Annotated in this window: 47 protein-coding genes, 3 tRNA genes and 2 pseudogenes (1 of these 52 cut by a window edge); 22 read left to right on the top strand and 30 right to left on the bottom strand. The window is 74.2% G+C overall.

The annotated features are described in order from the left end of the window. From ACIRRS_RS18235 to ACIRRS_RS18215, 5 genes and pseudogenes are all read right to left on the bottom strand, one after another. Window positions 1-126, bottom strand: partial view of a hypothetical protein gene (locus tag ACIRRS_RS18235; protein WP_402971743.1) — the beginning only. Its footprint begins 558 nt before the window's first position; the window shows 126 of its 684 coding nt (coding positions 1-126); it begins with the start codon at window positions 124-126; its stop codon lies beyond the left edge, outside the window. 264 nt (window positions 127-390) lie between these two features. After that, a pseudogene (locus ACIRRS_RS18230) lies at window positions 391-474 on the bottom strand (IS21-like element ISAau2 family helper ATPase IstB); the annotation flags it as partial. Between the two features lie 15 nt (window positions 475-489). Next, entirely contained in the window at window positions 490-690 is a 201-nt protein-coding gene (locus ACIRRS_RS18225) for a DUF397 domain-containing protein (RefSeq protein ID WP_402971741.1), read from the bottom strand. 86 nt (window positions 691-776) lie between these two features. Next, the gene (locus tag ACIRRS_RS18220; RefSeq protein WP_402971739.1) at window positions 777-980 is read right to left on the bottom strand and encodes a DUF397 domain-containing protein; all 204 of its coding nucleotides are present in this window, start codon (window positions 978-980) and stop codon (window positions 777-779) included. Further along, the gene (locus ACIRRS_RS18215; RefSeq protein ID WP_402971737.1) at window positions 943-1,806 is read right to left on the bottom strand and encodes a Scr1 family TA system antitoxin-like transcriptional regulator; all 864 of its coding nucleotides are present in this window, start codon (window positions 1,804-1,806) and stop codon (window positions 943-945) included. Before ACIRRS_RS18215 ends, ACIRRS_RS18220 begins: the two co-directional genes overlap by 38 nt. A gap of 108 nt (window positions 1,807-1,914) precedes the next feature. On the opposite strand from ACIRRS_RS18215, the gene ACIRRS_RS18210 reads away from it, so the two are divergent. The 4 genes from ACIRRS_RS18210 to ACIRRS_RS18195 are packed head-to-tail and all read left to right on the top strand — an operon-like array spanning window position 1,915 to window position 2,763. Continuing rightward, complete coding sequence (locus ACIRRS_RS18210; protein ID WP_402971735.1) at window positions 1,915-2,160, top strand: hypothetical protein; 246 nt, start codon at window positions 1,915-1,917, stop codon at window positions 2,158-2,160. Beyond that, a complete protein-coding gene (locus ACIRRS_RS18205) occupies window positions 2,157-2,357 on the top strand; it encodes a hypothetical protein (protein ID WP_402971733.1) in 201 nt (66 codons plus the stop codon). The genes ACIRRS_RS18210 and ACIRRS_RS18205 overlap by 4 nt, the downstream gene beginning before the upstream one ends. Then, the gene (locus tag ACIRRS_RS18200; RefSeq protein WP_402971731.1) at window positions 2,354-2,557 is read left to right on the top strand and encodes a hypothetical protein; all 204 of its coding nucleotides are present in this window, start codon (window positions 2,354-2,356) and stop codon (window positions 2,555-2,557) included. The genes ACIRRS_RS18205 and ACIRRS_RS18200 overlap by 4 nt, the downstream gene beginning before the upstream one ends. Further along, the gene (locus ACIRRS_RS18195; RefSeq protein ID WP_402971730.1) at window positions 2,554-2,763 is read left to right on the top strand and encodes a hypothetical protein; all 210 of its coding nucleotides are present in this window, start codon (window positions 2,554-2,556) and stop codon (window positions 2,761-2,763) included. Before ACIRRS_RS18200 ends, ACIRRS_RS18195 begins: the two co-directional genes overlap by 4 nt. A gap of 508 nt (window positions 2,764-3,271) precedes the next feature. Here ACIRRS_RS18195 and ACIRRS_RS18190 read toward each other — a convergent pair. Next, complete coding sequence (locus ACIRRS_RS18190) at window positions 3,272-4,072, bottom strand: phosphoribosyl-dephospho-CoA transferase MdcG domain-containing protein (protein ID WP_402971728.1); 801 nt, start codon at window positions 4,070-4,072, stop codon at window positions 3,272-3,274. Window positions 4,073-4,256: 184 nt separating this feature from the next. On the opposite strand from ACIRRS_RS18190, the gene ACIRRS_RS18185 reads away from it, so the two are divergent. Next, window positions 4,257-4,460 carry a hypothetical protein gene (locus ACIRRS_RS18185; RefSeq protein WP_402971726.1) on the top strand — a complete coding sequence of 68 codons (204 nt, stop codon included), beginning with the start codon at window positions 4,257-4,259 and terminating at the stop codon, window positions 4,458-4,460. A gap of 3 nt (window positions 4,461-4,463) precedes the next feature. Here ACIRRS_RS18185 and ACIRRS_RS18180 read toward each other — a convergent pair whose 3' ends face one another. Further along, window positions 4,464-7,757 carry a S41 family peptidase gene (locus ACIRRS_RS18180; protein WP_402971724.1) on the bottom strand — a complete coding sequence of 1,098 codons (3,294 nt, stop codon included), beginning with the start codon at window positions 7,755-7,757 and terminating at the stop codon, window positions 4,464-4,466. Between the two features lie 117 nt (window positions 7,758-7,874). On the opposite strand from ACIRRS_RS18180, the gene ACIRRS_RS18175 reads away from it, so the two are divergent. Then, a complete protein-coding gene (locus tag ACIRRS_RS18175; RefSeq protein ID WP_402971722.1) occupies window positions 7,875-9,599 on the top strand; it encodes a chitinase in 1,725 nt (574 codons plus the stop codon). A 58-nt stretch (window positions 9,600-9,657) separates the two neighbouring features. On the opposite strand, the gene ACIRRS_RS18170 is transcribed toward ACIRRS_RS18175, so the two are convergent. From ACIRRS_RS18170 to ACIRRS_RS18155, 4 genes are all read right to left on the bottom strand, one after another. Beyond that, complete coding sequence (locus ACIRRS_RS18170) at window positions 9,658-10,293, bottom strand: DJ-1/PfpI family protein (protein ID WP_402971720.1); 636 nt, start codon at window positions 10,291-10,293, stop codon at window positions 9,658-9,660. Beyond that, window positions 10,293-11,270 carry a GlxA family transcriptional regulator gene (locus tag ACIRRS_RS18165; protein ID WP_402971718.1) on the bottom strand — a complete coding sequence of 326 codons (978 nt, stop codon included), beginning with the start codon at window positions 11,268-11,270 and terminating at the stop codon, window positions 10,293-10,295. Before ACIRRS_RS18165 ends, ACIRRS_RS18170 begins: the two co-directional genes overlap by 1 nt. 122 nt (window positions 11,271-11,392) lie before the next feature. Continuing rightward, window positions 11,393-11,466, bottom strand: a tRNA-Lys gene (locus ACIRRS_RS18160). A gap of 114 nt (window positions 11,467-11,580) precedes the next feature. Further along, window positions 11,581-12,489, bottom strand: coding sequence for an NADP-dependent oxidoreductase (locus tag ACIRRS_RS18155; protein ID WP_402971716.1), 909 nt, complete (start codon window positions 12,487-12,489; stop codon window positions 11,581-11,583). Between the two features lie 176 nt (window positions 12,490-12,665). Between ACIRRS_RS18155 and ACIRRS_RS18150 the strand changes: the two genes are divergently transcribed. Both ACIRRS_RS18150 and pgi read left to right on the top strand, forming a co-directional pair. Then, on the top strand, window positions 12,666-14,249 hold the full coding sequence (locus ACIRRS_RS18150; RefSeq protein ID WP_402971714.1) for a Na+/H+ antiporter: 1,584 nt from the start codon (window positions 12,666-12,668) through the stop codon (window positions 14,247-14,249). Window positions 14,250-14,504: 255 nt separating this feature from the next. Next, entirely contained in the window at window positions 14,505-16,166 is a 1,662-nt protein-coding gene (gene pgi / locus ACIRRS_RS18145; RefSeq protein ID WP_402971712.1) for a glucose-6-phosphate isomerase, read from the top strand. A gap of 118 nt (window positions 16,167-16,284) precedes the next feature. On the opposite strand, the gene ACIRRS_RS18140 is transcribed toward pgi, so the two are convergent. From ACIRRS_RS18140 to ACIRRS_RS18130, 3 genes are all read right to left on the bottom strand, one after another. Further along, a tRNA-Lys gene (locus ACIRRS_RS18140) sits at window positions 16,285-16,358 on the bottom strand. Window positions 16,359-16,443: 85 nt separating this feature from the next. After that, window positions 16,444-17,001: a bifunctional DNA primase/polymerase gene (locus ACIRRS_RS18135; protein WP_402971710.1), complete on the bottom strand. Its 558-nt coding sequence runs from the start codon at window positions 16,999-17,001 to the stop codon at window positions 16,444-16,446. A gap of 115 nt (window positions 17,002-17,116) precedes the next feature. Continuing rightward, window positions 17,117-17,473 carry a hypothetical protein gene (locus tag ACIRRS_RS18130; RefSeq protein WP_402971708.1) on the bottom strand — a complete coding sequence of 119 codons (357 nt, stop codon included), beginning with the start codon at window positions 17,471-17,473 and terminating at the stop codon, window positions 17,117-17,119. Window positions 17,474-17,748: 275 nt separating this feature from the next. Between ACIRRS_RS18130 and ACIRRS_RS18125 the strand changes: the two genes are divergently transcribed. Continuing rightward, window positions 17,749-18,051 carry a hypothetical protein gene (locus tag ACIRRS_RS18125; RefSeq protein ID WP_402971706.1) on the top strand — a complete coding sequence of 101 codons (303 nt, stop codon included), beginning with the start codon at window positions 17,749-17,751 and terminating at the stop codon, window positions 18,049-18,051. Between the two features lie 4 nt (window positions 18,052-18,055). Here ACIRRS_RS18125 and ACIRRS_RS18120 read toward each other — a convergent pair whose 3' ends face one another. The 3 genes from ACIRRS_RS18120 to ACIRRS_RS18110 are packed head-to-tail and all read right to left on the bottom strand — an operon-like array spanning window position 18,056 to window position 22,274. Next, on the bottom strand, window positions 18,056-19,408 hold the full coding sequence (locus ACIRRS_RS18120) for an AAA family ATPase (protein WP_402971705.1): 1,353 nt from the start codon (window positions 19,406-19,408) through the stop codon (window positions 18,056-18,058). Further along, window positions 19,405-21,009 (bottom strand): hypothetical protein, encoded by a 1,605-nt coding sequence (locus tag ACIRRS_RS18115; RefSeq protein ID WP_402971703.1) that lies wholly within the window; start codon window positions 21,007-21,009, stop codon window positions 19,405-19,407. Before ACIRRS_RS18115 ends, ACIRRS_RS18120 begins: the two co-directional genes overlap by 4 nt. Beyond that, window positions 21,006-22,274 (bottom strand): hypothetical protein, encoded by a 1,269-nt coding sequence (locus tag ACIRRS_RS18110; protein ID WP_402971701.1) that lies wholly within the window; start codon window positions 22,272-22,274, stop codon window positions 21,006-21,008. Before ACIRRS_RS18110 ends, ACIRRS_RS18115 begins: the two co-directional genes overlap by 4 nt. Before the next feature lie 163 nt (window positions 22,275-22,437). Between ACIRRS_RS18110 and ACIRRS_RS18105 the strand changes: the two genes are divergently transcribed. Then, complete coding sequence (locus ACIRRS_RS18105; protein ID WP_402971699.1) at window positions 22,438-23,094, top strand: histidine phosphatase family protein; 657 nt, start codon at window positions 22,438-22,440, stop codon at window positions 23,092-23,094. A 30-nt stretch (window positions 23,095-23,124) separates the two neighbouring features. Here the strand turns inward: ACIRRS_RS18105 and ACIRRS_RS18100 are convergent, their stop codons facing one another. Continuing rightward, a complete protein-coding gene (locus ACIRRS_RS18100) occupies window positions 23,125-24,798 on the bottom strand; it encodes a tetratricopeptide repeat protein (RefSeq protein ID WP_402971697.1) in 1,674 nt (557 codons plus the stop codon). A gap of 271 nt (window positions 24,799-25,069) precedes the next feature. On the opposite strand from ACIRRS_RS18100, the gene ACIRRS_RS18095 reads away from it, so the two are divergent. The 3 genes from ACIRRS_RS18095 (at window position 25,070) to ACIRRS_RS18085 (ending at window position 27,218) form a co-directional block, all read left to right on the top strand. Beyond that, window positions 25,070-25,591: a hypothetical protein gene (locus ACIRRS_RS18095; RefSeq protein WP_402971695.1), complete on the top strand. Its 522-nt coding sequence runs from the start codon at window positions 25,070-25,072 to the stop codon at window positions 25,589-25,591. Window positions 25,592-25,665: 74 nt separating this feature from the next. Continuing rightward, on the top strand, window positions 25,666-26,580 hold the full coding sequence (locus tag ACIRRS_RS18090; RefSeq protein ID WP_402971693.1) for a spermidine synthase: 915 nt from the start codon (window positions 25,666-25,668) through the stop codon (window positions 26,578-26,580). A 179-nt stretch (window positions 26,581-26,759) separates the two neighbouring features. Then, entirely contained in the window at window positions 26,760-27,218 is a 459-nt protein-coding gene (locus tag ACIRRS_RS18085) for a GNAT family N-acetyltransferase (protein WP_402971691.1), read from the top strand. A 9-nt stretch (window positions 27,219-27,227) separates the two neighbouring features. Here ACIRRS_RS18085 and ACIRRS_RS18080 read toward each other — a convergent pair whose 3' ends face one another. From ACIRRS_RS18080 to ACIRRS_RS18060, 5 genes and pseudogenes are all read right to left on the bottom strand, one after another. After that, window positions 27,228-27,962 (bottom strand): hypothetical protein, encoded by a 735-nt coding sequence (locus ACIRRS_RS18080; protein WP_402971689.1) that lies wholly within the window; start codon window positions 27,960-27,962, stop codon window positions 27,228-27,230. Between the two features lie 179 nt (window positions 27,963-28,141). Next, window positions 28,142-28,588: a DUF4442 domain-containing protein gene (locus ACIRRS_RS18075; RefSeq protein ID WP_031069844.1), complete on the bottom strand. Its 447-nt coding sequence runs from the start codon at window positions 28,586-28,588 to the stop codon at window positions 28,142-28,144. A gap of 162 nt (window positions 28,589-28,750) precedes the next feature. Next, window positions 28,751-28,826, bottom strand: a tRNA-His gene (locus ACIRRS_RS18070). 154 nt (window positions 28,827-28,980) lie between these two features. Next, on the bottom strand, window positions 28,981-29,583 hold the full coding sequence (gene orn, locus ACIRRS_RS18065) for an oligoribonuclease (protein WP_402971687.1): 603 nt from the start codon (window positions 29,581-29,583) through the stop codon (window positions 28,981-28,983). A 646-nt stretch (window positions 29,584-30,229) separates the two neighbouring features. Further along, window positions 30,230-31,471, bottom strand: a pseudogene (locus tag ACIRRS_RS18060) (helix-turn-helix domain-containing protein); the annotation flags it as partial. Window positions 31,472-32,439: 968 nt separating this feature from the next. Between ACIRRS_RS18060 and ACIRRS_RS18055 the strand changes: the two are divergent. Beyond that, window positions 32,440-33,243, top strand: coding sequence for a GNAT family N-acetyltransferase (locus ACIRRS_RS18055; RefSeq protein ID WP_402971685.1), 804 nt, complete (start codon window positions 32,440-32,442; stop codon window positions 33,241-33,243). Between the two features lie 39 nt (window positions 33,244-33,282). Here the strand turns inward: ACIRRS_RS18055 and ACIRRS_RS18050 are convergent, their stop codons facing one another. After that, window positions 33,283-34,515: an HAD family hydrolase gene (locus ACIRRS_RS18050; protein WP_402971683.1), complete on the bottom strand. Its 1,233-nt coding sequence runs from the start codon at window positions 34,513-34,515 to the stop codon at window positions 33,283-33,285. 834 nt (window positions 34,516-35,349) lie between these two features. Here ACIRRS_RS18050 and ACIRRS_RS18045 point away from each other — a divergent pair. After that, window positions 35,350-35,802 carry a universal stress protein gene (locus ACIRRS_RS18045; RefSeq protein WP_402971681.1) on the top strand — a complete coding sequence of 151 codons (453 nt, stop codon included), beginning with the start codon at window positions 35,350-35,352 and terminating at the stop codon, window positions 35,800-35,802. Between the two features lie 46 nt (window positions 35,803-35,848). On the opposite strand, the gene ACIRRS_RS18040 is transcribed toward ACIRRS_RS18045, so the two are convergent. From ACIRRS_RS18040 to ACIRRS_RS18025, 4 genes are all read right to left on the bottom strand, one after another. Further along, window positions 35,849-37,039: an acyl-CoA dehydrogenase family protein gene (locus tag ACIRRS_RS18040; protein WP_402971679.1), complete on the bottom strand. Its 1,191-nt coding sequence runs from the start codon at window positions 37,037-37,039 to the stop codon at window positions 35,849-35,851. Between the two features lie 117 nt (window positions 37,040-37,156). Beyond that, window positions 37,157-38,155, bottom strand: a complete 999-nt coding sequence (locus ACIRRS_RS18035; protein WP_402971677.1) for a hydroxymethylglutaryl-CoA lyase — start codon at window positions 38,153-38,155, stop codon at window positions 37,157-37,159. Next, window positions 38,152-40,473: a biotin carboxylase N-terminal domain-containing protein gene (locus tag ACIRRS_RS18030; protein ID WP_402971676.1), complete on the bottom strand. Its 2,322-nt coding sequence runs from the start codon at window positions 40,471-40,473 to the stop codon at window positions 38,152-38,154. Before ACIRRS_RS18030 ends, ACIRRS_RS18035 begins: the two co-directional genes overlap by 4 nt. A 94-nt stretch (window positions 40,474-40,567) precedes the next feature. Then, window positions 40,568-42,250, bottom strand: a complete 1,683-nt coding sequence (locus tag ACIRRS_RS18025) for a carboxyl transferase domain-containing protein (RefSeq protein WP_402971674.1) — start codon at window positions 42,248-42,250, stop codon at window positions 40,568-40,570. Between the two features lie 131 nt (window positions 42,251-42,381). Here ACIRRS_RS18025 and ACIRRS_RS18020 point away from each other — a divergent pair, with 131 nt between their 5' ends. Together ACIRRS_RS18020 and ACIRRS_RS18015 are read left to right on the top strand one after the other, a co-directional pair. Next, the gene (locus ACIRRS_RS18020; protein WP_402971672.1) at window positions 42,382-43,116 is read left to right on the top strand and encodes a TetR/AcrR family transcriptional regulator; all 735 of its coding nucleotides are present in this window, start codon (window positions 42,382-42,384) and stop codon (window positions 43,114-43,116) included. Window positions 43,117-43,378: 262 nt separating this feature from the next. Next, window positions 43,379-47,395, top strand: coding sequence for an ABC transporter transmembrane domain-containing protein (locus tag ACIRRS_RS18015; protein WP_402971670.1), 4,017 nt, complete (start codon window positions 43,379-43,381; stop codon window positions 47,393-47,395). Window positions 47,396-47,487: 92 nt separating this feature from the next. Here ACIRRS_RS18015 and ACIRRS_RS18010 read toward each other — a convergent pair whose 3' ends face one another. Continuing rightward, window positions 47,488-48,414, bottom strand: a complete 927-nt coding sequence (locus tag ACIRRS_RS18010) for an ATP-grasp domain-containing protein (protein WP_402971668.1) — start codon at window positions 48,412-48,414, stop codon at window positions 47,488-47,490. A gap of 112 nt (window positions 48,415-48,526) precedes the next feature. Here ACIRRS_RS18010 and ACIRRS_RS18005 point away from each other — a divergent pair, with 112 nt between their 5' ends. After that, window positions 48,527-49,051: an NUDIX hydrolase gene (locus tag ACIRRS_RS18005; protein WP_402971666.1), complete on the top strand. Its 525-nt coding sequence runs from the start codon at window positions 48,527-48,529 to the stop codon at window positions 49,049-49,051. A gap of 10 nt (window positions 49,052-49,061) precedes the next feature. Here the strand turns inward: ACIRRS_RS18005 and ACIRRS_RS18000 are convergent, their stop codons facing one another. Then, on the bottom strand, window positions 49,062-49,862 hold the full coding sequence (locus ACIRRS_RS18000; protein WP_402971664.1) for a hypothetical protein: 801 nt from the start codon (window positions 49,860-49,862) through the stop codon (window positions 49,062-49,064). 406 nt (window positions 49,863-50,268) lie between these two features. On the opposite strand from ACIRRS_RS18000, the gene ACIRRS_RS17995 reads away from it, so the two are divergent. The 4 genes from ACIRRS_RS17995 (at window position 50,269) to ACIRRS_RS17980 (ending at window position 54,820) form a co-directional block, all read left to right on the top strand. Next, window positions 50,269-51,732 carry an APC family permease gene (locus tag ACIRRS_RS17995; RefSeq protein WP_402971662.1) on the top strand — a complete coding sequence of 488 codons (1,464 nt, stop codon included), beginning with the start codon at window positions 50,269-50,271 and terminating at the stop codon, window positions 51,730-51,732. Window positions 51,733-51,920: 188 nt separating this feature from the next. Further along, window positions 51,921-52,991 (top strand): tryptophan--tRNA ligase, encoded by a 1,071-nt coding sequence (gene trpS, locus ACIRRS_RS17990; protein WP_402971660.1) that lies wholly within the window; start codon window positions 51,921-51,923, stop codon window positions 52,989-52,991. Window positions 52,992-53,170: 179 nt separating this feature from the next. Further along, entirely contained in the window at window positions 53,171-54,136 is a 966-nt protein-coding gene (locus ACIRRS_RS17985; protein WP_402971658.1) for an LD-carboxypeptidase, read from the top strand. 9 nt (window positions 54,137-54,145) lie between these two features. Next, window positions 54,146-54,820: a nucleoside/nucleotide kinase family protein gene (locus ACIRRS_RS17980; protein ID WP_402971656.1), complete on the top strand. Its 675-nt coding sequence runs from the start codon at window positions 54,146-54,148 to the stop codon at window positions 54,818-54,820. Window positions 54,821-55,096: the final 276 nt, after the last annotated feature.

Genomic DNA, 55,096 nt, shown 5'->3' with positions numbered 1-55,096 from the left:
TCCGGTGCCGAGTGTGCAGACCATCGTGAGGGCGCTGAGAACGAGGGCGGTGTGCCCGGTGGTGCGGCGGAGGAAACCGGTGCGGTTCAGTGGGAACTCCTCGGGCTCATGGTGGGGATCTGTCATATGCATGACAACTGCTGTGCCGGGCTTGTCTCCTACGCGTCCGGTCCTTGCCGGTGCGAGGAGAACGGGCAGCCGGGACAGGGACGCTGCTCCGGTGGTTCCCTGTGCTCGGAGCCACCGTGAGCCTGCCATCGGCGAACGGGGCCCCGGTATCCCAGGATTCTGGGGGGTGACCGGGATTCCGGACCTCTCGTCGACGGCCGGGCCGACCCGGAGTGCCGGCCGGTCGTCCACCGCTGCCTGCGGATTCGGCTCAGAACAGGTGGCGGGGAAGCGGGCGGCGCGGATGCGGCCCTCGCCTCCGTGACCGTCGCGGGCCGAGACCTCGTGCTGCAGGCAGGCGACGAGGTGGACGAGCCGAAGTCAGTGGAGGGGGTCGAACTCGCCTGTGCGGACGGCGGTGACGAAGGAGTGCCAGGCGTCGACGGAGAAGGTCAGGGCGGGGCCGTCGGGGTCTTTGGAGTCTCGGACGGTGCCGGGGTGGGCGTCGTCGACCTCGATGCAGTTGCCGCCATTGCTGCTGTACGTGCTCTTGCGCCACCTGGTGGAACTGGTGTCGTCCATGCTCAAGCCCCTTCCGAATTTTCGTTGGGAACTGAGGCCCCAACTGCCCAGTGGCAGTTGGGGCCTCAGGCTGCATGCAGGATGTGCTAGATGACGTCGAACTCGCCGGTGCGGACGGCAGTGACGAAGGATTGCCAGGCAGTGGAGGGGAAGATGAGGACTGGGCCGCCAGGGTTCTTGCTGTCTCGCACCGGCATGAGGCCGGGGAACCCGTCGGCAACCTCGATGCACTGTCCTTCTTGGGCGCTGTAGCTACTCTTGCGCCAAGCGGCCTGCGCCAGGTTGATCATGCTCAAAACCCCTCCCAACTCGCCGGATGAACTTTCGAGTTGCTGCTCGGGACAACGCCTCGACCTGCAATTGATCGTACTCGCCGACCCACTCGGCCAGGGGGTCCGGATCGCGTTGGAGGAAGCCCCTTCCTTGAATCTCGCCGTAGCCCACGTGCGCCCGGTTCGGCATGGTCAGCAGGGTGATGGGGTGGGCGAACGGACGGTCTTCTCCAAGGGAGAACGGGCTTACCTGGATGACGAACTGAGGTTGGTGGCTCAGTTCCTCCAGGTGCTTGAGCTGCTCCAGCATGACATCGCGCCCGCCGATCGCGCGATGCAGGCATCCCTCGTCTATCACCGCGTGAACCCGGGGTGCTGGGTGTCGGTGGAGATGCTGCTGCCGGTGCAGCAGCATCGTCAGGCGTTCCTCGGCCTGCTGCTGAGTTGCGCGCCCTCGGTGGACTCGCGCTTCCTGATAGGCCCTGGCATAGGCGGGAGTTTGGAAGAGGCTCGGAATGATGTTGATCTCGAACAATCGCAGGGCCACTGCGCTGGCCTCGCTGCGCAGGTAGTCGCTGAATCCCTCGAACAAGACACGGCGCCCAGCGTTCCGCCACTCCCGCTCGAAGCGCTCCGGTGTCTCAAAGGCCACGTCAAGTCTTCTAGAGAAACGCTCAGTCGGAGGCTTGCGACCAGTTTCGATGGCGGACACATGTACGGATGAGTAGCCCGTGAGTGTCGCCAGATGCTCCTGAGTCCAGCCTCGGGCTTCTCTGAGCTCGCGAACCTGCGCCCCAAACTTGGCAGCGGGCGAGGAATCCGGATCAAGTTCCTTGCGGTTCATGATCGTTAGTCCCGTTCCTTCCTTTGTGCAAGGTTGAAGGCGACGCCGACTATAAACCACAGTAAGCAGCCCTGGGTAGTCATCGAACTACGGAGCGGAGTTGCTGTCATGGTGCGCAAGAAGGCGACCGTTCAGACGCCCTATCTGCCTGAAGTTGGGGAGGTGGTCAAGGATGTGACGGCCGACGAAGAGGTCGTCTACATGGACACCCGGGGCGGGCTCGCCTACGTACGCCCTGTCGGCGGCGGGATCGAGCGGACGGTCGATCCCGCCGCTCTCCAGCCTTCGCCGGACGGGGTGAGACTGGCCTTCGTCCTCATCCCGGCGAAGTCGCGCCTCGGGGACGTCGAATGAACCGGCCTTCCGATGCGCTGATCGCCATCGGCATCATCGGGGTGCTGAGCGGGGGAGTGGCAGCACTTGCCTTCTGGGTACTCCCCGGGCCTGCGGATCTTCCCCTGTGCCTGATGGCGTTCGGGGCCGTCCTCAACTCCGGTGTCATCGTCTCCGAACCGATCCTCCTCCGGCGGTTCGACCGGAGCCACCGATGAACAGCCCTCCCCTCTGCCCCTGCGGCTCGGCGGTCGACTTCATAGGAGACGCCAACGAGGCCGGGAGGACCTGGAACTGCCCGACCTGCTCCCGCTGGGGCGTCGCCTGGTCGGCCTCCTACCTCGCGAAGCAGCCCATCGAGGAGCCCCTGGTCGTCCTGGGGCGTCGTTTCAACCGTCAGCCGGTGAGTGACGCGTGATGTGGCTCCTCACCTGGCTGGTCCTCCGGCTCGGCCCCGACCGCCGCCGGGCGATCGCCGACGAGCAGTACCTCCGCGAGGTCTGCCAGGAAGCCACCTGGGAGGCGTTTCGCGCCGAACTCGCCCACGAGGCGGACCGGATCGAACGCGCGCTGCGCCCTCCCCGCCGGCCCCGGCCGACGCGGCCGCCGAACCGAGCCGGGTAACTGATGGTGCGTTCGAACCATGTGCGTTGAGCTGGTAGTCTTTTCCTCGTCGCCAGGAGGAAATCTCCTGGTCAGGCGTCAGCGGTGCTACCAGAGCACGTCCTACTTTCAGTAGGAAGAGTCCGTGCAACCCGGGCCTGGCGCTCCACAGTCGAGCGAGGCCCGGCACCCCCACCAGGGTGCCGGGCCTCGCTCGCGTTGGGCGCCTGTCGGATCGGCCACGACCATCACGTGTACGCCCGAAGCCCCGACGGCAAGGGCTGATGTGGCGCCAGCGATGGCCGACTCCGGGCCTGCAGCGCCGCGTGGTGAGGCCCCAGGTCGCGGCCCTTGCTCTCGGCAACGGGCTTTGGCCGCAGAAGGCTGGCCCGGCACCCTCACCGGGGTGCCGGGCCTCGCTTGCGTTGGGCGCCAGCCCCGGGGTGGGCGCCCGCCGCCAGGCGGGTGGGGGGTGGACGGTGGGGAACGGCGGCGAAATAACTCCGCGCAGCCGATGCCGCGCGGGTGTTCACCCCTGCGGGAACCACGGGTCCCGCACCTCCCGCGCCCCCTCCGCCGTGAAGAGCGTGACCGTGCGCGGCCCCGCCGCGTACTCGGCGAGCTGTACGGCCCCGTGCCGCGTCTCCAGCTCCGCCTGCACGGGTACCGGCAACTTGCTGAGCGCCCGCCGGAGTTGGAGCGCGTCCCGCCGGCTGACCGGCTGCGGGGCGCGCAGGACGAGCCGTAGCGGGCTGAGCGGCCCGCTCACCGGGACGCCGGTGCCCAGCTCGTACGCGGCGGCGCCGATCGGCCCCCAGGGCAGGCGGTGGTCCGCGATGATGCGCCCGGCCTCTGGCAGGAGGGCCAGCGCGGGGATGCCGAGGACGCGGGACGGGGCCAGCCGGGCCCGTCGCGCCACGAGCTGCTCCGGCCGAATGGTCCGCGCCACCGCCGCCCAGGGCGCCAGCGCGTCGAGCCGCTGCCCCGGGCGCGGGCCGCGCACCGTCACCGGGAACCACAGCTCGGGCGCCGCCTCCGGGTCCCGGACGCAGCGCTGCGGGTGCGGCAGGTCGACCGGGCTGCCGACGGTGGCGGGCGCGCGCCCGACCGTCACCCACGGGTGCGCCCGCAGCACGGCCCGCGCCCAGTCGGGCAGCTCGCCGCCGCCGAGGGGCCGCAGGGAGCTGGGGCACTGCATCAGCAGCAGGTCGTGCGCCCCGGGCAGCCGCCCGTCCAGGGCGGCCATCGAGCCGACCCGGCGGCGCGGCCCGTCGTGGTGGTCCGGGGCGTGGTGGTCCTGGGTGGGGCTTCCAGCAGGGACGACGGTCACGGCGGGCTCCAGACAGACGACTCCAGTCCGACAGCTCCAATCTGCGCCCGCCGCACACCCGCGCACCACGGCCCTTGGGCGCTCCCACCAGGGACCAACGACCCAAGGTGCGCCCGTGTACGACCGGTGTGAGAGTGGGGGAGCACCCCGGTACTCCGGCATCCCGTCCTCAGAAGGAGGGGCCATGGGCATCTTCGACCGCTTCCGCCACAAGGCGCAGGAGACCGCCAATCCGTCCGAACGCGCCGCCCTCGCCCACGACGAGGCCGCCGACGCGTACAGCAACGACGTCGAGCGCAGCCGCGACACGGCGGAGAAGAGCGCGCAGGAGGAGGCGGACCGCCTCGCCGCCGAGAACATGACCTCCGAGGGCGACCCCTGGAGCTAGAACTCACCGGTCCCGCGGCGGCAGGGGAGGCCGCCGCAGGTCCGGCTTCGGCGTGTCCGCCGCCGGCGGTTCCGCGGCCGGGGTGTCCTCCAGCAGCTCCAGCGCCAGCTGCACCGCCGCGTGCAGCTCGGGGTGCCGCCCGCGCGCCCAGTCGCCGGGCCCGCGCAGCACGTGCACGTCCGGCTCGACGCCCCGGTTCTCCACCGACCATCCGAGCCCGCCCCCGAACCAGGAGGCGTTCTTCGGCACGGAGACCTGCGTGCCGTCCCCGAGGGTGTGCCGCCCGGTCATGCCGACGACCCCGCCCCAGGTCCGGGTCCCGATCACGGGCCCCAGCCCCAGCAGCTTGATCGCCGCGATGATCACGTCCCCGTCCGAGCTGGTGGCCTCGTCGGCGAGGGCGACGAGCGGTCCGCGCACCGCGTGCCGGGGCCATCGCACGGGCAGGCGGTCGCGGGAGAAGTCCCAGGCGAGGACGTGCCGGGTGAGCTTCTCCAGCACCAGCTCCGAGACGTTGCCCCCCGCGTTGCCCCGGACGTCCAGTACCAGGGCGGGCTTGTCGAGTTCGCGCCTCAAGTCCCGGTTGAACTGCGCCCATCCGGAGCCACCGAGGTCGGGGATGTGCAGGTATCCGCACCGGCCGTCGCTGAACTCCCGTACCAGCAGGCGCCGTTTGGCGACCCAGTCCTGGTAGCGGATGGGCCGCTCGTCGGTGAGCGGGGTGACGGTCACCCGCCGTACGGGGCCGTCCGGGCCGGTGCGCAGGGCGAGTTCGACGGTCGTGCCGCCCGTGCCGGCGAGCAGCGGGCCGGGGCCGAGGCGCCCGTCGACCGGGTGGCCGCCGATCTCGACGAGCTCGTCCCCGTCGTGGACGCCCTGGGTGGCGAGCGGGGCGCGGGCGCGCGGGTCGGAGGACTCGCCGGGCAGGACGCGGTCGACGAGCCAGCGGCCGTCGGGGACGCGGTGGGCGTTGGCGCCGAGCAGGCCGAGGGGGAGGCCGCCGGCGGTGGGGCCCTCGGCGCGGCGGGAGGGGGTGACGTAGGCGTGGGAGGTGCCGAGTTCGCCGAGGAGTTCGCGCAGCAGGTCGGCGAAGTCGTCCGGGGTGCAGACGCGCATCAGCAGGGGCTCGTACTGGGCGACGAGCGCGGGCCAGTCCAGGCCGGACATCCGCTCGTCCCAGAACTGGTCGCGGACGATGCGGGCGGCCTCGTGGTACGCCTGGCGCCACTCGGCGGCGGGGTGCACGGTGTGGACGATGCGGCGCAGGTCGACCGACGTCCCGGCGGAGGGCGCCCCGACGGGGACGATCCGCAGGGTGCCGGCGGAGTAGACGGCGACGGAGCCGCCGTCCCCGGAGACGGCGTAGCCGTCGAGCCGGTCGGCGAGGGTGGTGCGGGTGCCCCGGGCGAGGTCGAAGTGTTCGAGGGAGGGGCGGCCGGAGGTGTCCTCGGGGTTGGCGAAGGTCTGGCCGAGGGTGCCGGCGATGGGCCAGCGCAGCCAGACCAGGCCGCCGCGCACGGCGTCGGTGGCGGAGTACTTGGAGGCGATGACGGGGAAGGGGAGCAGCCGTTCGCCGATCTCCTCCGGGTCGACGCGGACGGTTCCGTCGCCGCCCTCCCCGCTGCCCTCGACGGAGGCGGAGGTGGCCGCGAACGGCGAGGGGGTGTCGGCGGCGAGCGGGACGAGGTACGGGCGGCAGCCGACGGGGAAGGAGAGGTCGCCGGTGTGGACGTCGTGGACGGGGTCGAAGCCGCGCCAGGACAGGAAGGCCAGGTAGCGCCCGTCCCGGGTGAACACGGGCTGCTCGTCCTCGAACCGGCCGTCGGTGACCTCGGTGATCGGCCCGCTCCCGTCCACCCTGGTCAGCCGGATGCGGCGCAGCGAGCGCCCGGCGACGGGCTGGGACCAGGCGAGCCAGTGCGAGTCGGGGGAGAAGCGGGCGCTGCCGACGGGCCCGTACTCGGAGGAGGCGACCTCCCGTACGGCGCCGTCCGCCGCCGCGACCAGCAGCAGCCGCCCGTCCGAGGCGACGGCGGCGAGGTGCGCGCCGTCGGGGGAGGCGGTGAGCTCCAGGACCCGGCCGAGCCGCCCGGCGGCGAGCACCCTGCGGTGGTGCGCGGGCGAGCCCTGCCCGGGCAGCGGGACGACCTCGATCGCGTCGGCGCCCTCCGCGTCGGTGACCCAGGCGGCCTCGCCGGTGTGCCCGAGGATCACGGGCAGCCGGGTGCGCACGCCGGGGGTGTCGGCCAGGGCACGGGCGGGCCCGTCCTGGTGGGTGAGCCAGTACTGGCTGCCGCGCACGGTGATGACCCCGGCCCGGCCGGTCTGGTCGCAGGCGAGGTCCTTGACCTGGGAGGCGGCGCCGACCCGGTACGGGCGGCGGCCGGCCCGCGCGCCGCCGAGGGGGACGTGCAGCCGGTGCGGGGCGGGGGCGTCGAGGCCGTCGAGCAGCCAGAGGTCCCCGGCGTGCTGGTAGACGACGCGGGCGCCGTCGGTGGAGGCGTGCCGGGCGTAGTACGAGGCGTGGTCGGTGTGGCGGCGCAGGTCGGTGCCGTCGGGGCGGCAGGAGTAGAGGTTGCCGATGCCCTCGTGGTCGGAGAGGAAGGCGATCCGGCCGGAGACGACCATGGGCGCGGCGAGGTGGCCGGGGAGGTCGGGCAGGACCCGCTCGCCGTCGACCCAGAGGCGGCCGGTGGCGCCGCCCCGGTAGCGCTTCCAGGCGGCGGGTTCGTGCGGGGCGGTGCCGGTGAGCAGGACGGTGTGGTCGCGGGCGAGTTGGGCGTCGCCGACCGGGCCCCAGGGCATCCGCCTGCCGGGGGAGCCGTCGGGCGGGAGGGAGTGCGCCCAGGTGTAGTGGGCGAAGGGCTCGTGGTAGGAGGTGACGGCCAGGACCTCGCCGTCGGGGAGCCAGCCGCGGACCCGGGTGTCCTGGCTGCCCCAGTGGCTGAGCCGGGCGGACTCGCCGCCCTCGACGGGGGCGGTCCACACCTCGGGGGCGGGGCCGAGCCAGCCCGTCCAGGCGAGGGTGGCGCCGTCGGGGGAGAAGCGGGGGTGGGCGACGCGGCTGCGGTCGCAGGTGACGCGCCAGGCGCGGCCGGTGGCGGCGCCTTCGAGGGGCGCGAGCCAGACGTCGTCCTCGGCGGTGAAGGCGAGCAGGTCGCCGTGCAGGTGGGGGTGGCGGAGGTAGCCGGGCTCGGTCACCCCTCCATCCTTCGACGGGGTGTCACCACCGGCAACCGGGGCGGGGCGCCGCAGGGGCCGTAACCGGTCTGGACCATTGACACCGTACTGCCGCATCCACTTCAGTGGTCTAGTCCAACTTGGGTGCCAGGCCGGGCCGTTCCCCCCACTGGCGCGGCTCCGGCGTGCCCTCGGACGTCCCCCACGACCGCGTCCACCCGCAGGAGCGCCCCCATGCGCAGAACCCCGCCGCCCTCCGGCCCGCCCACCGGCCGTCCGTCCAAGCACCGCCGCGCCGCGCTCGCCGCCGGCACCGCCTCCGCCGTCGCCGCGGCGACCCTCGTCGGCGTCACCCTGGGCCTGGCGCCCGCCGCCTCGGCCGGGGAGTTCCTGGTCAACGGCGGCTTCGAGTCCGGCTCGCTCGGCCCCTGGAGCTGCACCGGCAACGCCGGCAGCGTCGTCACCAGCCCGGTGCACAGCGGCGGCTACGCCCTGGCCGGCGCCGCCACCGCGGGCGACACCGCCCAGTGCAGCCAGACCGTCACCGTCGCGCCCAGCACCACGTACACGCTCAGCGCGTACGTCAACGGCAGCTACGTCTACCTCGGCGTCGACGGCGGCGGCCCCAGCACCTGGACGCCCGGCACCGGCGGGGCGTACCAGAAGCTCAGCGTCAGCTTCACCACCGGCGCCAACCAGACCAGCGCCACCGTCTACACCCACGGCTGGTACGGCCAGGGCACCTACTACGCGGACGACGTCTCCCTGGACGGCCCGGGCGCGCCCAGCCCGAGCAGCTCCCCGACGGCCACCGCCTCGCCCACCGCGACCGCCTCCCCGACGGCCAGCAGCTCCCCGACGGCGACGAGCAGCCCGACCGCGACCGCCACGCCCACGGGCACCCCCACCGGCACCCCCACGGGCACGCCCACCGGCACCCCCGGCGGCCACTCCCTGGTCGGCTACCTGCACGCCAGCTTCGCCAACGGCGCCGGCTACACCCGGATGGCCGACGTCCCCGACTCCTGGGACATCATCGACCTCTCCTTCGGCGAGCCCACCTCCGTCACCTCCGGCGACATCCGCTTCAACCGCTGCTCCGCCACCGAGTGCCCGACCGTCGAGTCCGACGCCGACTTCAAGGCGGCCATCGCCGCCAAGCGCGCCAAGGGCAAGAAGGTCCTGATCTCGATCGGCGGCCAGAACGGCCAGGTCCAGCTGACCACCACCGCCGCCCGCGACACCTTCGTCAGCTCCGTCTCGGCGATCATCGACAAGTGGGGCCTGGACGGCCTGGACATCGACTTCGAGGGCCACTCGCTCTCCCTCAACACCGGCGACACCGACTTCAAGAACCCGACCAGCCCGGTCATCGTCAACCTGATCTCGGCGCTCAAGACCCTCAAGGCCAAGTACGGCCCGGGCTTCGTGCTGACCATGGCGCCGGAGACCTTCTTCGTCCAACTCGGCTACCAGTACTACGGATCGGGCCCCTGGGGCGGCCAGGACCCGCGCGCCGGGGCGTACCTGCCGGTCATCTACGCGCTGCGCGACGACCTCACCCTGCTGCACGTCCAGGACTACAACTCCGGCTCCATCATGGGCCTGGACGGCCAGTACCACTCGATGGGCGGCGCCGACTTCCACGTCGCGATGACCGACCTGCTGCTCAACGGCTTCCCGGTGGCGGGCAACACCAACAACATGTTCCCGCCGCTGCCCGCCTCCAAGGTCGCCATCGGCATGCCGGCCACCACCAACGCGGGCAACGGCTACGTCGCCCCGGCCGAGGTGAACAAGGCGCTGGACTGCCTCACCAAGCTGGCCAACTGTGGGACGTACAGCCCGCGTTCGGGCGCGCAGCCGAACCTGCGCGGCCTGATGACCTGGTCGATCAACTGGGACCGGTTCGGCGGGCAGGAGTTCTCCAAGAACTTCAACTCCTACTTCGGCCGCTGACGGACACGGCCGGTGGCCCCACCTCCCGAGGGGGGGTGGGGCCACCGGCTCGACCGGCCTACGTCAGCAGCAGGTTGGTGGCCGTCAGCTCCTCCACCAGCCCGGCCGGCGCGGTGGCCACCGAGCCCGCCGAGTACGGCGGCTGCGGGTCGTACTCGATGACCAGCTGGATCGACTCCGCCACCCGCGCCCCGGCCATCAGCCCGGTGAGGGTCAGCGCCAGGTCGATGCCGGCCGAAACCCCGGCCGCCGTCGCGTACTTGCCGTCGACGACGATCCGCTCCGCGCCCGACGGCTCCGCGCCGAAGCGGCGCAGCTCCTCCAGGCAGACCCAGTGCGAGGTGGCGCGGCGGCCCTCCAGCAGCCCGGCGGCGCCCAGGATCAGCGAGCCGGAGCAGACCGAGGTCGTCCAGGTGGTGGTGGCGTCCACCGCCCGCACCCACTCCAGCACCGCCTCGTCGCCGAGCTGCTCCATCGTCCCCGGCCCGCCGGGCAGCAGCAGCACATCGGCCGAGGTCACCTCCTCCAGCGAGGCGTCGGCGGTGAGCGCCAGGCTCGTCATGTCGGTGCGCACCGGCCCGCGCCGGGCGGCGGTGAACACCACCTCGGCGCCGGGGATGCGGGACAGCACCTCGTACGGGCCGACGGCGTCCAGGGCGGTGAAGTTCTCGTACAGCAGGACGGCGATGCGCATCAGTGACCTCCAGGGGGATCGGGGGCGGGGCGGAAGCGGCGGCGGTACTCGGCGGGCGGGGCGGCCAGGGCCCGGACGAAGGCGCGCCGCATCGCCTCCGGGGTGCCGTAGCCGCAGGAGCGCGCGATCTCCTCGACGCCCTCGTCGGTGTCCTCCAGCCGGCGGCGGGCGGCCTCCAGCCTGATCCCGTCCACGTACCGGCCCGGGGTCACGCCGACCTCGGCGGCGAAGGCCCGGGCGAAGTGCCGGGGGGACAGCGTCGAGCGGCGGGCCAGCTCCTCCACCGACAGGTCGGCCTCGGGGTGCTCGGCGATCCACCGCTGGACCTCGCGCAGCGGCTGCCGCGAGGCGACCTGGGCGGCCAGCTGGGTGCTGAACTGGGCCTGGTTGCCGGGCCGGCGCAGGAACACCACCAGGTGCCGGGCGACCAGCAGCGCGGCCTCCCGCCCGAGGTCCTCCTCCACCAGGGCCAGCGCCAGGTCGATCCCGGCGGTGACCCCGGCGGAGGTGGCGACGTGCCCGTCCCGGACGTGGATCGGATCGGGGTCGACCTCCACCCCGGGGTACCGCTCGGCCAGCGCCTCGCAGTACGCCCAGTGGGTGGTCGCCCGCCGCCCGTCCAGCAGCCCGGCCTCGGCCAGCACGAAGGCGCCGGTGCACACCGACACGACCCGCTCGGCCCGCCCGGCCAGCTCCCGTACGGCGGCGACCACCGCCGCGTCCGGCAGCACGCCGCTCTCCCCGCCCGGGACGAGCAGCGTGTGCACGGGCCCGACCTCGGCCAGGTCCGCGTCCGGCAGCAGCCGCAGCCCGCTGCAGGTGCGCACGGCCGCGCCGCCGGGCGAGGCGGTGACCACCTCGTACGCGCCCGGCCGCCGCGCGGCGGCGCCCGCACCCGCGAACACCTCCAGCGGCCCGGTGACGTCCAGGCTCTGCACGCCCTCGTACAGGACGATGACCACGCTGCGCGCTCTCATGCGGCCAGACTGTCACCGGCCGTGGAGGGCAGCAATGACCTGTTCCCCACCTTTCCTGCCACGGGGAGAGGCGAAAACGCCGGAAGGCCCTTCGCTCTCGCGAAGGGCCTTCCGGCTGTCTGTGCGCCGCCAGGGACTCGAACCCCGGACCCGCTGATTAAGAGTCAGCTGCTCTAACCAACTGAGCTAGCGGCGCCTGCTGACGTGGAGAACATTACCTGGTCAGCAGCCGAAACACACAATCGGCCCGGAATCCGTCCCCTCGGCGAGGTTTAGAACGCCCGACGGGGTTCGGAACGCCCGGCGGGGTTCAGAACGTCAGCACCACCTTGCCCCGCACGTGCCCCGTCCCCACCAGCCGGTGTGCCTCGGCGGCCTTCTCCATCGGCAGCGCCTCGGCGATCTCCAGCCGCAGCGTGCCCGACTCCCACAGCCCGACCAGCAGGCCGAGCCGCTCCGCCGTGCGGTCGGTGCGCACCGCGTGCACCCCGTGCTCCGCGGCGCCCTCGAAGTCGACGAGGGTGCCGATCCGCCCCCGGTCGGCGACCAGGCCGAGCGAGGCCTCCAGCGCCCCGCGCCCGGCGGCGTCCAGCGCCGCGTCCACGCCCTGCGGCGCCACCGCCCGGACGCGCTCGGCCAGCCCCTCCCCGTACGCGACGGGGATCGCGCCCAGTCCGCGCAGGTAGTCGTGGTTGCGCTCGCTCGCGGTGGCGACCACCGTGGCGCCCAGGGCCCGGGCGAGCTGGACGGCGACGGTGCCCACCCCGCCGGAGGCGCCGTGCACCAGCAGGGTGTCCCCGGGGCCGACCCCGAGCACGCCGAGCGCCGTGTGCGCCGTCTGGCCGGAGGCGGAGAGCGCGCCGGCCTGCTCCCAGGGCATCGCGGCGGGCTTGGCCACCAGCTGGCCGGCGTCCACCACGACCAGCTCGGCCTGGGCGGTCAGCGTCCGGAAGCCGATCACCTCGTCCCCGGCCTTCCAGCCCTCGACGCCGGGCCCCAGCCGGTCCACGACCCCGGCGAACTCGTTGCCGAGGACGGCCGGCAGCGCCAGTACGGCCCCCGGCGGGCTGTACCCCGCCCGTACGGCCAGGTCCACCGGCTGCACCCCGGCGGCGTGCACCCGCACCCGCACCTCGCCCGGCCCGGGCTCCGGATCGGGCAATGCGGCGATCCTCAGGACCTCCGGACCGCCGAACTCCGGGACGACGACTGCCTTCACGGCGAACTCCCCTCCACTCGGTACACCGACAGCCCCGATCCTCGAACCTGAAGTCCGCTTGAGGTCAAGCCGGTGTTCGGCGCGGCTTCACCGATGGGCGCATTGTCAGATTTATCCTGGACGGCGCTCAGCCGTCCGTCGTGCCCGTCGTTTCCGTTGTCGAGAGGAACCTCCCCGTGGGCCAGCTGCCCCTGTTCTTCCTGGTGCTGCTCGCCTCCGTGGTGACCATGCCGCTCGCCCGCCGGACGGGGGTGCCGCAGCCCGTCCTGATGACCCTGCTCGGCATCGTCATGGCGCTCGTCCCGCAGATCCCGGACGTCTCCATCGAGCCCGAGCTGATCCTGCCGCTGGTCCTGCCGCCGCTGATCTTCGCCGTCGCCCGGCGCTCCTCGGTGCGCTACTTCAAGGCCAACGCGAGATCGATCCTGCTGCTGGCCGTCCTCCTGGTGGTGATCACCACCGTCGCGGTGGCCGGCACGGTGCACTGGCTGCTGCCCGCCCTGCCGCTCGCCGCCGCGATCGCCGTCGGCGCCCTCGTCTCCCCGCCCGACCCGGTGGCCGCCGTCGCCGTCGCCGGCAGCGTCGGGCTGCCCCGGCGCCTGGTCGCGATCCTGGAGAGCGAGGGGCTGTTCAACGACGTCACCGCGATCGTCATCTACTCCCTGGCCATCGACGCCGTGGTCAGCGGGGACTTCTCGGTCGGCCACGCCGTGCTGCGCTTCGTGCTCTCCGCCGTCGTCGCCGTCGTGGTCGGCATCGTGCTCGGCTGGGTCAACACCAAGCTCGCCGAGCGGCTGGAGGACCCGACCCAGCAGGTCGCGCTCAACCTGCTGGTGCCCTTCGCCGCCTACTCCGTCGCCGAGGAGATCCACGGCTCCGGCGTGCTCGCCGTCGTGATCTGCGCCCTCTACCTCGCCGAGCGGGCCTCCGACGCCGACGCCGTCTCCTACCGGCTGGTCGGCAACGCCTTCTGGGAGGTCGTCGAGATCCTCATCACCGGCGTCGCCTTCGGCCTGATCGGCCTGGAACTGGCCACCGTCCTCAAGGAGGCCGGCCGCGGCTGGACGGGCTTCCTCGGCGACGCGGCCGTGGTCATCGCCGTGGTCGTGGTCGTCCGGCTGCTGTGGCTGCTGCCCGCCGGCTGGCTCTCCAAGAAGCTGCGCAGCGGCGACGAGGAGGACACCCCCTTCAGCTGGAAGGAGAGCGTGATCCTCTGGTGGTCCGGCATGCGCGGTGTGGCCACCGTCGCCCTGGCCCTCGCCATCCCGCTGACCCTGCACTCCGGCGAGGACTTCCCCGAGCGCGGCCGGCTGGTCTTCATCGCCTTCAGCGTCGTCCTGTTCACCCTGCTGGTCCAGGGCCTGACGCTGCCCTGGCTGGCCAAGCGGTTCCAGTTGGACATCGACCAGGACGCCCACGAGCAGGCCGTACGGCAGCTCTGGTGGCGCGCGGCCAAGGCCGGGCTCAAGCGGCTCGGCGAGCTGGAGGAGCAGGACAAGCTGCCCTCCGAGGTCGCCGACCGGCTGCGGGACCGTCAGCACGACCGGCTGGCCCGGCTCTGCCCGGAGAACTACGCCGAGGAGGAGGCCGCCGAGGCGAAGCTGCGGCTGAGCCAGTGGCGTGCCGCCCGGGAGGTCGAGCAGGAGATGATCGCCGCCTCCCGGCGCGAGATGCTCGCGGCCCGCAGCGAGACCGGCGCCGATCCGGAGCTGGTCGACCAGGTCCTGCGGGGGCTCGACCTGCGCTCGGAGCGGAGGTGACGGGGAAGTGGTGGAGCGGAAGTGACGGCTCGGCAGCCCGCTGCTGAACGCCCGGACGGAACGCCCCGGACGGAACGCCGGAATGTACGGAGCGGCCGCCCGGGTTGCATAGGGTGAACCCGGGCAGGCCGTCAACGGAGTCGGCGCACCACCCCGGAAGCCACCGCTCGACCTCGCACAGTTCCTCAATATCGGGGACTCACACGCCTGGCCCTGCCGGTACTCATCCGCACCCAGATGAATCGAGGAACCCCGATGTCGGAGACCCGCGCCGACGCCCGCACCCCGCTGGACCGCACCCCCCAGTGGGCCGCGCTCGGCAAGCACCGGGCCGAGCTCGGCGACACCCACCTGCGCGACCTGTTCGCCGCCGACCCCGAGCGCGGCCGCCGCCACGTGCTCCAGGTGGGCGACCTGCACGTGGACTTCTCCAAGAACCTGGTCACCGACGAGACGCTGGCGCTGCTGCGCGACCTCGCGGCCGCCACCGGCGTCGCCGAGCTGCGCGACGCCATGTTCCGGGGCGAGAAGATCAACGTCACCGAGCACCGGGCCGTCCTGCACACCGCCCTGCGCGCCCCGCGCGGCGCCGTGGTCGAGGTCGACGGCGAGAACGTGGTGCCCGAGGTGCACGCCGTCCTGGACAAGATGGCGGCCTTCGCCGACAGGGTCCGCAGCGGCGAGTGGACGGGGCACACCGGCCGGCCGATCCGCACCGTCGTCAACATCGGCATCGGCGGCTCCGACCTCGGCCCGGCGATGGCCTACGAGGTGCTGCGCTCGTTCTCCAAGCGCGACCTCGACGTCCGGTTCGTCTCCAACGTGGACGGCGCCGACCTGCACGAGGCCGTCCGCGACCTCGACCCGGCCGAGACACTGTTCATCGTCGCCTCGAAGACCTTCACCACCATCGAGACCATCACCAACGCCGTCTCCGCCCGGGACTGGCTGCTGACGGGCCTCGGCGCCGGCACCGAGGCGGTGGCCAAGCACTTCGTGGCGCTGTCCACCAACGCCCGGGGCGTGCAGGACTTCGGCATCGACACGGCCAACATGTTCGAGTTCTGGGACTGGGTCGGCGGCCGCTACTCCTACGACTCGGCGATCGGCCTCTCGCTGATGATCGCCATCGGCCCGGACGCCTTCCGCGAGATGCTGGACGGTTTCCACCTCGTCGACGAGCACTTCCGCACCGCCCCGGCGGAGGAGAACGTCCCGCTGCTGCTCGGCCTGCTGGGCGTCTGGTACGGCGCGTTCTTCGACGCCCAGGCGCACGCGGTGCTGCCGTACTCGCACTACCTGTCCAAGTTCACCGCCTACCTGCAGCAGCTGGACATGGAGTCCAACGGCAAGTCGGTGACGCGCGACGGCACCCCCGTCGACTGGCAGACCGGCCCGGTGGTCTGGGGCACCCCCGGCACCAACGGTCAGCACGCTTACTACCAGCTGCTGCACCAGGGCACCAAGGTGATCCCGGCCGACTTCATCGGTTTCGCCGAGCCCGTCGCGGACCTGCTGCCCGGCCTGGTCGCCCAGCACGACCTGCTGCTGGCCAACTTCTTCGCCCAGACCCAGGCGCTGGCCTTCGGCAAGACGCCGGAGGAGGTCGCCGCCGAGGGCGTGCCGGCCGAGCTCGTGCCGCACAAGACCTTCCAGGGCAACCACCCGACCACCACGATCCTGGCCGGGGAGCTGACCCCCTCGGTGCTGGGGCAGCTGGTCGCGCTGTACGAGCACAAGGTGTTCGTCCAGGGCGCGGTCTGGAACATCGACTCCTTCGACCAGTGGGGCGTCGAGCTGGGCAAGGTGCTCGCCAAGCGGATCGAGCCGGTGCTGCTGACCGGTGAGGGCGCGGAGCAGCTGGACAGCTCCACCGCCGAGCTGGTCGCCCGCTACCGCGCGCTGCGCGGGCGCTGATTCCGCCGGGCCGGTCCGTCCGCTTCGGCGGGCGGACCGGTCGCCGCCCCGTGCAGCCGAAAGCGCCGGAGAACGCCGGAAGGCCCTTCGCTCTCGCGAAGGGCCTTCCGGCTGTCTGTGCGCCGCCAGGGACTCGAACCCCGGACCCGCTGATTAAGAGTCAGCTGCTCTAACCAACTGAGCTAGCGGCGCCTGCTGACAGGGAAGACTCTAGCAGCGCCCCGCGGCCGGACCAAAATCGAATACCGGCCGCCCCCCGTTCACCTGCCGTCCGCGTTCACCTGCCGGACAGCACCGCGGATCCGGCGGGGGCGGCCCCGACCGGCTCCCGCGCGGCCCGGACGCAGGCCCAGAGCGTGACGGAGGCACCCGGCAGCCGGGGCTCGCGCTCCTCCGGGGCGACGATCCACCGCCCGGAGCCCTGCCCGGGCGACTCCGGGCCGTGCACCATCCGCTGGACGGGCGGGACGGTCACCGCGTCCCCCTTGCCGTGGCAGAGCAGCGGCGGGACGTCCCGGGCCCACTCCTCCCAGGCCAGCAGCCGCCGCAGCCGGGGCGCCGCACCGGGCTGGACGAACAGCAGGGTCCGGCCCCGGTACGTCGCCACCGGGCCGCAGCCGGGGCCGGAGGCCCACAGCTCGTCCAGGACCCGGCGGCCGAACAGGCCCGGCATGCTGATCACGTCGAAGGCCCGCCCGCAGGGCAGCACGGTGGGCGCCCAGGGGCGGGTCTCCCACAGGGCGCGCATGCTGCGCGGGTACTCGCTGGCGGAGGCGAGCCACGCCTCACCGGCGACGGTGACGTACTCCACCGACTGATGCGTCCAGATGTCCACATCCGGCAGCGTGCTCGGTGCGCGGCGGCGGTGGGGCGGAAAGCGCGGTTCGCCGGACAGGGGGACGGGCGGTCGCGTACCCTCCGCGCCACCGGCATATGCCAGGGGCGTGCGGTCAGTCCTCGTGGCGGCGGGGCTGGAGGAGGCCGCGGCCGTACTCGATCATCTTGGCGGCGTAGTCCGCGGTCCAGTCGGCCCGCTCGGCGATCTCGGCTTCGGAGAGCGCGTCGAAGCGGCGCGGGTCGGCGAGCTGGGCGGCGGCGACCGCCTGGAAGTCGGTGGCCCGCTCGGCGGCCGCCCGGAACGCCAGGGCCAGTTCGGTGGAGCGTCGCAGCAGCTCGGCCGGGTCGTCGATCGACTCCAGGTCGAAGAATCGTTCCGGCTCGGGCTCGGAGGCCTGGGGCTCGAAGAGCAGTTCCACCGGGCGCAGTCGCCTGGCGGGCTGGGTCGACTCTGCACGGGAGTCGGGCATGGACGGACACCTCCGGGGTCTGAGGGTGGGGTGGGCGGGGGTTGCTCCGGGCCGCCCGCCCGGTCGTGGCCGTCGTCCATTGTCGCGCGCGGACGGCCGGTAACGGAACGGTGCGCGTGCGAGCGCTATTCCCCGGCCGTGCGCCGGACTTCCGGAGTTCACGCCGGGGCAGTGCCCCGTGCGCCGTGCGTCCGACAGGCGTCGGGGGCGCATCCGGATCGCATGCGAACCGGTTGTCCCGGGTGTCCAGCCGTCGAAGGCCCGTGGAGGCCCGCATGCGCACCCGTACCGTCCTGTCCGCCGTCGTCCTCACCCTGCCCGCCTCCCTCGCGGCGGCCCCGCCGGCCCGCGCCGCCGAGACCGCCCAGGTGGTCACCGGGCCGGTCAGCGCCCCCGGCGGCGTCTCCACCGCGACCTGCCCGCGCGGCACCCACCTCACCGGCGGCGGCTACCGGCTCCAGCCCGACGCCGAGGGGCCGGTGCGCGCCAGCGGGCCGACCGCCGACGCGACGGGCTGGAGCGCCCAGGCCGAGCGGGGCTCCGTCGTCGCCTTCGCCGTGTGCGAGACGGAGGACTGAGCCCTCAGCGCAGGTGCACCCGGTGGCCGCTCAGGTGCTGCAGCACCTGGTGGTTGGCCTCCCAACCGTCCGGGAAGGCCACCGGGACGCCCAACTGCACCGGCTCGGTGGCCGGGTGCTCGTCCAGCAGCTCGGCGATCCCGGCCCGGGCCACCACGATGCAGGCGTGCCGGTGGCGGGAGGCGAGCACGCACAGGCGGCCGGTCTCCAGGTGGAAGGCCGTCGCGTCGGGGCGTCCGGAGAGCGGGTGCAGCACCACGGTGACGTCGTACTCGCGGCCCTGCAGCCGGTTGGCGGTGTCCACCGTGACGGCCGGCCCGGCCTCGCCGTCCACCGGGACGCCCGCCTTCACCAACGCCGCCCGTACGGCCGCCGCCTGGTCCCGGTGGGCGGTGCCCACCGCGACCCGGTCGGCGGTCAGCGGCGCCTCGCCCTGCTCGGAGCGGGCCGTCAGCCCGCGCTCCAGCAGCCGGCGCACCGTCGCCGCGACGGCCGCCACCGCCTGCGGGTCGGTCCGTACGGTGTGCCGGGCGGGCAGCTCCAGCAGGGCCCAGCCGTGCTCGGCGGCCCGGTCGATCGCCGCGTCCAGCGCCGAGCCGTCCGGGCGGACGGAGGCCGTGAGGGTGCGCTCGCCCGGGCCGGTGCCGGAGCGGAACGGGGTGTACGGGTAGAACGCCCGCGAGATCAGCGGGGCCGCGCTGGCGGGCAGCCGCCAGGAGACGGGCAGCCGGTGCGGCTCGATCTGCGGGTTGTGCGCCAGCATCGTCACCACGGCGCTGCCGGACGGGTCGTAGGACAGGCCCGCCCACTGCTCGGTGCCGACGACGGTGAACGGGTCCAGCTGGCCCGGGTCCCCGACGAACAGCGCCCGCTCGAAGAGCCGGGCGACGGCGAGCAGGGCGTCCGAGCGCATCTGGTACGCCTCGTCGACGATCGCGTGCCGCCACGGCGCCTCGGTGCGCACCCACTGCCACTTGGCGGAGGTGGAGACCACCACGTCGTGCTCGACCAGGTCGGCGACCTTGTCGGAGGGGGTGACGTTGGCGTGCTTCAGCACCTCCGGGCCGGGGCGGGAGTCGGTCGCGTGCAGCCGTCCGATCGTCAACTCCGGTGCCTTATCGGCCAGTCGGCCGACCAGGTCGTCCACCTGGCCGTTGGTCTGGGCGACGATCATCAGCCGCTCGCCGGCCTCCACCAGCTCGCGGGCGGCCCGCACCACCAGGGTCGACTTGCCGGCCCCGGGCGGGGAGTCGACCACCACGCCGCGCGGGGCGCCGGGCGCGGGGTGGACGGTCGCGGCCAGGATGCGGGCCACGGCGGCATCGGCTGCCGCGCCGGGGGACTGCGTGCTCGTCATTCCCAATCCTCGCTGACGACGGTGGAGTTGGCGGGTGCCGGCGCTGCGCCGGGCGGGCCGCCGTGCGTCCAGGGGGTGTCGTCCGGCTCGGGCAGCGGGGCCGACTGGCGGACGGTCAGCTCGAACAGGGTGAAGGTGACGGTCTCGCCGGGCTCGGGCAGGCTGCCGGGCTCCGGGTCCTTCCTGCGGCCCATGCCGGAGACCACCCGCAGGGTGATGGTGCCCTCCGCCGGGTCCACCGCGACGATCCGCGCCTTCTGGGCGGAGGCGCCGTGCACGCGGTGCGCCTCCCGGCCGAGGTCGGCGTGCGGGCGGTCGGCGGTGCGCAGCGTGATCAGCGGGCGGGGCTTGGGGGAGCGGCCGGTGGTGTCCCAGTCCGGCACCACCACCGTCACCGTGCCGCTGAACGCCTCGCCGGACAGCCGGTGTTCGGCCATCGCCAGCGGATCGTCCAGCGCCTCCTGCACGTCGAGGCGGGCCTGCTCGCGTTCGCGCTGGGCGAGCTTGCGGGCGGCGGTGACGGCGTCGTCCTGGCGGGGCTGCGGGGGCTCGCCGGCGGCGAGGCGGTCGCGGTGGCCGGTGTAGGACCAGCGGTCGCCCGTCCAGCGCTCCTCCAGGTGGCCGCCCGGCGGCAGGGCGCGCAGCAGGTCCAGGCCCTGCCAGACGTCCCGCCAGGTCGGCAGCAGCGCCTCGGACAGCGCCTGCTCCAGGCCCGCGACCGCTCCCCGGACGGCCGTGCGGGCGCGGGTGGCGGCCGTCCCGTCGGCCTGCTCGACGGCGTGCTGGAGGGCGCCGACGGCCGCGTCGTAGCGGGTGATCGCCGGGGCGAGCACGACCTCGTCGAAGCGCGGGTCGGTGGCGGGGCCGGCCGGCGGGTGCAGCAGCTGCTGGCGCTCGTCCCGCGCGGACTCGGCCAGCTCCGCGGCCTGCGCGCCCGTCAGCCCGGGCGGCGGGGCGTGCCAGGCGAGGTGGGCGGCCAGGTGCTGGTCCTCCAGGTGGCTCTGGCCGGTGGCCCAGTGCCGGGCGAGCAGGCCGGTCATCGGCAGCAGCAGGCTGGAGCCCGGCACCTGGGCGCGGTCGGTGAGGTGGGTGAGCCAGCGGCCGAGCAGCGGCACCCGCAGAGGGGCCGGGTACGGGCCCGGGTCGGCGTCCTCGGCGGTGCGGCGGAACCGGGTGGAGCGGCCGATCAGCGCCAGGTGCTGCACGCCGGCGCCGTTGGGCACGATCAACTGTGGTGCGTCGGCGCACAGTTCGCGGAAGACCTGGGTCTTCTCGCCGGTCTCCGGGTCCTTCTCGGAGCCTTCGATCTGCTCGACGTCCTCGCCGAAGGACTCCAGGTAGGGCAGGAGGTCGGCGGCCAGTTCGGCCAGGAAGTCGAAGCGCAGGGTGCGGTTGAGCGGCTGCGGCACCAGGTGCAGCCGGGGCGCGTCGCGGTCGGTGCCCAGCATCACGGCCAGCGGCGCGCCGGCCTCACCGGCGGCCGTCAGGGGGACGACGACCATCGGGCGCTCGGACAGGTGCCGGTGGCGGACGGTGGCCAGCGGCTCGGCCCGCCCGCTGCGGACGGCCTCCAGCCGGGCGAGGGTGGTGAGGAGGCTCATGCCGACAGGGCCTCCGCGAGTGCCTCCGCGTGCAGGGCCTCGGGGTGCGGGGCCTCGGCGCGCAGGGATTCCACATCCAGAGCCCTCGCGCCCAGCGCCTCCGCCCGCAGGGCCGCCGCGTACGCCAGGCGCTCGGCGGCGTCGTCCGCCCGGCCGGTGCCGTCGGCCGCGGCCAGGGCGGCCGCCACCGTGCGGATGCTGCCCAGCTCGCCGCGCACGCCCCGGCCGAGCTGCTCGACCCGGTCGTCACAGCGGGCCCGGGAGCGGCAGTGGAAGCCGAGCTCGCAGGTGGAGAGGCAGTCCGGGCTGTAGGCGGCGGGCATCGCCTCGACGGAGGCGGTCAGCTGCTCGTCCGACCGTACGGGCGTGCCGTCCTCGGCGGCGGCCAGGTCGAAGTCGACGCCCTCGGGCAGCACGGCGATCAGCCCGCCGATGCCGGTCATCCGGCTCAACTGGCGCCGGGTGGTGGCGAGTTCGCGGCGCACGTCGACGGCCACGGCGGTCGGCCGGTTGCCGAAGTCCTTCGGGCAGACCAGCAGCACGCCGGTGCGCGGGCTGCCCGGCAGGCGCTGCTCGGTGTACGGGTCCTCGGCGAGCGGCTGCCCGGCCGCCGCGGCGGCGGCCCGCTGGAGCGCCAGCACGTACACGGCGGCCTGCCGGGCGGCGGCGCCGACCTTGGCCGGGTCCGCGCCGCCGTCCAGCACGGGGAAGGACTTGATCTCCACCACCGTGCAGCGGCCGCCGTGCACCACGACGGCGTCCGGCTCCAGGTAGGCGGTGCTGCCGGCCACCTCCAGGCGCAGCATCGGGTGGTCCAGCAGCGTCCACGCGTCCGGATCGGCGGCGGCGCGGGCCAGCGCCTCGGCCGTCCGGTCGGCGCGCACCGCCGGGCCGGAGCGCGGCAGCAGGTCCGGCACCTCCAGGGGGGCGCGCTCGTCCGCGGGCACGCCGAGGTGGGCGCGCAGCGGCTCCAGCAGCGCGGCGTAGTCGTCCGCCTTCAGCCGGGACTCGAAGATCACGCCGCGGGCGATCGCGAAGGGGGACTGCCCGAAGGGGGCTGGGCGGCCGAGCCGGGCGGCCAGGGCGGACTTGTCGACCCCGGCCGCGTCGAGCACGGCGCGGCGGTGACAGCCGGGATTGGCCGCGAGCGCGGCGAGGGAGCGGGCGTTCAGACTGCGCTGGGGAGCCGGTCCTCGCAGCTCGGCGAGCCGCTGGGCGAGCGGCTCAGCGGGCCCGCGGGGCGGGACGTTCGTCGAGACGTTCATGGTGCGGCCCAGTGTCGCATCCAGGTCCGACAACGCGGCGTCCGACGGCCCGTTCCCGTGCGGAAGGGCCCGCGATCGTGGCCGCGCGCCGGGTGCGGGATCATGGAGCCCGGTGCTCAAGGGTGAGACCGACCGTTGACCGCCCCCGCTGCGAGGAGCCACCATGCCCGCCCGAATCGTGCTGGTCCGCCACGGCGAGACCGAGTGGTCCGCCACCGGCCGCCACACCGGCCGCACCGACATCCCCCTCACCGAGGACGGCCGCGCCATGGCCAGGGCGCTCGGCGCCCGCCTCGCCAAGGCCCCCTGGAACGGGCTGCCGGACGCGCTGGTCTACACCAGCCCGCTCGGCCGGGCCAAGGAGACCTGCGAGCTGGCCGGCTTCGGCGACCGCGCGGTGGAGCGCCCGGAGCTGCTGGAGTGGGACTACGGGCAGTACGAGGGCCGCACCGGCCCCGACATCCGCGCCACCGACCACCCGGGCTGGCTGATCTGGCGCGACGGCGTGCCCGGCGGCGAGAAGCTCTCCGAGGTCGCGGCCCGGGTGGACCGCTTCCTCGCCGAACTCAACGCCGAGCACGGAGTCCCCGAGACGGACACCACCGTCATGCACTGCGCCGACCGGGACGTGGTCCTCTTCGCGCACGGGCACCTGCTGCGCATCCTGACCGCCCGCTGGCTGGGCCTGCCGCCCGAGTTCGCCCAGCGCTTCAAGCTCGGCACGGCGGCGCTGTGCGTGCTGTCCTGGGAGTACGGCGCCCCGGCGGTGGAGGTGTGGAACGACCTCTCGCACCTGGAGGGGCTGAAGTACGGCCACTGAGACGGATGGTGACTGGCCGTCAGGTACGGCTCAGGCCGCCGCGAACCCGTCGTACCCGGTGAGGAAGTCGCGCACCTCGGGCACCGCGGCGTGCGGGCGCAACCGCTCGGCCGTGTCCGCCAGCATGCTGCGGATGCGGGCCGAGCGGACCTCGGCGAACAGCGCGACGGCCGCCGACCCGTGGTGCGCCGCCCCCGCCAAGTCCCCCCGGCCCAGGCGGTCGTGGGCCAGTTCGGCGGTGTACAGCGCCCGGTTGCGGACGAAGTGCGGGCGCTGGAGCGCCATCGCCAGCCCGGCCTGCTCGCTGGCGCGGTCCCACTCGCCCAGTGCGGACCAGCACTGGGACTGCAGTCCGGCGATCTCCGCCTCGCCGAAGAAGGACATCCACTCGGGGTCGGCCGCCGAGGGGCCGCGCTCGAACAGCTGGTACGCCCGGGCGAGCGCCCGCTCGCACCCCGGCCGGTCGCGCAGCACCGCCCAGCCGCCCGCCTCGCGCATGGCCAGCAGGGAGAGCAGCCGGTCCGAGCCCAGCCGCCGGGCGGCGGCCTGCCCGGCCTGGGCGGCGCGCAGCGCCTCGCGGGGGCGGCCGGAGTCCCGGGCCAGGAAGGCGCTGTTGCAGAAGACGTGCGCCTCGAGCGCGGAGTCGCCGGCCATCCGGGCCGTGGCGAGCGCCTCGGAGTAGAACGAGCGGGCGTCCGCGAGCCGGTTGGAGTCGTGGGCCAACCAGCCCACCGAGATGGCGAGTTCACCCGCACCCGCCTGCAGTCGTCGCTCCGTCTCGTCGTTGTACTCGCCCTCGTTGAGCAGCACGTACGCGTGGCGCAGCGACTGTCCGGCGCGCTCGTACAGGGCGTCGGCGCCGTGGGCGTCGTCGGCCAGGCGGATGTCCCGGACGGCCTGCTCCACGCCGAGCACCTCGGCGTGGCCGACCCGGCGCAGCGGCGGCACCTGCCCCGGGCGGCCGGGGACGACCCCGGCGGGCCCGGGGGCGAACAGGGCCTGGGCGTCCTCGGGGGCTGTCCCGGGGCTGATGCCGGGGGTGATGCCGGGGGTGATCCGGAGGGTGATCGTTTCGCCGATGGGCGCCCGGGCCTGGCCGGGAAGGTGAACGGCGGGGACGGGCGCGGCCGAAGCCGTCCGGTCCAGGCCGATCGCGGTGGCCAGCGCGGTGGTGCCGCCGGCCAGGAACGTACGGCGACGCACGTCGTCGTTCTCCTCGTCGAGATGGGGCGGTCCGCCGGACCCCCATGGCGCCGGGCCGGCACCCGGCCACGACGGCCCGTCCGGAGCGGCGGTTTCCGCGTACGGCGAGGCAGCGTACGGGAGTTGAGTGGACGGTGCCGATCGAGGGGCGGGCAGCGGTCGGAACGGACCGGGGCGGGCGGGGTCGTCGGCACCTCCCCGCGGGCCGCCCTCCGCCGGGCGTCGGCGGACGGAGGTCCTGGGGGCGAAACCGAGGTCGGTGAGCGTGCGGTCCGGCCACATGTGCCGGAACACCCGCTCGTAGGCGTAGTTGGGGCAGCGGATCTCACCGGCCTCGACCCGCCCGACGTAGCGGGCGTCGCAGGACACGTGCTCGCCGATCTCACGGGCGGCCCGGCGCACCGCCGTGGCGAACTCCCCCGGGGACCGGTCGCCGCGCAGGGTGCGCATCGCGGCGTTGGGGGACGGGCGGTTCGGCTCGGCCGGTGGGGGGGCTGCCATGGCGCCGACAGTACTCGGAGTCACCGGTCGGGCACAGTCGGTTCGTGGGAGATGTGCGGGCAATTGCGGAGGAAACGGGCGAAGTTACGGGTAATCCGCCATGAAATGCCATGCCTTGCTGTAAGGCGCCCCGTGGCCTTCCGGTGCACTGCCGCGTTGTCCTGATACCTGGAAAGCCCCGTGCCGCCCCGCCGTCCCCCGGCGACCCCCACCCGGCGGCGGTGCTTCCGACCCGACGAGGTACCCGGACGAGGTACATGGAGGAGGGCCGATGATGGCCACCGGACTGCCGCAGTACCGTCCCGTCCCCGGGCGCGTGCTCGCCGCCGCCGCTCCCGCCCTGCTCCCCGACCCGGTCGACGACCGGATTCCCGGCCGGGGCCCGGTCGACGGCGGCAGAGCCCCCTGCGAGGGCCGCACCGGCGCCCCCTCCGGCGCCCCCTCCGGCCAGGGCGTCCTCGTCACCGGCTGCGACACCGTGACCGTCGCCCTGCGGCACGGCCTCGAAGCCGTCGACATCCTGCGCCTGCGCCGCGCCTGCGGCGCCGTCCTGCAGAGCCGCAGCGGCAGCACCGTCGCCTTCCTCGTCGCCGCCGGCACCGCCGAGACCTGGCACCTGCCCGGCAGCACCTGTACCTCGGGTGCCCTGCTGCCCGCCGCCACCGACCCGCGCTGGGTCATCCCCCCGACCGGCGCCGCCCTCGCCGTCCGGCCCACCGACGCCTGGGTCCTGCGCTCCGCCCTCTGCGAGGCCGCCTGCACGCTCACCGCAGGCGGCCTCGGACCGTTCTGAGCTGGGGCTTCATCCAAGGCCGTCACCTGAGGCCGGCACCCGAGCCGTCACCGCCGGGCGGCGATAATGGCCCCATGGGACGAAGCAACAGGGCCGCACGCGGCGGCGAGAGCGCCGACACCACCGGGCCGACCGGGCCTGGCGGCCGCACCCACGCGCAGGGCCCGCTCACCCGCCAGGTCGGCTCCGGCCTGGCCGAGCTGCGCCCCGACCAGGACCGCCCCTTCGCCTGGAGCCTCCTGATCGACGGTGCCCCGCAGTCCCTCGTCGACCTCGCCGACCCCACGCGCCTCGGTTTCGAGTACCAGCGCCGCCTCGGCCACCTCGTCGACCTCGCGGCCCCGCCCGGCCGCCCGCTCACCGTCCTGCACCTCGGCGGCGGCGCCCTCACCCTGGCCCGCTACGTCGCCGCCACCCGGCCGCGCTCGCGCCAGCAGGTCGCCGAGATCGACACCGCGCTCACCGAACTCGTCCGCGCCGAACTGCCGTTGGACCGCAGCTGGCAGATCAAGGTGCGCGGCGGCGACGCCCGCAGCGTGCTGGAGCGCACCCCGGAGGGCAGCGTGGACCTCGTCATCACCGACGTCTTCTCCGGCGCCCGCACCCCCGCCCACTGCACCACCGTCGAGTTCACCACCCTCGCCGCCCGCGCCCTCGCCCCCGGCGGCTGGTACACCGCCAACATCGCGGACGGCGGCGCCCTGCCCTTCGCCCGCTCCCAGGTCGCCACCCTGGCCGCCGTCTTCCCCGAGCTCTGCCTCCTCGCCGACCCCGCCGTCCTGCGCGGCAAGCGCTTCGGCAACCTCGTCCTGGCCGCCGCCCACACCCCCCTCCCGGTCGCCGACCTCACCCGCCGCGCCGCCTCCGACTCCGCCCACGCCCGTGTCGAACACGGCCGCCCCCTCGCGGACTTCACCGCCGGTGCCACCCCCGCCACGGACGCGACGGCGGCCCCGTCCCCGGCGCCGCCTCCGGGGGTCTTCCGCTGACGTGGCGGCCCCGTCCCCGGCGCCGCCTCCGTCCGCCCCTCCCGTCTCGAACACGGGCGCCTTCCGGCCGACTTCGCCGTCCTGGCGCCTGCGCCCGCCGGTCCCACGGCAGCACATCCGTGGTGGACGGTCGACGCCCGGCGCACAATGGCCGTCACCGACCCGAGGGGGAGCACGCCATGCGGATCCGACCGGCCCGGCTCGACGAGGCCGCACTGCTCACCGGCCTCGCGCTGCGCTCCAAGGCGCACTGGGGCTACGACGAGGCGTTCATGGCCGCCTGCCGCGAGGAACTCGCCCTGGACGAGGCCGCGTTGGGTCGCCTCGTCACCGCCGTGGCCGAGGACGGCGGCCGGGTGCTGGGCTTCGCCTCGCTGGAGGCCGATCCGCCGGAGGGCAGCCTGGACATGATGTTCGTCGAGCCGGAGGCGATCGGCCGTGGCGTCGGCCGCGCGCTGTTCGAGCACGTGCGGAGCGAGGCCGCGGCACTCGGCCTGCACCGGCTCACCATCGACGCCGACCCGAACGCCGAGCCCTTCTACCTCGCGATGGGCGCCACCCGCATCGGCAGCACCCCGTCCGGATCGATCCCGGGTCGCGAACTCCCTCTGCTGGAAATGACGTTGACCACCGCCTGAGGGCCGTTCTCAGTGCCCGCGCGGCAGCCCGCGGTGCTTGCACATGGCCGCGCCCGTGAGCAGCAGCCCCGCCGCGATCGGGGCGAGGACGGCGGTCGCGGTGGCGGAGCCGTCCCCGAGGTCGGTGACCGTCGCGGTGTCGGCGAGCGCGATCGCCTCCGGCGACCCGCCCCCCGCCGTACCCGCTCCCGCGCTCGCGCCCGATGCCGGTCCCGCCCCGCCCGCAGCCCCGGCGCCGGGCGCCGCAGTGCCCGCGCCCCCTGCGGCCACCGGTTGCGCCGCCTCCGTACGGGCCCCGGGCGACTGCCCGGCCGCCCGCGGCCGGTCGGCGGCGGTGCGCTGGCGGGGGACGGTGGGCTGGTCGGCGGGCCCGCCCTCGCGGGAGGCGCGGGTCTCGGCGGGCCTGGCCTGGGCGGGGACGGTGGGGAGCAGACCGGAGGCGAGCGCGAACGCGTCCGGGAGCGCGGCCTGTTGGCCGGGCAGCGGCAGCCCGCCGGAGCGGATCCGCTCCTGCAGCACGCCCCCGACGTCACCCACGGCTCCGACCGCCCCGGCGGCGCCCTCGCCCAACTCCCCGATGACCTGCGGCGCCCGCCGGACGGCCGAGTGGCCGCGCTCCTGCGGCGGTTCGGCGGTGGCGGCCGAGGCTGCGGCGCCGCCGAAGCCCCACAGCTGTGCGAGCAGCGCCCCGCCCGCCGCGACGGCGCGCGGGCTGGGCAGCCAGCGCCCGATCACGTGCCGCACGCCGCCCCCTGCGGCATCGGGGGAGGGGGTGGCATCGCCGGGGGCCGGTTCCTGGGGCTTGTCCGCGTGATTGGCTCGCACGTGAGTCGAGAACGAGCCGCGACCGCCCGAGGTCACGCCGGGCCCCTCGCGGCGGTGGCCCCGGAGCCTCGCTCGCGGGGCCACCGGCCGTACGGGGGTCAGGAGTTGGGGCGCAGCGTCCAGGTGACCGTCATCACGCCGGTGACGGCGCCGTCGGCGCGGGTGATCTCGACCGTGACGGGGAACTCGGGGCGCCCGCCCTCGTCCAGCTCGGCGACGACCTCGGCGGCCGGGCGGCCGAGCACGGCGGTGGCGGTGACCTCGCCCATGGCGAGCTTCTTGTACGCGATCTCGGCGTTCACGGCGAGCGGCACGGCCCGGGAGAGCTGGTCGCCGAAGGCGGCGAGCACGATGCAGCCGCTGGCGGACTCGGCGAGGGTGAACATCGCGCCGGCGTGCGGGCCGCCGACGTGGTTGTGGTACTCGGCCTGGTCGGGCAGCCGGAGCACGGCCCGCTCGGGGGTGGTCTCCAGGTACTCGAGCTTGAGGGTGTGCGCCATCGGCACGGTGGCGTCGAGCATCTGGCCGATCGTAGGTGTGGTCATGGAGACGATGTTACTAGCTGGTAGTATCCGGTGGCAGGGGTGACCTCGAACAATCGGAGCGGCACGGGCCTGCGGGGAGCCGGACTTGGGGCCGCGAGGGCCCAGGGGAACGCGAAAACGCCTGAGGGGCCGATCTCTTCAAGAGATCGGCCCCTCAGGCTCTGGGGTGAGTAACGGGACTCGAACCCGCGGCCACCTGGACCACAACCAGGTGCTCTACCAACTGAGCTATACCCACCATCTGTCCGGCTCGTTCCCGCTCTCGCGTTCACGTTCCGACAGAGAGAACTCTACAGGATCGGAGAGGGTGCTCGCGCCAGGGTTTTCCCGGCGTGAACGCGGGCGCCCCCGGTCGACCCCGTGGCGGGCGTCCTCAAGGAGGTTCCGCCGGTTCAGTCGGCGGTGACCTGGTGCTTCTCCGCGATGGCGCGCGCGGTGTCGGCGTCGGGACCGGGCTGGGGGACGAACACCGCCTCGCGGTAGTACCGCAGTTCGGCGATGCTCTCGCGGATGTCCGCGAGCGCCCGGTGGTTGCCGCCCTTCGGCGGGCTGTTGTAGTACGCCTTCGGGTACCAGCGGCGGGCCAGCTCCTTGATCGAGGACACGTCCACGATCCGGTAGTGCAGGTGCTTCTCCAGCGCGCGCATGTCCCGGGCCAGGAAGCCGCGGTCCGTCGCCACGGAGTTGCCGCACAGCGGCGTCCTCCCGGCCTCCGGCGCGTGCTCGCGCACGTACGCGAGCACCCGCTCCTCGGCCTCGGCCAGGGTGACGCCCTGCTCCAGCTCGTCCAGCAGGCCGGAGGCGGTGTGCATCTCGCGCACCACGTCGGGCATGCCGGCCAGCGCCTCCGCAGGCGGGCGGATGACGACGTCCACGCCCTCGCCGAGCACGTTCAGCTCGGAGTCCGTCACCAGCACCGCGACCTCGACCAGGGCGTCCCGGTCGAGGTCGAGGCCTGTCATTTCACAGTCGATCCATACCAAGCGGTCATTCACGCCCTCACCCTACGGCGCGATCACGCGCCGCGGGGACCGGAGGAGCCGAGCGGGGTGCCGGGGCGCCGGCCTCGGCGCGGTGCTCCTGCCCCACCGGGTGCTCGGCCTGCCGGCCGTCGCGCACCGGGTGGCCGTCCCGTTCGTCCGCCTCGGCCCGGGGTGTCCGGGTGTCGTGCGGATCGCGGCCGGCCTGACCGTTCGGTTCCGGACGGGCCTCGCGTGCTGTCACCGGGCGTCCGCCCTCGGAGGCCGTGGCCCGGACGCCCGGGGCGCCCTGGGCCCGTACCTGCGCGGGCCTGACGGCACGGCCCGCGGCCGCTGCGCCCGGTCCGGCCATCGGCATCCGGCCACCGGGGCCGCCGGACGCGCCGTGGGCACGGGCCCCCTGGTCGTCCGGGGACCGGTCGACCGCGCCGCGGTGCCCCTGCCCCTGGCCGCGGGCGCCCGGCTGCGGGTGCCCGTCCTCGGCCGCCGCGTGCTCGGCGGTGCGCGACGGACGGCCGGTGCCCGGCCCCGCCTGCTGCGGGACCAGCGGCGACCGCGCCGCGCCGCGCCCCGCACCCTGCTGCCCGGGGTGCGGTTGCTGCGCGGCCTGCTGGTGCGGGTACGGCTGGCCCGCCCGCGCGGGGAAGGCCTGGGCGGCGGCCGGCGTCCCGGCCTGCCCCGGAGCGTAGGGGGCGCCCTGCCCCGGGCCGGCCGGTGCGGCCGCGCCGGGCCCGCCCGCGCCCGGCGCGGCCGGGAACGGGTACGCCGGCACCTGCGCGGTCCCGGCGGGCACGGGCCCGCCGAACAGCGGCCCGCCCGCCGCGCCGGCACCCGCCGGGTGCGGCAGGCCTCCGGGCGTCCGCAGGTCGCCGAGCTGCGCACCGACCGGCGCGGCCGACTGCTGCCCGGGCCGCCGGGCCCGGTAGGTCGTCCGGTACGCGGCCGGGGAGACGCCGAGCTGGCGGCGGAAGTGCCCGCGCAGCGCCACCGGCGAGCGGAAGCCGCACCGGCGGGCGACGTCGTCCACCGACAGCTCCGAGGTCTCCAGCAGCCGCTGCGCCTGCAGCACCCGCTGGGTGATCAGCCACTGCAGCGGCGCGCTGCCGGTGAGCGTGCGGAACCGCCGGTCGAAGGTGCGCCGGCTCATGTAGGCGCGGGCCGCCAGCACCTCGACGTCGAACTGCTGGTTGAGGTTCTCCAGCGCCCAGGTGACCACTTCGGCCAGCGGGTCGTTGCCGATCTCCTCCGGTAAAGACTGATCGATGTACTGGGCCTGGCCTCCGCCCCCGCGACGGCTCGGCACCACCAGGCGGCGGGCCAGCGCGTTGGCGGCCTCGGCGCCGTGGTCGGTGCGCACCACGTGCAGGCACAGGTCGATGCCGGCGGCCGTGCCGGCCGAGGTGAGCACGTCACCGTCGTCGACGAACAGCTCGCGCGGGTCGACGTGCACCCGGGGGTAGCGCTTGGCCAGCGTCGGCGCGTACATCCAGTGGGTGGTCGCCGGGCGGCCGTCGAGCAGGCCGGCGGCCGCCAGGACGAAGGCGCCGGTGCACAGGCCGATGATCCGGGCGCCCTCGTGGTGGGCCTTGCGCAGGGCGGTGATCGCCTCGACCGGCGGCGGTTGGGAGATCGAGCGCCAGGCCGGGACGACGATCGTGCCCGCCCGGGCGAGCGCCTCCAGGCCGTACGGGGCGGAGAGGGTCAGGCCGCCGGTGGTCGCGAGCGGGCCGTCCTCCCCGGCGCAGACCAGCAGGCGGTAGCGGGGCACCCCGGCGTCCTGGCGGTCGACGCCGAAGACGGAGAGCGGGATGGAGCTCTCGAAGATCGGGGCGCCGCCGAAGATCAGCACCGCGACGGTCTCCCGGCGGCGCCGGCCCGACAGCTTGCGGGGGGCTGCGGCCAGCGCGCCGGTGGCGCCGTTGACGCCGCCGGTGTGGCCGTTGGTGTAGGCGCCCGGATGCCCGTTCGGGTGGCTGTTCGGATGGCCGCCCGCGTGGGCCGGCCCGAGGGCGAGGCCGCCGGGTGAACCTCCGGGGACGCCGTTCTGGCCGGGAGCGGTTCCCGGGTGGCTCGGGTACGGAGCGACCTGCCCGCCGCCGAAGTGGCCGGAATGGCTCGGGTGGTCGCCCTGCTGAGCCAGGGTCGGGTTGACGAACCCGCGGCTGACGGGTTGTCCGACATAGCCGGACTGGCCAATCCCCTGGGGCTGCTGCGCACCGTACGGAACCGGCCCGCCGGGCTCGGTCGCGGACCCACCGGCGGACGGCGGCACGGCCGGGTGGGCGAGGTGCGACGACCCTCCCGAGGGGCCCGAGGGGCCGGTGGTGCCGGAGTTGCGGGTGGTGGCGCCGATGGGGGTGGTGCCGGTGCTTCTCGCGGTCCGACCCGCGATGCCGGCCGTCGCCTGGCCGCTGTCAGGACCCGCGTCGCTCCTGCTCACCCTGCTCAAGGCGCTCAAGCCCCCTCGGTGGTGTGGTGTGGGTGGTGCGGCACTGCTCGCCAAGATCGAAATCTATCGGGTGGACCATCACCGTTGTGACAAGTTCACCATCCGACGCTATGTCGACATGGCAATTTGGCGTGATGCATTCGATCACGAAGCGTGGCACCCGTCGACCCTTCTGGGAAGAGGGCCGGGGCAAGGGTGGCTGGTTGTCGCGGGGCGGTTACCGGGGCTCCCGGCCTCCGTGCACCCGGCCGGCGGGTCTGGGCTGCGGATATGTCCAAGCGGGAGGCGCCCGTACGAAATTGACCGAAAATCGGCGGTGCACAGGAGGGCGCACGCGCGCGGACCATGCGCCTCCCAGGCTTCATCCGGCCAGGGCCTGGGCGGCCCGACCCGGTGCACGGCGGGCGGGTTACGGTCCTGCCGTGAACATCGACAGCCGGCTCGAACAGGCCAACGACAACGCCGCCGCCTTCTGGCTCGCCCAGGCCCGGGCGCACGACTGGCGGGCCGAGACGGGATCGGGCTGGACGGCGGCCCGCTGCGCGCGCAACCCGGAGGACGCGCACCGCGTCGTCGTGACCCGCTCCTACGCCGAACCCCGCGCGGTGGAGCAGGAGTTGGCCGAGCTGTTCACCGCCTGGTCGACCGTTCGCTTCACCGTCGAAGACCCGTACGGCCGCCTCGACCTGAGCCGGCTCGGGGGCGCCCGGATGCCGCTCATGCCCGTGATGGCCCGCGAACCGGGCCCGCTCGACCACGGCGGCGGGCGGCCGCGGACCTGGGAGAAGGGCCACGGCGACGGTTCCCTGACGGTCGGTGAGGCGCTGGTCGGCGACGAGTTCGCGCTGGTCGAGCGGGTGGTGGTGGACGGCTTCCCGCTGCCCGCCCGGCAGCCCTGGGTCCGGGGGGTCGCCCTGCCCGAGGCGCTGCTGCGCCGACCCGGGCTCCGCGCCTGGCTCGGCCGCGTCGACGGCGCCCCGGCCGGCGCCTGCCTCACCTACGACGACGGGCGGGCCACCGGCGTGTACTGGGTCGCCACCCTGCCCGACCGCCGGGGCCGCGGCGTGGCCCGGGCCGTGCTGGAGACGGCGCTGACCCACGCCCACCCGAACCGCCCGGCCACCCTCGTCGCCACCTCGCTCGGCGAACCGCTCTACCGCAAGCTCGGCTTCACCGCCCTGGCCGACACCTGCTGGTGGACGGGCAGTACGGGCACGGAGGGCTGACCGCCCGTCGGCCGCCCCGCCGGCCGCGTGCCTGCCGCCCTACTGCGCGGCCGCGCTCGGAGCGGCGGCGAACACCGTCAGTGCGGGCTGTACGGGCTGTACGGGCTCACCGCCCCGCACCCGCAGGGGAGTTGGCCGCGCCACCGGGGCGGCTCCGTCCGCTTCCGGTGCGGCCTGGGTGGCCTGGGTGGCCTGGATGGCGTGGGTGGCCGGTACGGCGTCACCGCTTCGCGTGAGCAGGGGAGTCGGGCGCCTCCCTGGGCCCGTCGCGGTGGCCTTCACGTGCACTGATCCGGCCGTCGCTCCGGTCTCCGTCCCGGTCTCCGGCCCGACCTCCATCCCGACGGTCACGACAGCCCGTTGGAGGCCGTCCGCGAGCAGGGCAAACCCGCCGGAGCGGTTTCGGACACCCGACCCCGCCCCCGGGGAGGGGGCGCCGGCCGCCGCGGCGTTCGCGGCAACGGGCGCATCCGGACCGCCGAGGGCGGGCACGGCCAGGTGCGCGCCGAGCCGCGCGCCGACGAGCGCCGTCGCGCGCACCGCCCCGGTCGCGGCGGCCCGCCGCCGGACCGGCCTGCCCACCCGCAGGCCCGGGCGGGGCGAGGGCGCGGAACGGGCGGCGAGCACCTGGCCGACGGCCTCCGGCAGGCCGGCCGCCTTCAGCGTCGGCCGGTAGCCGACCTCCGACCACGGCCGGCCGTGGTGCAGCCAGACGCTGCGCAGCCCGGCGAGTTCGGCGCCGGCGATGTCGGCGGGCGCGTGGTCCCCGACCATCCAGGTGTGCGCGGCCCAGTCCCCGGTGGGCGCGACGCCGCACCGCTGGGCGGCGATCTCGAAGATCAGCGGGTCCGGCTTGACGCAGTCGGCCTCCTCGGAGATGACCCAGCCGTCGACCATCGGCCCCAGCCCTGTCCGCCGGATCTTCTCCAACTGCGCCTCGGTGCCCCCGTTGCTGACGATCCCCAGCGTCCAGCCGGCCGCCCGCGCCGTCCGCAGCGCCTCCAGGTTCCGGGCGGGGCAGTGGATGTGCGCGTTGATGCCACGCCGGAAGTGCGCGTGCAGGAAGTCGACGGAGGCGTCCAGACCGTAGCGGCGGCGGACGGCGGACAGTACGGTGCTGCGCGGCACGTAGCCGCCGCCGTCGAGGGTGACGAACCAGTCGAGGTCGCCGGGCGGGAGGTCGTGTTCGGACAGGAAGTCCTGCGCCCAGGCCCGGAATGCGGCGTCCCGGGGGAGCAGCGTGTTGTCGAGGTCGAACAGCAGCAGGGGCATGCCGAGCATGGTGCCAGCGCCCGCGCCTATGCATCTGGCAAATGCCAGAGAGCGTCGCGAAGGCGTACGAAGTGGCTGAAACGGGCCCGGCGGCGGGCGGGAGGCCGGGGGTGTGACGGTGCTCCCGGGGCTGGTGGGGCCCGGGTGGCGTCACGGTTCGCGACCGGTCGCAACGGATCGTCGCCGATCCATGACAGTCCGGTCACGGTGTCGCGGGGGCCTGTTGCGCCCGTCCGTCCGCTCCGTCAAGCTCCAGGGAACCTCCTTTCCGGAGGGGGCGCGATCGCCTGCGGGCAGGGCGCACCACCGCGGCGGGCGCATCCCCCTTTCGCGGGAACAACCTCGGTTCGGGGCCTGGTCGGTGGGCCGCGCCCCGAGGCCGTCGTACTCTGAAAGGAACAGGTCACATACGGTGCTGCGCGGTGCGGACCGACGTCATCCCGGAGGCGGGCCTGTTGCCCGGGCAGCGTTGTCCTCTCCTGTCGGCCCCTCTCCATCGAAGAGCCGTGAGCCATGGCTGGTTTTGAGCCCTCCCGACCGGTTGACCCGGAGGCGCCCCGCAGTGCGTCCGCAGGAGCTGCGGCGACCGGGCGGGACGGCGGCGCCGACGCACGCGCGGGCCGCGCGCAGGCCGGCCCCTCGGCGCTGGTCCGCGCGCTGCGCGGCATGGTCCGCCGTGACCGCCCCGGCCCCCGCCAGCGGCGTGGCGGGCACCCGACCGGCCCCGGTGGCCCAGCCGGCCCGGCGGAGCCCCCGGTGACGGGCGGCCGCCTGGGCCCGGGAGCCGAGCGCCCGGGGCCCGGCCTGCCCGGAGGCGCGCCTGTGGAGCCCACGATGCAGGAGTCCGTGGCGAGCCCGCCGGACCCGGTGTTCCAGCACGGCGTGGTGGTCGGTTTCGACGGCTCGCTGTCGAGCGAGCGCGCCCTCGCCTACGCGGTCGGCATGGCGCGTCGTTCGCAGTGCGGCCTGGTGATCGTGCACGTCGCCAATCGCCTGCCCGCCACGGTGTGGGCCGGCTGTGAACCTCCTGTCTTCGTGGACCTCCCCGACCACCGGACCGAGGTCCTGGGCCTGGAGCTCGCGTGTGCGGACTTCCTCTCTGGGCTGCCGTGGATCCTGATCGAGCGCGGCGGCGACATCTGCCACGAGATCGAGGAGGTCGGCCGCGAGTACGCCGCCGACGCGATCGTCGTCGGCACGACGCACGGCCTGCTCGGCAAGCTCTTCGGCTCGGTCTCCGGGCGGCTGGCGCGGCGGGCCAACCGCCCGGTGATCGTGATCCCCTGACGGACCGTCCGACCCGAGTCCTGATGCGACTCCCCCGGGGGAGTGCTCAGTACTTGATGCCCAACTCCCGGGCGATGAGCATGCGTTGCACCTCGGACGTACCCTCCCCGATCTCCAGGATCTTGCAGTCACGCCAGAACCGGGCGACGGGGAACTCGTTCATGAAGCCGTACCCGCCGTGGATCTGGGTCGCCTCGCGGGCGTTGTCGACGGCGGCCTCGGACGAGTACAGCTTCGCGATCGCGGCCTCCTTCTTGAACGGTTCGTTGTGCAGCAGCCGGGAAGCGGCGTCCCGCCAGGCCAGGCGGGACATGTGGGCGCGCAGCTCCATGTCGGCGAGCTTGAACTGGATGGCCTGGTTGGCACCGATCGGGCGGCCGAAGGCCCGGCGGGTGCCGGCGTACTTGACGGACTCGTCCACGCATCCCTGGGCCAGGCCGGTGGCCAGGGCGGCGATCGCGATGCGCCCCTCGTCGAGGATGCGCAGGAACTGGGCGTAGCCGCGGCCACGCTCGCCCAGCAGGTTGGCCGCGGGGACGCGGCAGTCGACAAAGGACAGTTCGCGGGTGTCGGAGGCGTTCCACCCGACCTTCGAGTACTTCTTCGAGACCGTGAAGCCAGGGGTCCCGGTGGGCACGATGATGGAGGAGATCTCCCGCACGGGCGAGCGGAATTCGCCCTCTTCACTCGAACGAGCGATTGGTTCGGTGAGCGCGGTGACGGTGACCAGCCCGGTGATGTCGGTGCCGGAGTTGGTGATGAAGCACTTGGTGCCGTTGATGACCCACTCGTCGGTGGCCTCGTCGTACCGGGCGGTGGTGCGGGTGGCGCCGGCGTCGGAGCCGCCCTCGGGCTCGGTCAGGCCGAAGGCGCCGAGGAGTTCGCCCGAGGTGAGCCGGGGCAGCCACTCGCGCTTCTGCTCCTCGGTGCCGAAGCGGTGGATGGGCATCGCGCCGAGCGAGACGGCGGCCTCCAGGGTGATCGCCACCGAGGAGTCCACGCGGGCGAGTTCCTCCAGGACGAGGCCGAGCGCGAGGTAGTCGCCGCCCATGCCGCCGTACTCCTCCGGGAACGGCAGGCCGAACAGGCCCATCCGCCCCATCTCGCGGATGATCTCGTACGGGAACTCCTCCCGCTCGTAGAACTCCCCGATCTTGGGCGCCACCACGTCCTGGGCGAACTCGGCGACGGTGCGCCGCAGTTCCTCGTACTCGCTGCTGAGCCGGTGGTCGAGCATCTGATCCTCCTGGTGCCCGGCCGGTTGGGCCGTGGGCTGGATGGGACGGCCGGCGTCCGTCTGACGGTGTGACGGTCGCACGGTGTGATCGAAGGACTGATCGGTGGCCGGGGCGGGTCAGCCCCGGGCTGCGCCGAGCAGTGCCTGGACGGTGCGGGACGGGCTGGGGCGGCCGAGTCGCTCGGCCATCCAGCCACTGGTGGCGACCAGCGCGCGCAGGTCGACGCCGGTCCGGATGCCGAGGCCGTGCAGCATCCACACCAGGTCCTCGGTGGCCAGGTTGCCGGTCGCGCTCTTCGCGTACGGGCAGCCGCCGAGGCCTCCCGCCGAGGCGTCCACCGTGGTGACGCCCTCGCGCAGCGCCGCCAGGGTGTTGCTGAGCGCCTGGCCGTAGGTGTCGTGGAAGTGCACGGCCAGCCGCTCGACCGGCACGCCGGCCCGGGTGAACCCGGCGAGCAGGGCGGTGACCTGGCCGGGCGTGGCCACGCCGATGGTGTCGCCGAGGCTCAGCTCCGCGCAGCCCAGCTCCAGCAGCCGCACGCCGTACCGGACCACCTGTTCGACCGGGACGGGGCCCTCCCACGGGTCGCCGAAGCACATCGAGAGGTAGCCGCGGACGGCCACCCCGGCCTCGGCGGCCCGGGCGACGACCGGGCGGAACATCTCCATGGCCTCGTCCGCCGAGCGGTTGAGGTTGCGGCGGGCGAAGGTCTCGGTGGCGCTGGCGAACACCGCGATGTCGGCGGTGCGGTGGGCGAGCGCCCGGTCCAGCCCGCGCTCGTTGGGCACCAGCACCGGCAGCCGCAGCCCGGGGTGGCGCCCCGGCAGGTCGGCGAGCAGCGGGACGAGTTCCTCGGCGTCGGCCAACTGGGGCACCCACTTGGGGTGGACGAAGCTGGTGGCCTCGACGGTGCGCAGCCCGGCGGCCGCGAGCCGGGCGATGAACTCCGCCTTGACCTCGACGGGGACGAGGGACTTCTCGTTCTGCAGGCCGTCGCGCGGGCCGACCTCGTGGATGCGGACCTCCTCCGGCAGGCCGGGGGCGCGGACGGGATCGGGCAGGCCCAGGTCGAGGGCGTCCGGCTCGCGGGTGCCCGCCTCGGTCCCGGCGCTCACGACCGCACCTCCGCGGCCTCGGCGGTCCCGGCGGCCTCGACGGTCTCCTCGGCCGGAGTGACCACGACGAGCAGGTCCTCCATCGCGACGGTGGCGCCGGCGGCGACGCGGAGCTCGGAGACCACGCCGTCGTGCGGCGCGGCGATCACGTGTTCCATCTTCATGGCCTCCAGCACGAGCAGGGGCTGACCCCTGCGGACGGCCTCGCCCGCGACGGTCTTGACGACGGTGACGGTGCCGGGCATCGGCGCGGTGAGGGCGCCGTGGTGGGCGGCGGCGGAGGCGGCGCCCTCGCCGACCGGGTCGAAGGGGTGCAGCGGCCAGGCGTCCCCGTCGAGTCCGATCCAGGTCACCGCGCCCGAGGCGGAGCCCTGTTCGGTGTCGACGGCCAGGACGAAGGTGGTCCGGAGGCCGTCGACGGTCAGGTGCAGCCGGTCCCCGCCCCGGGCGGCGCGGGCGCGGTGGACGGGCCCGGAGCCGAGCCGCAGCTCCACCTCCTGGGCCGGGCCGGCCGGATTGTCAGTGGCATGGGCTACGTTGCCCGCAGTGATCGAACGGACGCTCACGGTGACCGGGTCCTGGCCGGGGGCCCGGAGGCGGTGGGTGGTCCAGGCGGGAGTGCCGCCCAGGCGCCAGCCGGAGGGAAGGGAGAAGGGATCGGTCCAGCCGCCGGTGTCGGCGGTCGGGGTGAGGTCGAGGTGCCGCGTGAGCGCGGCCGCGTAGTGGAGGAGGTGTGCGGGTGACGGTGGTTCCGTCGTGGCGGCCGAGGTGCCGTCCGCCTGCCCGGTGTTCGTGGTGCTCGTCGAGTCGGTCGCGTCTGTCGTGCTCGTCGTGCTCGCCGTGTCCACCGCGTTCGCGTTCGCCGGGGAGTACGGCGAGGCGAGCAGGTCCGGCTGCTGCTGGGCCGTCCGTTCCACCAGGCCGGTGTCCAGTCGGCCGGCGACGACGTCCGGGTGGGCGAGCAGTCGCCGCAGGAAGCCGGTGTTGGTCGTGACGCCCAGGAGGCGGGTGTCGGCCAGCGCCGCGCGCAGTCGGCGCAGCGCGGTCGGGCGGTCGGGCCCGTACGCGATGACCTTGGCGAGCATGGGGTCGTAGGCGCTGGTGACGACGGTTCCGGGGGCGACCCCGGAGTCGACGCGCACGCCCTCGCCCCCGGGCAGGTCCAGGGCGATGATCCGGCCGCCGGTGGGCAGGAAGTCCCGTTCCGGGTCCTCGGCGCAGATGCGGGCCTCGATGGCGTGGCCCAGGAAGGAGACGTCCGACTGGGAGAAGGTGAGCGGTTCGCCCGCGGCGACGCGCAGTTGCCACTCGACGAGGTCGAGTCGCGCCGCGTCCTCGCCGACGGCGACGGCGAGTTCGGTGACGGGGTGTTCCACCTGGAGGCGGGTGTTCATCTCCATGAAGAAGAAGTCCCGCACCCCCTCCTCGGAGGCGGAGGTGGTGGCGGGGGAGTCCGGGTCGATGCCGGGGACGATGAACTCCACGGTGCCGGCCCCGGTGTAGCCGCAGGACTCCGCGGCGCGGACGGCCGCGGCGCCCATCGCGGCGCGGGTCTCGGCATTGAGGAGAACGGAGGGAGCCTCTTCGATCAGTTTCTGGTGGCGGCGCTGCAGGCTGCACTCGCGCTCGCCGAGGTGGACGGTGGTGCCGTGGGCGTCGGCCAGCACCTGCACCTCGATGTGGCGCGGCCGGTCGACCCAGCGCTCCAGGAGCAGGGTGTCGTCGCCGAAGGCGGTCCTGGCGACGCGGCGGGCGGCGGCGATCTCGGTGGGCAGGTCGGCGCGGTCCCGCACCAGGCGCATGCCCTTGCCGCCTCCGCCGGCGGAGGGCTTGAGGAGGACGGGGTAGCCGATCTCGTCGGCGGCGGCGACGAGTTGCTCGTCGGTGGGCGCGGTGGCCTGGCTGCCGGGCACCACCGGGACGCCGGCGGCCCGTACGGCCTCCTTGGCGTTGATCTTGTCACCCATCAACTCGACGGCACCGGGAGGTGGTCCGATGAAGACGAGGCCCGCGTCGGCGCAGGCGCGGGCGAAGCCGGGGTTCTCGGCGAGGAAGCCGTAGCCGGGGTGGACGGCCTGGGCGCCCGTGCGCCGGGCCGCGGCGAGGATCTGGTCGGTGCGCAGGTAGGTCTCGGCGGCCGAGCTGTCGCTGCGGTCGGCCGGGCCGAGTCGGACGGCCACGTCCGCCTCGCGCACGTGCGGGGCGTCGGCGTCCGCGTCGCTGAACACGGCGACCGAGCGGACCCCGAGGCGCCGCAGGGTGCGGATGACCCGCAGGGCGATCTCGCCGCGGTTGGCGACCAGAACTGTGTCGAACATGGGAGGCGATCCTCCGGGTCGAGGGGAGCCGTACGAAGGAGGTGGGCGATGGGCGGTGGTGGCGCCGGCGAACGCGGTCGCCGGCGCCGGAGGGTCACATCCGGAAGACGCCGTACGGTGCCGGCGGTGCCAGCGGGGCGTTGGCGCAGGCGGTGAGGGCGAGGCCGACCGCGGTGCGGGTGTCCATCGGGTCGATCACGCCGTCGTCCCAGAGCCGGGCCGTGGCGTAGTAGGCGTTGCCCTGGCGCTCGTACTGCTCGCGGACGGGGCGCTTGAACTCCTCCTCCGCCTCGGCCGGCCACTGCTCGCCGTGCGCCTCCAACTGGTCGCGGCGGACGGTGGCGAGGACGGAGGCGGCCTGCTCGCCGCCCATCACGGAGATCTTGGCGCCCGGCCACATCCACAGGAAGCGGGGTGAGTAGGCCCGACCGCACATCGAGTAGTTGCCGGCTCCGTACGAGCCGCCGATCACCACCGTCAGCTTCGGGACGCGGGTGCAGGCGACGGCGTTGACCATCTTGGCGCCGTGCTTGGCGATGCCGCCCGCCTCGTACTGCCGGCCGACCATGAACCCGGTGATGTTCTGCAGGAAGAGGAGGGGGATGCCGCGCTGGTCGCACAATTCGATGAAGTGGGCGCCCTTGAGGGCCGATTCGGAGAACAGCACCCCGTTGTTGGCGACGATGCCGACCGGGTGGCCGTGGATCCGGGCGAAGCCGGTGACCAGGGTCGCGCCGTACTCGGCCTTGAACTCGGCGAACCGGCTGCCGTCGACGATCCGGGCGATGACCTCGCGCACGTCGTAGGGCGTGCGCGGGTCGACCGGCACGGCCCCGTACAGGCCGGCCGGGTCCACCGCCGGGGCCTCGACCGGGGTGAGCGGCCACGGCCTGGCCGCGCGCGGGCCGAGCCCGGCCACGATGGTCCGCACGATGGACAGGGCGTGGGCGTCGTCCTCGGCCAGGTGGTCCGTCACGCCGGAGGTGCGGGAGTGCAGGTCGCCTCCGCCCAGCTCCTCGGCGGTGACGACCTCCCCGGTGGCGGCCTTCACCAGCGGCGGCCCGCCCAGGAAGATCGTGCCCTGGTTGCGGACGATCACGGCCTGGTCGCTCATCGCCGGGACGTACGCGCCGCCCGCCGTGCAGGAGCCGAGCACGGCGGCGATCTGCGGGATGCCCGCAGCCGAGAGCCGGGCCTGGTTGTAGAAGATCCGGCCGAAGTGGTCGCGGTCGGGGAAGACCTCGTCCTGCATCGGCAGGAAGGCGCCGCCCGAGTCCACCAGGTAGACGCAGGGGAGGCGGTTCTCCAGCGCGACCTCCTGGGCGCGCAGGTGCTTCTTCACCGTCATCGGGTAGTACGTGCCGCCCTTGACGGTGGCGTCGTTGGCGACCACCACCACCTCGCGTCCGGCGACCCGGCCGATGCCGGCGATGACTCCGGCGGCCGGCGCCGCGCCGTCGTACATGCCGTCGGCGGCCAGCGGGGCCAGCTCCAGGAAGGGCGAGGCCGGGTCGAGCAGGGTGTCCACCCTGTCGCGGGGGAGGAGCTTGCCGCGTGCGATGTGCCGGGCGCGGGCCTTGGCGCCGCCGCCGAGGGCCGCCGCGTCGAGCTTCGCCCGCAGCTCGGCGACCAGCGCCCGGTGCGCCTCGGCGTTGGCCCGGTAGGCGGCGGAGCCCGGGTCGGCGGAGGTGGCGAGCCGGGGTGCCGGAGCGGCGGCGCCCCCGGTCGTCGGGCCGGACTGGACGCCGGTCGGCGCGCCGGCGGTGGAGATGACCATTCCCAAGAGCTCCCTTGCCCTCGGCACCAGGTGGGCGGCCGGGTACGGTGCGCCCGTGATCCCTACGTTAATGAACGTTAACTTGCTCGCCCAGGTTAACGGCCGATAACCCCACTGTCTACGATGGTCGGATGTCGAACGTCCCAGCAGCCTCCCCACTCCCGCGCCGCGACCAGATCCGCCGCGAGGCCGCCCGGCTGTTCGCGGCCCGGGGCTTCCTCGGCGTGGGCGTGGACGAGATCGGCAAGGCCGTCGGCATCAGCGGCCCGGGGCTCTACCGCCACTTCGCCGGAAAGGACGCGATGCTCGCCGACCTCCTGGTCGGCATCAGCGAGCGCCTGCTGGAGGAGGGGCGCCGCCGCGCGGGCGGCGGCGACGGCCCGGCGGCGGCCCTGGACGCGCTCATCGGCGGCCACGTCGAGTTCGCCCTCGACGACCGCGACCTGATCACCCTGCACGACCGCGAACTGCTGAACCTCAAGGACGAGGACCGCCGCACCGTCCGCCGCCTCCAGCGCGGCTACGTCGAGCTGTGGGTGGACGTGGTCCGCCAGGCGTACCCGCCGCTGGCCGCCCCCGAGGCCGAGCCGGTGGCCCGGGCGACCGTCCACGCCGTCTTCGGCCTGATCAACTCCACCCCGCACAGCCTCGGCTCGAACCCGGGCCACGGCGAGCGCACCGGCCTCCAGCGCGACGGCATGGCCGCCCTGCTGCGCACCCTCACCCTGGGCGCCTTCGCCGCCGCCGCAGGCTCGACGGACTCGACCGACTCGACCGACTCGACCGACTCGACGGACCCGGCGGCCGCAGCCCCGACCGCAGCGGTTCCGACCGCCGCAGCCCCGATCACCGAGCCCGACTCCTGACCCCCCGGCCCGAGCCGCGCCCGAGTCCGCACCCCCACCCTCGGCCCTAGGCCCAACGACCGGTGCCCGTCCGACCCCGGCCGCTGGGCGCCCGGCGGGCCTTCGGCGACCCTGGAGGGAGGAGGCGGACAGGTCGGCCGAACCGGGGTTCGAACGGGAATCACGGCAGGCCGCAGGCTGTTGGCCACTCCGCTGGACCCGGCGCTCGCCCGGCTGAAAACGCCGTGGCGGCCACCCGACGAAATGGTTAGCATCCCTAAATATGCCCGAGACTCACGGATCTACGGTGGAGCAATCCCAGCAATCCCCGAGCGGCACTCCGGCCCGGACACCCGGCCCGGCCCCCACCGGCGCCGCACCCCCGCAGGCCCCCGCCGCCGAGGGCCCGCCCGCTGACGCCCGCCCGGCCGAGGCCCCGCAGACCGCCGCCCCCGCCGCCCCCACCACCGATGCCCCGCCGGCCACCGCCGGCTGGCTGCGTCGCCTGCTCGGCTACAGCTGGCGCTCCCGCCGCAGCCTGCTGCTCGCCTTCGGCGCCTCGCTGCTCGGCATGGCCGTCACCTCACTCGTGCCGCTGGTCACCAAGCTGATCATCGACGACGTGATCACCGCCCACAGCCGCCCCCTGGCCCCGTGGGCGCTGGTGCTGCTGCTCGCGGCGGCCGTGGTCTTCGGCTGCACCCAGGTCCGCCGCTACTACGGCGGCCAGCTGGCCCTGGACGTCCAGCACGATATGCGCGCCGACCTCTTCCGGTCGATCGGTCGCCTCGACGGCCACCGCCAGGACCGCCTGGACACCGGCCAGGTCGTCGGCCGCGCCACCTCCGACCTCCAGCTGATCAACGGCCTGCTGTCGATGGTGCCGATGATGACCGGCTACCTGCTGATGTTCGCCATGTCGCTGGCCGTCATGCTCTGGCTCTCCCCGCCGCTGACCCTGGTCGCCCTGGTGATGGGCCCCGCGCTCTGGTGGGTCTCCGTCCTGAGCCGCAAGCGCCTGTTCCCCGCGACCTGGGCCGCCCAGCAGGAGGCGGCCGCCGTCGCGGGCGTGGTGGACGGCGCGATAGGCGGCGTCCGCGTGGTGAAGGGCTTCGGCCAGGAGGCGCAGGAGCAGGACAAGCTGGAGTCGGCCTCCCGGCACCTCTTCTCCGCCCGGCTCCGCTCGATCCGCCTCAACGCCCGCTACAACCCGGCGATGCAGGCGATCCCGGCGCTGGCCCAGGTCGCGGTGCTGTTCTTCGGCGGCTGGCTGGCCGTCGACGGCCAGGTCACGCTCGGAACCTTCGTCGCCTTCTCCACCTACGTCGCGCAGATGACCGGCCCGGTCCGGATGCTGACGATGGTCATCACGGTCGGCCAGCAGGCCCGGGCGGGCGTCGAGCGCGTCCTGGAGCTGATCGACGAGCGCCCGCTCGTCCAGGAGCGCCCCGACGCGCTCACCCTCGATCTCGGAGGAGCAGAGGCCGGCGAAGGGACCGGGGAGGAGGCCGGCACCGTCGGCCCCCGCACCCCCGGCGTCGCCCTGGAGTTCGACCAGGTCGAGTTCCGCTACGACCCCGAGCACCCCGACCCCGTCCTGCACGGCCTCAACCTCACGCTGGCCCCCGGCGAGACCCTCGCCCTGGTCGGCGCCTCCGGCTCCGGCAAGTCGACGGTCGCCCACCTGGTGCCCCGCTTCTACGACCCGGCGGCCGGCGCCGTCCGCCTCTACGGCCACGACCTGCGCGACCTCACCCTGGACTCCGTCCGCGCGGCGATCGGCATCGTCCCCGAGGAGAGCTTCCTGTTCTCGGAGTCGGTCAGCACCAACATCGCGTACGGCCGCCCGGACGCCACCGAGGAGCAGATCCTCGCCGCCGCCCGCGCCGCCCAGGCCGACGAGTTCATCCGCGCCCTGCCCGACGGCTACGACACCAAGGTCGGCGAGCAGGGCCTGACCCTCTCCGGCGGCCAGCGCCAGCGCATCGCCCTGGCCCGGGCGATCCTCACCGACCCCCGCATCCTGCTGCTGGACGACGCCACCTCGGCCGTGGACCCGCAGATCGAGGCCGAGATCCACGACGCCCTGCGCTCCGTGATGACCGGCCGCACCACCCTGCTGATCGCCCACCGCCGCTCGACCCTCCAACTCGCCGACCGCATCGCCGTCCTGGACCACGGCCGGCTGCTGGACATCGGGACCCACGAGGAACTCGACGCCCGATGTCCCCGCTACCGGGCCCTGATCACCGACCCCGAAGCCGGCCGCACCCCGGCGCAGGACCCCGCGACGGCATCCGCGACGGCCGTCGAACCGGCCGCCCCGCAGCAGGCCGAGCAGCAAACCGAGCAGCAAACCGAGCAGGACCACGACCAGCGGGCCGCCACCCCCGCGCCGGCCGTCCCCCACCTCCCCACCCCGGCCCTGACCAAGGCCGCCCGCACCGCCGACCCCGACCTGCTGGCCAAGGTCGCCGCCCTCCCGCCCGCCGCCGACACCCCCGACGTCCCCCGCGCCGAGGCCGAGGCCGGCGACCCGGACTTCACCCTCCGCCGCCTGCTGCGCCCCTTCCGGCGCCCGCTCGCCCTCGCCTTCCTCCTCGTCGCCCTGGACGCCGCCGCCGCCCTGGTCCTGCCGGTGCTGATCCGCAGCGGCATCGACGAGGGCGTCAGCAAGACCCTGATGTCGGGCGTCGTGGTGGCCTCCCTCATCGCCCTCGCCGTCGTCCTGCTGGACTGGCTGGTGCAGGGCGCCGAGAACCGGGTCAGCGGACGCACCGGCGAGCGCGTGCTCTACTCGCTCCGGCTCAAGATCTTCGCCCACCTCAACCGCCTCGGCCTGGACTACTACGAGCGCGAGCTGACCGGCCGGATCATGACCCGGATGACCACCGACCTGGACTCGCTGACCTCCTTCCTCCAGACCGGCCTGGTCACCTTCGTCGTCAGCCTGCTGACCTTCGCCGGCATCTTCGCCGCCCTGCTGATCATCGACGCGGGCCTGGCCCTGGTGGTCTTCGCGGTGCTGCCGCTGCTGGTGATCGCGACCCTGGTGTTCCGCCGCAAGTCCAAGGAGCAGTACGAGCTCTCGCGCGACCTCATCAGCACGGTCAACGCCGACCTCCAGGAGAACGTGGCCGGCATGCGGATCGTCCAGGCCTTCCGCCGCCTGGACACCAACACCGACCGCTTCGTCGCCCGGGGCATGGCCTACCGCGACGCCCGCGTCCGCGCGCAGCTCTACATCTCGCTCTACTTCCCGTTCGTCCAGTTCCTCTCCAGCGTGGCCGCCGCGCTGGTGCTGATCGTGGGCGCCTCCCGGGTGGACGACGGGACGCTGACGGTCGGCGCGCTGGTCGCGTACCTGCTGTACATCGACCTGTTCTTCGCCCCCGTCAACCAGCTCTCCCAGGTCTTCGACGGCTACCAGCAGGCCTCCGTCGGCCTCGGCCGCATCAGGGAGCTGCTGCGCACCCCGACCAGCACCGCCGCGGCGGCCGACCCGGTGGCGGTCACCGGGCGGCTGCGCGGCGAGATCTCCTTCGAGGGCGTCGGCTTCGCCTACAACGGCGGGGCGGACGGCGCCCCGGACGTGCTGACGGACGTGAACCTGCACGTCCCCGCCGGTCAGACGGTGGCCCTGGTCGGCGAGACCGGCGCGGGCAAGTCGACGCTGGTCAAGCTGGTCGCCCGGTTCTACGACGCGACGTCCGGCACCGTCCGGGTCGACGGGGTCGACCTCACCCGCTACGACCTCGCGCAGTACCGCCACCGCCTCGGCGTGGTGCCGCAGGAGGCGTACCTGTTCGCGGGCACCGTCCGCGAGGCCATCGCGTACGGTCGCCCCTCCGCCTCGCCCGCCGAGGTGGAGGCGGCGGCCCGGGCGGTCGGCGCGCACGAGATGATCCTGCGGCTGCAGGACGGCTACGACCACGAGGTGACGGGCCGCGGGCGGAACCTCTCCGCCGGTCAGCGCCAGCTGATCGCGCTGGCCCGGGCCGAACTCGTCGACCCGGACGTCCTGTTGCTCGACGAGGCCACCGCGGCGCTGGACCTGGCCACCGAGGCGGCGGTCAACCGGGCCGCGGACCGGCTCAGCGGCGGGCGGACCACCCTGGTCATCGCCCACCGCCTGACCACGGCCGAACGCGCGGACCGGGTGGTCGTGCTGGACCACGGCCGGGTGGTCGAGGACGGCACCCACACCGAACTGCTCGCCCTGGGCGGGGCGTACGCCCGGCTCTGGCAGGCCTTCGTCGCGGAGGGCCACCCGGAGCCCGAGCCGGTCGCGGCCGGCTAGCGCTCGACGACGGCGGCCGTCCGGCGCTCGACGACGGCGGACGGCCGACCGGGTGGGCGAACCCCGGTCGGCCGTCCGTGCGTTCGGAGCCCTCAGGCGGCGATCAGCGAGGTCAGCAGCCCGGAGGCGTCGATCCCGCGCGGCAGGTCGCTCACCTGCCCGTCCCCGACCTCGACCACCCGCCAGCCGGAGCCGTCCGCCAGCCGGGCCAGGTCGGTGGTCACGAACCGGCAGCCGAGCGTGCGCACCAGTGAGGAGACGCCCGCGAGCTGCGGCTCGACGACCTGGTGCGGCGCGTCCGGGTGCGGCCCGACCAGGATCGGCCGCCCGTCCAGCCACCACACCCGCGCCTCCACCGCCCGCTTCTCGACCTCCCCGCCGTTCACCGCCGCGCGGTCGAACTCCTCGAAGCGCCGCAGCACCACCCCGCCGGCCAGGAACTCGCCCTGCAGTTCGACGAACCGCCCCACCACCCGGCCGACCGCCGCCAGGTCCGCCAACTCCGGGACGTAGCAGGCCTCGTGCCACTCGTGCTTGCGCGACTTCACGTAGTCCTTGACGATCGCCGGCCCGCTCCCGCCCAGCCGCGCCACCGCCGCCTCCAGCTCCCGCGGCCCGGGCGCCGCCGCGCCGTCGCCGTCGTTCCCGGACGGGATCCAGGCGCTCGGCGGCGTCGCCCCCTCGAACACCCCGTACCAGCCCGGCAGTTCGTGCGCCGCCGCGTACCCGGCGGGGCTGGTCAGCAGGTTGCCGCCGCGCGCGGCCAGCGCGCCGGCGAAGCCCGCGTACCGGGCCGAGGGCAGCATCCACCCCCGGTACCAGAGCGGGCCGACGCCCTCCGGCACCCGCCGCACGGCCCCCCGGGCGTCATCGGCGTCCCCGGTGAGCAGCGCGTCGTGGTCGACCAGGTGGTGCACCCCGCCCAGGTCCCTCAGCAGCCGGGCCTCCCAGGCGAAGTGGGGATCGGGCCGGCGCGGGTTGAGCGGATCGGCGGGGAAGAGGATCGCGGGTGAAGGCATGGCGGTCAGGGTACGGCTCCGGGGCGTGCGCGAGGCCGTGCGCGCGCCCAGGAGTGCGTCGCCGCAACCGAATCCGCTCGACGGGCCGACACCCCGGTGCCAGAGTGGCCCGATGCGAAATCTGCTGCGTCCGCGCCGACGCGTCCCCCGGCAGGCCGCCCGCACGGTGGTGCTGGACGGGAACGGCTCGGTCTTCCTGCTCCGCTCGGACAACGACGAGGTCGGCGTCCACTGGACGATGCCGGGCGGCGGCCTGGAGGCGGGGGAGACCCCGAGGGACGGCGCCCGCCGCGAGCTGTGGGAGGAGACCGGCTGGACGGACCTCGAACCCGGCCCGCTGCTCTGCACCTGGGAGCACGACTTCACCTGGCACGGCACGCCGGTGCGCCAGCACGAGCACGTCTACCTCACCACCGGCCCGCACCGCGGCCCGGTCGGCGACGTCAGCGCCGTGCACGCCGTCGACCGCATCCTCGACTGGCGCTGGTGGACGGAGGCCGAACTCGCCGACGACAGGGCGGACGCCCTCTGGCCGCCCCGGCTCCCGGAGCTGCTGGCGCCCGTCCGCACGGGCTGGGCCGTCGACGGGCGCGCACCGACGCCCGTCGACCTCGGCTACGTCCCCAACGGCCGTTGACGGACGGCGCTCACACCCGCCCGCCGCGCCGCGCCCGTACGGGCGGGACGCACTCCCAGCCGTGCAGCTCCAACTCCCGGTCGTGCAGCGCCGCCGGGTTCATCAGCGCCGTCAGCCGGGCGCCCGCCAGCTGCTCGAAGCCGAGCCCGGTGGCGGACAGCAGGTGCTCGGTCGGCACCGACACCGCGATCGCCGGCCGCCAGGTCGGCAGGACGATCAGGCTGGTGCCGCGCCCGATCCGCAGCGGCCGGGCCGGCACCCGGACGGGCGCCCGCTCCTCCGGGCGCCCCACGGCCTCGGCCGGGCCGCGCCCGCCGCCGATCAGCACGCCCAACTGCGCGTCGCCCTGCCCGGGGCCGGCTTCCGTCGCCCCGATCCCACCCGCAGCACCGGTCGCGTCCACCGGGCCGGGCACGGCCGTCTCCCGTTCGGCCGCCCCCTGCCCGGTCGGTGCGATCGCCGCCGGCGCCGTCGGAGGGTGCATCCTGCGCAGCCGCCGCGAGGGCGAGGGCCGCAACGCCACGAATCCGCGCGGCTGTTCGCGCACCGGACGCGGCGCCGGTATCAGGCCGCTCTCCGGGGCCGCCTGTGCGACGGCGCCCAGCACCTCCGCCACCTCCGCGTCCCACCGCCCGCGCGGCTGCGGCACCGAGTCGCGCAGCGGCGTCCCGTCGGCCGTCGTCGCGATCGAACAGCGTGCGGAGTGTGAAGCAGACGAGGAGGCCGACGGCGGAGGCTGCGGCGAGGAGGCGGCCCCGGAGGCCGGCTCACCGGGCGTGGACGGATCGGTCGTGGGACGGAACGAGGTCATCGGCGGGCCCTTCGGGGAACGGTGCGACGATCCTCCCGCACCGCGCCACCAGGGCCAAGCGCCGAACCCGGCCGCTTACCCGACTCTTGCCCGCCCCCTACGGCGCGTGTCGGTCCGACTGCCCAAGGTGTCCGGGTGACGCGTCGCCGTTCATGTTGAGGTCAAGACCGAGCAATGCCAAACCTTCCCCAAGTGCAAAAAATCACCAAGAGTTGGGCTATTCAACCTTTCGGGCCCGCACTAGAGTGCGCTGGTGTTTGATCAGCAGCTCTCAGAGCACACAAGCAGCGGTCGGGCAACGGCGCCCGCCGCTCCGCAGGGTGCCCCGGTCAGTGGCACCAGTGGTGGAGTCCCCGAACAGGGGACGGCTGGGGGAGCGGGGGACAAGGGTCTACGGGGCAACTCCGTGGGCCTGCTGAGCAGCGTGGTGCTGGGCGTCTCGACGGTCGCCCCGGTCTACTGCCTGACCGCGACGCTGGGCCCGACGGTCACCGCGGTCGGCGTGCAGATGCCCGCGGTCTTCCTGGCGGGATTCCTGCCGATGCTGCTCGTGGCGTTCGCGTACAAGGAGCTGAACAAGGACTTCCCGGACTGCGGGACCTCCTTCACCTGGGCGGTCCGCGCCTTCGGCCCGAGGGTCGGCTGGATGGCCGGCTGGGGCCTGACCGTCGCGACCATCATCGTGCTGTCCAACCTGGCCGGCGTGGCGACGGACTTCCTCTACCTGATGCTCGGTGAGATGACCGGCAGCGGCTGGGTCACCGAGCTCGACCAGAACAAGGCCGTCCACCTGCTCACCGTCGTCCTGCTGATCGCGGGCGCCACGGCGATGAGCTACCGGGGGATGACGGCCACCAAGTGGTTCCAGTACGGCCTGGTCGGCCTCCAGTTGGCCGTGCTGCTGCTGTTCTCGGGCATCGCCGTCGGCAAGGCCGTCGCGGGGGACCTGCCGGGCTCGATCGGCTTCTCCTTCTCCTGGCTCAACCCGTTGGAGGTCGGCTCCTTCAGCGCGTTCACCGCCGGTCTGTCGCTGTCGATCTTCATGTACTGGGGCTGGGACACCTGCCTCACCATGAACGAGGAGACCCTCGGCAGCGCCAAGACACCCGGCCGCGCCGCGATGATCTCCATGGTCACCCTGGTCGGCTCGTACCTGCTGGTCGCGATCGCCTCCCAGATGTTCGCGGGCGTCGGCACCACCGGCACCGGCCTGGGCAACCCGGCCACCGCCGACAACGTCTTCTCCGCGCTCGCCCGCCCGGTGCTCGGCTCGCCGTGGAGCATCCTGCTCTTCCTGGCCGTCGTCGCCAGCGCCGCCGCCAGCCTGCAGACCACCTTCATCCCGGTGGCCCGCACCCTGCTCGCGATGAGCGCCTACCGCGCCGTGCCGCCGCGCTTCGGCGCCGTCCACCCGCGCTTCCGCACCCCCGGCTACGCCACCGTGGCGGCCGGCATCGCGACCGCCGCCTTCTACGTCGGCATGAGCCTGATCAGCGAGAACGTCGTCCAGGACACCATCCTGGCGCTCGGTCTGATGATCTGCTTCTACTACGCCCTGACCGCCTTCGCCTGCGTCTGGTACTTCCGCCGCACGCTGCGCACCGGCCTGCGCGACCTCCTCCTCAAGGGCGTCGCCCCGCTGGTCGGCGGACTGCTGCTGAGCGCCGTCTTCCTCCAGACCCTCACCGACGCCTGGGCGCCCGACTACGGCAGCGGCTCCGTGTTCGGCATCGGCTCGGTCTTCGTCATCGGCGTCGGCATCCTGCTGCTCGGTGCGGCCCTGATGACCGCGTACGGCGTGATCCGGCCGGAGTTCTTCCGCGGCGAGACGCTGCGCAAGGACACTCCCGCCCTCGTCGTCGAGGACTGACGTACGATTGGCCGCATGAACCGCTTTTCAGACCTGTGCTGGTGGCCGTCCTAGGACGGCCACCCCACTCGCCTGACCACAGGGCCGTCCGGGATGGACGGCCCTGTCGCGTTTCCACCGCAGGACGGGCCCCTCGCCCCGGACGGCCGCACACCACCGCAGCCACCCGGCACCGAGGAGAAGACCCGATGAGCACTCAGACCGTCCGGACCGTCCAGACCGCCCCTGCTCCTGCCCCTGCCGCCTTCGCCGAACCCGAGGACCTCACCGCCGAGCGCGTCCTCACCGGGGACCGCCCCACCGGCCCGCTCCACCTCGGCCACTACTTCGGCACCCTGCACAACCGGGTCCGCCTCCAGGAGCGGGGCGTCGAGATGTTCGTCCTGGTCGCCGACTACCAGGTGATCACCGACCGCGACGTCGCCGACCGGCTCGCCGAGCACACCGAGAACCTCGTCCTCGACTACCTCGCCGCCGGCCTCGACCCCGAGCGGACCACGATCTTCGCCCACAGCGCCGTCCCCGCCCTCAACCAGCTGATGCTCCCCTTCCTCAGCCTGGTCAGCGTCGCCGAACTCAGCCGCAACCCCACCGTCAAGGACGAGATCGCCCACTCCCGCCAGTCCAGCGTCAGCGGACTGATGTTCACCTACCCCGTCCACCAGGCCGCCGACCTGCTCTCCTGCAAGGCCACCCTCGTCCCCGTCGGCCAGGACCAGGTGCCCCACCTCGAAGTCGCCCGCACCGTCGCCCGCCGCTTCAACGAGCGCTACCCGCACGCCGACGGCAGCGGCGTCTTCCCCGCCCCGAGGCCCCTGCTCTCCGAGGCCCCCATGCTGCTCGGCACCGACGGCGGAAAGATGAGCAAGAGCCGCGGCAACGCCATCTCCCTCGGCGCCGGTGAGGACGAGACCGCCCGCCTGATCCGCGGTGCCAGGACCGACGCCGACCGCCGCATCACCTACGACCCCGCCGGCCGCCCCGAGGTCTCCAGCCTCGTCCTGCTCACCGCGCTCTGCCAGGGCCGTGACCCCGAGGCCGTGGCCGAGGAGCTCGGCGACGGCGGCGCCGCCGCGCTCAAGCGCACCACCACCGAGGCCGTCAACGAGTTCCTCCGCCCGCTGCGCGCCCGCCGCGCCGAACTCGCCGCCGACCGGGCCCACCTGCGCCAGGTCCTGCGCGACGGCGCCGAGCGGGCCGGGGCCGTCGCCGACGCCACCCTCGCGGAGGTCCGGGAGGTGATGGGCGCGGTGATCTGAAGGGGCCCTGAGCGCATCGCCCACCGCATCGCGCACCGCACCACCCACCGGTCGGCACATCGGTCGGCGGGGGAGGGGGCATATCGTCACTGGGCGGCCCCGGCCCGATCGGGGCCGCCCGCACACCCGTAACCCCCCCGTCCGACACGCTCGAACTGCCCGAAAGGCGGACCGGCGCCATGGCCCAGCACCCGACCACCCCCGGCCAGGGGCTGACCAGGCCGCCCCGCCTGGGCCCCGGCGACCACGTCGTCGTCATCGCCCCCAGCGGCCCGATCGACCCCGACCGCCTCACCGCGGGCTGCGCGATCCTGCGCTCCTGGGGCCTGCGCGTCACCGTCGCCCCGCACGTCCTCGACACCCACCCCGACCTCGGCTACCTCGCCGGCACCGACGCCGACCGCGCCGGCGACCTCCAGAGCGCCTGGCTCGACCCCGACGTCGACGCCGTCATCTGCGCCCGCGGCGGCTACGGCGTCCACCGCATGGTCGACCTGCTCGACTGGACGGCCATGGCCGGTGCCGCCCCCAAGGCGTTCATCGGGTTCAGCGACGTCTCCTCCCTCCACGAGGCCTTCGCCCGGCACCTCGGCCTCGCCACCCTGTACGGGCCGATGGCCGCCGCCGGCTGCTTCGTCGGGGACGGCCCCACCGCCGACCACCTGCGCCGCACCCTCTTCGACCCGGCCGCCACCACCGCCCTCACCTCGCCCGCCGCCGAGGCCCTCGTCGGCGGCCGGGCCCACGGCGTCACCGCCGGCGGCTGCCTCCACGTCCTCGCCTCCGAACGCGGAACCCCCGCCGCCCGGCCCTCGTACGCCGGAAGCATCCTCGTCCTCGAGGACGTCAACGAGCACCCGTACCAACTCGACCGCCTGCTCACCCAGTTCCTGCGCTCCGGCGCCCTGGACGGCGTCGCCGGGATCGCCCTCGGCTCCTGGGAGGGCTGCGGACGGCCCGAGCGCGTCCGCGCGGTGATGCTCGACCGCCTCGGACCGCTCGGCATACCCGTGCTCTGGGAACTGGGCTTCGGCCACTGCCCGTCCACCCTCACCGTCCCGCTCGGCGTCCCCGCCCTGCTCGACGCCGACGCGGGCACGCTCACCCTCGACGTCCCGGCCCTCGCCCCGCGCCGGGAGATCTAGGGTGCGGCCATGAACGAGCCCCACCCCACCGCCCTCGCCCTCGGCCTCCTCCGCGGCCCGGGCAGCACCGCCCGCACGATCCTCGGACTCGCCGGCCCGCCCGGCGCCGGCAAGTCCACCCTCGCCCGCCGCCTCGTCGCCGAGGTCGACCGCGCCGAGGGCCCCGGCACCGCCGCCTACGTCCCGCTCGACGGCTTCCACCTCTCCTCCGCCCAGCTGGACCGCCTCGGCCTCACCCACCGCAAGGGCGCCCCCGCCACCTTCGACGCCCACGGCTACGTCGCCCTGCTGCACCGCATCGCCGCCGACCGCTTCCAGGACATCTACGTCCCCGACTTCGACCGCACCCTGGACGAACCGGTCGCCGCCCGCCACGTCGTCCACCCGTGGACCCGCCTCGTCATCATCGAGGGCAACTACCTCGCCTCCACCGACACCCCCTGGCCGGACGCGCGCCGCCTCCTGCGCGAGCTCTGGTACGTCCACGCCGACGACACCGTCCGCGAGGACCGCCTGCTGGCCCGCCACCGCGACGGCGGCCGCGACGAGGCCGCCGCCCGCCACTGGGTCACCGGCAACGATCACCCCAACGGCGAGTACGTGAAGGCCGGCCGCCCGCTCTGCACCCGGACCGTCTCCGGAACCGATTTGCCCGGAGCGCCGGAGAGGCGTAGTGTTCTCTAGTCGCTCGGCTGGGAGCACCGGACACGCATCTGCGCGGACGGTCCCGGGGCGGCCAATCCCTTGAAACACCCTTCCGGTTCGTGCCGGTCGTTTCGCTATTTCGCGTCTCGGCCTGGTGCTTATTCGGCGTGCTCGTTTTATCGGATTGCGGCCGGATTCGCTTTTCGGAGCGGGGATCGGTTAGAGTTTGAAACGTCGGACAGGGCGTCAAGCCCCGGAAGACACCAGCGAGTTGGATGACGAAGCCCCGGAAAACGGAGCGGAAAACATCTGGTA

It is taken from the genome of Kitasatospora sp. NPDC101183 (assembly GCF_044767945.1).
Classification (GTDB): Bacteria; Actinomycetota; Actinomycetes; order Streptomycetales; family Streptomycetaceae; genus Kitasatospora.
The sequence above is the reverse complement of the archived record's forward strand: the minus strand, read 5'-3'. Positions and strand labels throughout refer to the sequence as shown.

What these genes read in the sequence shown, in the direction of transcription:
- ACIRRS_RS18225 (WP_402971741.1), bottom strand. Translation starts at nt 690, where the DNA reads ATGGACGACACCAGTTCCACCAGGTGGCGCAAGAGCACGTACAGCAGC.
- ACIRRS_RS18220 (WP_402971739.1), bottom strand. Translation starts at nt 980, where the DNA reads ATGATCAACCTGGCGCAGGCCGCTTGGCGCAAGAGTAGCTACAGCGCC.
- ACIRRS_RS18215 (WP_402971737.1), bottom strand. Translation starts at nt 1,806, where the DNA reads ATGAACCGCAAGGAACTTGATCCGGATTCCTCGCCCGCTGCCAAGTTT.
- ACIRRS_RS18210 (WP_402971735.1), top strand. Translation starts at nt 1,915, where the DNA reads ATGGTGCGCAAGAAGGCGACCGTTCAGACGCCCTATCTGCCTGAAGTT.
- ACIRRS_RS18205 (WP_402971733.1), top strand. Translation starts at nt 2,157, where the DNA reads ATGAACCGGCCTTCCGATGCGCTGATCGCCATCGGCATCATCGGGGTG.
- ACIRRS_RS18200 (WP_402971731.1), top strand. Translation starts at nt 2,354, where the DNA reads ATGAACAGCCCTCCCCTCTGCCCCTGCGGCTCGGCGGTCGACTTCATA.
- ACIRRS_RS18185 (WP_402971726.1), top strand. Translation starts at nt 4,257, where the DNA reads ATGGGCATCTTCGACCGCTTCCGCCACAAGGCGCAGGAGACCGCCAAT.
- ACIRRS_RS18180 (WP_402971724.1), bottom strand. Translation starts at nt 7,757, where the DNA reads ATGCGGCAGTACGGTGTCAATGGTCCAGACCGGTTACGGCCCCTGCGG.
- ACIRRS_RS18175 (WP_402971722.1), top strand. Translation starts at nt 7,875, where the DNA reads ATGCGCAGAACCCCGCCGCCCTCCGGCCCGCCCACCGGCCGTCCGTCC.
- ACIRRS_RS18170 (WP_402971720.1), bottom strand. Translation starts at nt 10,293, where the DNA reads ATGCGCATCGCCGTCCTGCTGTACGAGAACTTCACCGCCCTGGACGCC.
- ACIRRS_RS18165 (WP_402971718.1), bottom strand. Translation starts at nt 11,270, where the DNA reads ATGAGAGCGCGCAGCGTGGTCATCGTCCTGTACGAGGGCGTGCAGAGC.
- pgi (WP_402971712.1), top strand. Translation starts at nt 14,505, where the DNA reads ATGTCGGAGACCCGCGCCGACGCCCGCACCCCGCTGGACCGCACCCCC.
- ACIRRS_RS18130 (WP_402971708.1), bottom strand. Translation starts at nt 17,473, where the DNA reads ATGCCCGACTCCCGTGCAGAGTCGACCCAGCCCGCCAGGCGACTGCGC.
- ACIRRS_RS18125 (WP_402971706.1), top strand. Translation starts at nt 17,749, where the DNA reads ATGCGCACCCGTACCGTCCTGTCCGCCGTCGTCCTCACCCTGCCCGCC.
- ACIRRS_RS18120 (WP_402971705.1), bottom strand. Translation starts at nt 19,408, where the DNA reads ATGACGAGCACGCAGTCCCCCGGCGCGGCAGCCGATGCCGCCGTGGCC.
- ACIRRS_RS18115 (WP_402971703.1), bottom strand. Translation starts at nt 21,009, where the DNA reads ATGAGCCTCCTCACCACCCTCGCCCGGCTGGAGGCCGTCCGCAGCGGG.
- ACIRRS_RS18110 (WP_402971701.1), bottom strand. Translation starts at nt 22,274, where the DNA reads ATGAACGTCTCGACGAACGTCCCGCCCCGCGGGCCCGCTGAGCCGCTC.
- ACIRRS_RS18105 (WP_402971699.1), top strand. Translation starts at nt 22,438, where the DNA reads ATGCCCGCCCGAATCGTGCTGGTCCGCCACGGCGAGACCGAGTGGTCC.
- ACIRRS_RS18100 (WP_402971697.1), bottom strand. Translation starts at nt 24,798, where the DNA reads ATGGCAGCCCCCCCACCGGCCGAGCCGAACCGCCCGTCCCCCAACGCC.
- ACIRRS_RS18095 (WP_402971695.1), top strand. Translation starts at nt 25,070, where the DNA reads ATGATGGCCACCGGACTGCCGCAGTACCGTCCCGTCCCCGGGCGCGTG.
- ACIRRS_RS18090 (WP_402971693.1), top strand. Translation starts at nt 25,666, where the DNA reads ATGGGACGAAGCAACAGGGCCGCACGCGGCGGCGAGAGCGCCGACACC.
- ACIRRS_RS18085 (WP_402971691.1), top strand. Translation starts at nt 26,760, where the DNA reads ATGCGGATCCGACCGGCCCGGCTCGACGAGGCCGCACTGCTCACCGGC.
- ACIRRS_RS18075 (WP_031069844.1), bottom strand. Translation starts at nt 28,588, where the DNA reads ATGACCACACCTACGATCGGCCAGATGCTCGACGCCACCGTGCCGATG.
- ACIRRS_RS18050 (WP_402971683.1), bottom strand. Translation starts at nt 34,515, where the DNA reads ATGCCCCTGCTGCTGTTCGACCTCGACAACACGCTGCTCCCCCGGGAC.
- ACIRRS_RS18045 (WP_402971681.1), top strand. Translation starts at nt 35,350, where the DNA reads ATGCAGGAGTCCGTGGCGAGCCCGCCGGACCCGGTGTTCCAGCACGGC.
- ACIRRS_RS18040 (WP_402971679.1), bottom strand. Translation starts at nt 37,039, where the DNA reads ATGCTCGACCACCGGCTCAGCAGCGAGTACGAGGAACTGCGGCGCACC.
- ACIRRS_RS18030 (WP_402971676.1), bottom strand. Translation starts at nt 40,473, where the DNA reads ATGTTCGACACAGTTCTGGTCGCCAACCGCGGCGAGATCGCCCTGCGG.
- ACIRRS_RS18025 (WP_402971674.1), bottom strand. Translation starts at nt 42,250, where the DNA reads ATGGTCATCTCCACCGCCGGCGCGCCGACCGGCGTCCAGTCCGGCCCG.
- ACIRRS_RS18020 (WP_402971672.1), top strand. Translation starts at nt 42,382, where the DNA reads ATGTCGAACGTCCCAGCAGCCTCCCCACTCCCGCGCCGCGACCAGATC.
- ACIRRS_RS18015 (WP_402971670.1), top strand. Translation starts at nt 43,379, where the DNA reads ATGCCCGAGACTCACGGATCTACGGTGGAGCAATCCCAGCAATCCCCG.
- ACIRRS_RS18010 (WP_402971668.1), bottom strand. Translation starts at nt 48,414, where the DNA reads ATGCCTTCACCCGCGATCCTCTTCCCCGCCGATCCGCTCAACCCGCGC.
- ACIRRS_RS18005 (WP_402971666.1), top strand. Translation starts at nt 48,527, where the DNA reads ATGCGAAATCTGCTGCGTCCGCGCCGACGCGTCCCCCGGCAGGCCGCC.
- ACIRRS_RS18000 (WP_402971664.1), bottom strand. Translation starts at nt 49,862, where the DNA reads ATGACCTCGTTCCGTCCCACGACCGATCCGTCCACGCCCGGTGAGCCG.
- trpS (WP_402971660.1), top strand. Translation starts at nt 51,921, where the DNA reads ATGAGCACTCAGACCGTCCGGACCGTCCAGACCGCCCCTGCTCCTGCC.
- ACIRRS_RS17985 (WP_402971658.1), top strand. Translation starts at nt 53,171, where the DNA reads ATGGCCCAGCACCCGACCACCCCCGGCCAGGGGCTGACCAGGCCGCCC.
- ACIRRS_RS17980 (WP_402971656.1), top strand. Translation starts at nt 54,146, where the DNA reads ATGAACGAGCCCCACCCCACCGCCCTCGCCCTCGGCCTCCTCCGCGGC.